Raw genomic sequence first — 54,126 nt, 5'->3', positions numbered from 1 at the left:
CCGGAGCGAAATCGAGCGGCAGAAGTGTATCTGGTGATGAGTGATGTACTAAGGAAAGACCCGTCGAGCGGAGAATATGAGGGGCTGAAAAAAACGCAATCCGCTGGTATCAGCAGTTGTATCCGAACAAAAGCAAGAGCGAGGCGGAGCAATGGTTTGCGCGTCTGACACAGAGCGGAGGGAGCGCGAGCGAGGAGCAGGCAGACGAGGCGTGGAGCGAGTTCTGGGAACAGTACAATGAACAACAGGCGGCGAATGACCAGTTCTGGTTCGGAATGGTGGCGTTGGCCGATGCGGTGATGTCAATTCGAGACGTCAAGAACGCATCGCGATACGGCACGATGGGCTTGACGAGCGGTGGAGGAACGCCGCCAAGACGGAATGCGAACGGAAGCAGCCCGTCGAAGAACACGGGAACGAACCCGCCGCCAGCAGCGCCGAAGGCGAAGCCGGAGGAGCCCTCATCTGGTACAGGGAACGGGAAGAAGGATGGAGGAAATAGCGGCAAGGGTGGAGAAGGAAGTAAGGGAAGTGGTAGTGAGGGGACGGGTAATGGTAAAGGCGTACCTAAAGGGTTTGAGAAGCAGGCTAAATCTGCATCCGATATTAGTGCTAAAGCCGAAGACGGAAAAATTAAATATGCAAGTAACTATCATGGTAGGCTTGGCAAAGAGAAAGAGCTAGAGATTTTATCAAAACCTGACGCAGTATATGTTTCAGGCAACAATACCCAAAATTTGATATATAGGAAAGGGGATAATGTGGTAATAGTTGAGAGCAAAGGCAGTTCCAAAGGGAATGTAATTACTAGTTATGGACCAGATAGGGCAAGAGGTGAAAGTGGCGCTGCTATATTTGGTGGAAAACCGACAGATCCTGGTATGCCCGTCACACATGACTCAATAGTAAATGGAACTATCCCCACTCCTAGTGGAGGAACTATGCCGCCTGCGACTCAAATAATACCATGAAAATTTTGAAATTTATATTTGATAACAATCTAACCACTACTAATGATGAGATAAGATGGTACTTATCCAGTCAAATTATATGGATTGGTAAGGAAAAAGATTATAAAGAAATAGAAGATCTAAAAAAAATTTCATATGGAAGTTTTGATTGGTTATGGTCTGATGCAGATACTATTTTATTTAATAAAGATGATTTAAGATTCTCTGGGGCTGTAATAAAGCTAACAGAACCCATAAATGTAATCAAAGAAGAATTGGAATCAAAACAGTTTGAGGAAAAAAACGGAAGTATTAAATTAAGAGATAAGAAAAATTTCAGCAGCAAATTATCCCATATAACAGAATATTATACTAGAGAGGATAAGATAATTTCTTATTCAGAGAAATGGGATAAATTAGAGCGAGTTGTTTTAGTGAATATGACAGGGGATTTTTCTTTTGTTCTGCAAAATGATGAGATAGTTGGATTTGTTCTTGTAAATGCTAGCAAGCATATTATTTCTGATGGCATTCACTTTGTTGAGGAGAGAGGAAATGTTGAACCTGATTTCCCCCTGAAATTAAGTCTTTTTCTGGAACTAGTAGAAATGATGGAAAGTGAAATACCTGAGTTGAAAGAATCAGAGTTGAAGAAAGCATTAACAAAAATATACGAGGAAATATCTCCATATGAAGGAACAAACTATATTGCGTTGAGAGATACAATTTTAAATGTCATAGATTATATGGATTGAGGAGTGGGGGCTACCCAGCTACAGTGAGGGTTGGACGGAAAACTCACCTGTTCTCGTCCAACTTAATTATTAGCGAAGCCCCATGATAGGTTGCGCGGCACGGGCCGACCTCACCTGACGTGAAGGACTTGAGCCTGGCGGCTCAGCCCTTCACGCCACCTAAGGTCATGCCCTGTACAAAGTATTTCTGGAGGAACGGGTAGACGACAATAATGGGCAGACTGGCGATAATCGTCATCGTGGCGCGAATCGAGGTGGGTGTCACCATCGTTACATTGCCTTGGGCGTTGGCGAAGGCATCGGCCGCCGTCCCGCCGCTGCTTGTGGTGGTGGTGGAGGTGGACAATACTTTCATCAGCTCATATTGCAGCGTGCTCAGCTCAATCTTCGAGGAGTTGTACAGGAACACATCGAACCACGAATTCCACTGATAGACGGCGACAAATAGCGATACCGTTGCCAGTGCGGGGACGGTGAGCGGCAGGACGATGCGCATGAACGTCGTGAATTCGCCGGCGCCGTCGATTCTGGCCGACTCCATGATGCCATCCGGCAAGCCTTCAATAAAGGAACGGATGACGATCATATTAAACACACCGATGATGCCGGGAATAATGTACACCCAGAAGCTGTTCAGCATGCCAAGCTCCTTGATGAGAAGGTAGTTCGGAATGAGGCCGCCGCTGAAGTACATCGTGAATATAAAGGCAATCGTGACGAATTTGCGCAGCAAATAATCCGGTCGGCTGATGGCATAGGCGAGCATCGCCGTGCAAAAGACGGAGATGATCGTGCCGACTATGGTGCGTGCCGCCGAGATGAAGGTAGCAAAAAAAATGTAAGCCTCATTAAAAATATACTCATAATTGCGCCATGTCCATTCTCTGGGCCATATATAGATGCTGCCGCGGATGGAGTCATTGGCGTCGTTGAAGGACAGGGCGAACATATTCACAAATGGATAGAGCGTCACAACGATGAGCAGCAGCATAAATAGAGTGTTGCATGCATCGAATACCGCATCCGATACGGGTGCATGCAGCTTGCGCGATCGCTTGGCTTGACTCATGCGTCATCGCCTCCTTGCTTCGGGATTAGTACAGCCTGCTCTGACCCAACCGCTTGGCGATATGGTTCGCAGCGATCAGGAAGATGAAGCTGACGACGGTTTTGAACATGCCTGCGGCTGTCGCGAGGCCGTAGTTGTTCATCTGCATGCCATACTTCAGCACGAATATATCCAGATTCTCCGAGTAGTCTACGGTCATACTGTTGCCCAGCAAATATTGCGGCTCGAACCCGGATTCCAGGATATGTCCGAGATTCATGATCAGCAAGATGACAATGACCGGCTTTATCCCCGGCAGAGTAATGTGCCAGATACGCTGAAGTCGGCTGGCGCCGTCGATCTGGGCAGCTTCATATTGCGAGGGATCGATGGTCGTAATGGCAGCCAGGTAGATGATCGTGTTCCAGCCAACGTTCTTCCATACCTCGGTCATTCCGAGAATGCCCCAGAAATATTCCCCCTTGCCCAGCCACAGCACAGGCTGATCGATCAGATGAAGCTTGAGCAGCAGCACGTTGACGATGCCTTCTGGCGCGAGTGTAGTCTGCACAATATTCGCCGCGACGACCCACGAAATAAAATGCGGCAAGTAGCTGATCGTTTGTACGGTTCGCTTGAACACAATATGGCGCAGCTCGTTGAGCAGCAGAGCCAGCACAATTGCTGTGCCGAAGCCCAGCACCAGATTGATCGTACTCATGACGAGCGTGTTGCGCAGCACAAGATAGAATGCCTCTTCCTGAAACAAGGTTCTGAAGTTATCCAGTCCAACCCATGCCTGATCGAATAGCTTCTTGGCCGGCCGGAACTTCTGGAAGGCAATCGTCCAGCCCCATAAGGGAACATACTTGAACAGAAACAGCCAGGCAAGAAAGGGCAGGGACATCAGCATCAGCATTTTCTGCTTGGACAGCTTTTTGAAATAGATCAACAATCGGGATGGTGCAGCGACTGTCGCTGCATGGTGTATCGCAGGTTTCTCCACGTTGGCCTTTCTCCTTTCCTGTACTTCAAGCATGAGCAGGGAAAAGCGAAGGCTGCTTCACTTTTCCCTGCTGCGTTCATTAGGTCGTGTCGTTTTCAGACACGCCCTAGACTACCATTTCCCTGCTACGCGCTCCTTGACCTTGGTCGTTACGAATTGCTCGAATCCGGCGACGTCCAGCTTGTTGAATTCATTCGTATACTCTGTCCAGATCGAGTCGAACTGGGAGCTGCTGGAGGCAAAGACGAGCTTGGGATAATATTTTTTCTGCAGGTCGCTAGACTTCTGATTAAAGATCTGCTCCGGCGAACCCTGCTCCTTCGTAATGCTCCAGGCAGGGTACCATGGACGCTCCTGTGGCTGGGCGAACAACTGGGAGAACGTTTCGACATTGTAAGCCTTCAGCAGTGCAAGGTCGCCCTCCGTGTACGTTTCGGCTGCCACCTCAGGCTGGTTGGCGACAGAATACGCATTGCCATCCTCCAGGATGGAGTTGCTGCCATAGCGAGGCCATTCATAATCGAAGTAGGCCCAGCCATACTTGCGCTTGAACTCATTGTCGTTGCGATTGGCGATCTGCTCCTTGGTCATCACCAACCGGCCTTTGTCGTTCACCGAATAGGTGACACCCTCCTCGCCCCATTGCACGAGCCTCTGGTTTTCTTCCGTCAGCAGATTATCCCAATATTTAATAATGCGAACAGGATTATCGGCGCTGATCGAGATGCCGATTCCGCGATTATTCACGAAAGCTGGTGGGTCAATATACGCATCTCTCGTATTCTCGTCAAATACGATCGGCAGAGCCACATAGCGCAGATCATCATTGCCTGCCGCCTTCAGATTGTTGGTCGCATCCGTTACCTGCCAGGCATAGTTGAAATAGCCGAGGACGCGACCGGAGGTCAGCTTCGCCAGATACTGGTCCTTGTTGGCGGTGAACGTCTCGGGATCAAGCAGCCCCTTGCTGCTCATCTGGTTCAGGGCGGCCAGCCATTGCTTCTCGTAGTCGCTTGCAGCATAGATTTTAGCTTCGTGGGTGTCCATATCGACCATCACATTGCCGTCATTCGGATAGCCGGCCAGATGCATCGGCACGTTCGTAATGGAGTAGAAGTCGCCCGATACGCCGGCGGAGGTAATGAAGCCGATTGTATCCTTGCCGTCGATCTTCTGGTATTTGGCTTGATACTTCTCGATCAGCTCGAAATATTGATCCAGCGTCTTCACCTCAGGATAGCCGAACTCCTTCAGCACACGCCGCTGAATCCAGAAGGCGCCTTGGGTCACATCGGGATCGGACAAGTAGCCGTTCACGTTGGCTGTATAAGGGAGGATGTAGATATTGCCGTCCTCATAGGTGATTTTGTTCATGTAATCGCCGTAGACGCGCTTAATATTAGGCGCATGCTCCTCGATTAGATCATTGAGTGGAATGAGTGCTCCTGCGTCCACTAGCTTCTCCAGCTCGGCGACCGGGGAGATGACATCCGGGTAATCGCCCCCGGCAATCATGACGCCGGATTTGGTACTCGCATCGCCGACGACGAACTCCATCTTCCAGTCTACGCCGGTCTGCTCCTGCAATTTTTTGCCGATGACAGTGTCACTGGCTATCACATCCTTGTTCGTGCCAAAGCCAAAGTACGTGAAGGTGACCGGCTCCGTGCTATCTCCTGCATTTGCCCCCTTGTTGTCAGGCGTGTTGCTGCTGCTGCAGCCTGCGAGCAGTAGGACAGATGCCATCACCGCCGCCAGACCTGTGTGGAGCCATTTATTTGTGCCCATTGTGCAACCCCTTTCTATCCTTTGTTTGTAAGCACTTTCAGTATAAAAGATCAAGCAGCGCTCCGTTACCCGCCAAAGCTTAGTTCATTCTTCATAAAGCTTAGGTCTTTCCGGCTCCGGTGCCTTCATTGCATCTGCGGGCAAGCGAAGGGTAATGCGGGTGCCCTGTCCCGGCTGACTATGAATAACGAACGTAAAATCGTCGCCAAAGCAAATTTTGAGCCGAATATACACATTCTTGATTCCGACGGACTCGGAGATCGCGTCATCCTCGGTGAGATACTGCTGCAGCTCCTTCACCTTCTCCTCGCTCATCCCTGCGCCATTATCGGCAATGACGAAGACGATATCTCGACCTTCACGCGCGATCTGGATCGTGATGAAGCCGATGCCCTGATGATTCTCAATCCCATGTATGCTGGCATTCTCAACAAACGGCAAAAAGGTCATCTTCGGAATAAGCGTCTCATAGAGCGCCTCATCCATTGAAATCTGGTAGGTCAGCCTGCCTGCAAACCGATATTTCTGAATCTCCAGAAAGCTCTCAATCAGCTCAATCTCCTCGCGAATGGACACGAAGCTGCGCTTCCAGGAGATGGAGGTACGGAAGATGCGCGCCATATTGCGGATCGTCCCGGCCGTCTCTGTCTCGCCCTTGATCAGGCTGCGCATGCGGATCGTCTCCAGGGCATTGAACAGAAAGTGCGGATTGATCTGACTGAGCAGCGCGTGCAGTTGAGCCTGTCGCTGACGGATTTCCAGCTCCTTCTTCTGGATTACCGTGACGTATACATCATTGATCAGACTCTCGATGCGCTCGATCATCCGGTTGAATTCCAGGGCTAACTGGCCGATCTCGTCACGCTCCTGATCATAGGGCACCGGCTCGAAGTGCTTGCCCTTGACACGTCTCATATGGATCAGAATATTTTTGAGGCGGGAATGAATGGAGCGGGAGATCATGATGATAATGATGGTTGGGACGAGGAAGGTCAGAAGCGCCAGCCAGATGATGTAAAACCCCGATTGCCGCACCTCGGACAGAATCTGTCCTTCATCCAGCACGCCATAGAGAGACCAGCCTCTAAGGTAACGACTGTTCTGATAATGAAGCTGCATATCGATGAACCGATCCGGCCTAATCATCCCGTCAAGAGGAGCAGGAGCCAGCGACTGGCTGCCATCCAGTGCCACGCTGTAGCGAATCTGCCGCATCGGATCGATAAAATAGAGGGTGCCCTCGAAGCTCGACAGGTCAAATAGCTGGTGGATATGATCCATGTTCAGATCGATCTTGAGAATATGCTCGTAGGGGTGATAGCGTTCATCCGACAGCTTCTGTAGAATATGGATTCCATCCTTATCGACATATAGATAGGGGTAGGTATGGCTGATCGGTTGCAGGCTGCGATACCAGTCTGTGTGCCGGGCATCGTCGTCCAGATCGACAATATGGTCGGAGGCCAGCACCATCGGATTATCGCTTAATATAACGGTAGAGCTGATCGTCTTGTACTCCTTGTCAGAGCGGTTGAACAATTGCTCGATGGAGGCCAGCGACTCGACATACTGGTCATAGGAGGCGTAGTCGGCATTCAGATGGTGGTCTAGCGATTTGTCGATCGAATACAGGTAGGAGATGCCGGCGGCATCGTCGATGGCCGCGCCTAATTCCTTATGCAGCAGCATGAGAGCACGGTTGGCGTCTACAGTCTTCTGCTCCTTGATGTTATGGGTCGTCACATTATAGAAGATGATATGCGTGAGCACGATCGGGATAAAGACACAGGCCGTATAGATCAGAATAAGCTTGTTGCGCAGCTTGAGATGATTGATATGAGATTTAAACATCGCATTCCCGTCCCTTCCTACTTCCTGCCAATCATCCGGTTGCGGTAATCGGTAGGCGTCATACGCTCCAGCTTCTCGAACTGGGTGGCAAAATAATCAGCGCTCTGGAAGCCCACCTGCTCGGCGATTTCATATATCCGCATGTCCGTCTGCCGCAGCAGCCGCTTGGCCTCCTCGATTCGCAGACTGAGCACATACTCATTGAAGTAGCTGCCATACGTCTTGCGGAATAGCTGTCCCAGATAGATGGAGTTCATATAAAATGTCGCCGCGATGCTTTTGAGCGTGATGTTCTCGGTATAATGGGCATCGATATACTTCTTCACCTTGTCAATGCTGCCCTTGCTATGCTCGTTTCGCTTACCTGCGATATAGGCGGCCGCTTCATCTACCAGGCGAATATAGGCCTCCTGCAATTGGTGTACATTGCGGTAGCGATCCTGCCAGTCCAGCAGGTCGCCAAGCAGAGACAGCTCCTCTTCATTGCCCTGGAGCAGCCGGATGGCATTCATGATGGCCACCAGACTGCGAGTAATCGTATTGGAGACAGCGCTAGGGGCAAAATGCAGATGCGAGAAGCTGCTGAACAGGCTATGAATGGTGACCAGATAATCGTCGCGTCGCTGCTCCTCGATCTCGACCAGCAGCCGGCGATGAAGCTCCTCCTCAACATCGAAATAGTAGAGAGGACGCTCCAGCATATCAGCGGCGAGCACGACTCGCTCCATGCCGGCGGCAAAGCGGTACTTCAAGCATTCGTTGGCGCTGTTGAAGGATTCGGCGACGCGGCTGAGGCTCGGGACGGTTCGCCCGGCAAACAAGACGACCGCTTCTTGGGTCTCCCGCTCCAGCGCCTTCTGCATCGCAGAGTAGGCCAGATGCTCCCCATGGCTGCCGGGCAGCAGTGAAGACGATGCTGGCAGGAGGAGGCCGTATTGATTGTACGCGCGTACATGAATGGGGGGATGAAGCGCTTCCTTATGTAGACAACGCCCGAGTGCCTGACGAAGCAGAGGCAAGTAATCCACGGTGCCATGGGGGAGCCCATCCTGCACCTCAACGATGACATAGCTGTATGGACAATGGGGGTCAAGCTCCAGCGCTTTGGCGATCTGCATCATGACGGGATCGCTGGGAGTGGCCTGCAGCAAGGTCTCGATGACGGATTCCGCGAGCTGCTGTTCATTGGCTAGCTGGGACAGATTCAGACGATTCAACGTCGTAGCGGCCTTTTTCAAGGTGGCAGCAAGCTCTCTCTCATCGACGGGCTTGAGGATATAGTCGGTGACATCATAGCGCAGCGCCTGCTGGGCATAGGAGAAATCATGATAGCCGCTGACAATGATGAATAACGGCTGATGCCGCTCTGCCGCCTTCACTTGCCGGATCAGCTCCAGGCCATCCATCACGGGCATGCGTATATCGACAATAACAAGCTCTGGCCTTAGCTGCTCGATCATCGCCAGCGCCTGCTGCCCGTCCTCGGCCTCGCCGCATAGCTCATAGGGCATCCTCTGCCAGTCGATTAGCCCAATCAACCCTTTGCGCACATAGAGTTCATCGTCCACGATCAACACCTTATACATAGGCAAGCCTCCTTATTCAACTATTTACAATGTATTATTGTAGCGGTACCGGACGATGGTTACAATTCAAATTCAATCCAGCGATCTTATCCTGATAATGCGAACAGCCCTGACCTCATGTTAGGTCAGGGCTGAACGATTAGCTTCGCTCGATTAGGAATTCAACTCAATCGCATACGTAATAATTTCTGCCTTGCCGACAGGCTGGCTGATGAGCGGAGTATCTGCAGCAGCAGTCCAGGCAGCAGCCTGCCTCGCATCATGCGCCTCGCCTTGCCCCTCGCTTACAGCAGCAACTGGGGCAGTTCCGTCAGCAACGATCGCAACGGCTTCACGTCGGCGCTCCAGAATGTCGCTCTTGTATACTGCTGCGGCTGCGAAGGCTGGCGTGAACTCCAGCGTTTGGCCTGCGCTGTCCAGGTTGTACCAGCGAATAATGGCATCGTCACGCTCCTTCGACATCTTGACGGCGGATAGCGCCAGCGCTTGGCCATTCCAGTCAAGGAAGCGATGAACAGGCGGCAGGGAGCCGGAGTGGACGCCCGTCTGGATGCGGAACACTGGAGCCTGGAACTGGTAAGCAGCAGCATAGGTCTGCGACTGCACGACATCGCCCGCATGTGGGTAGATGGCGAACTGCACCTCATGCTCGCCCAGACATTGGGCCTCCGGCGTCTCGAACACGCCCCAGTCGCCCAGCTCAGATACGGCACGCAGCAAGGTGACAGCGATCGTACCGCGTCCATCCTGCAGCACCTCGTATTCGTGCAGACCAATACCGGCAACGGTCAAGCCATGCTGCTCATCGGCTATGCTGACGAAGGTCTGCTGATGCTGGGCATTGCTCGGATTGATCCACTCCGGAGCCGGGACGGTATCGCGCCGCGCTACCTCGAAGATCGAGTCGGCTGCATGCTGCGCCGCATGGATGCCGCTCTCCAGCAGCACGCGCAGACGATGGTCGCGCGCCTCATTCGTGAAGCGGGCATGCACCAGCAGCCCCTTGCCCTCACGCTCCAGCGAGATCGAGGTGACGATGCGAAGCGGGACCGTCTCCTCCACGCGCTGAGCCTTGCGCTCGGTGAACGGGATCAGCCTGCGCTTCTCCTCGGTGAACAGCTCGTCCGCTCGCGCAGGGATGCGCCATTCATGCACGATCTCGAATGTCGCTCGATACGGCTCGTTCTCCACGAGGCGGATCGACGCATGGAGGTCGCGTGTCGTTAGCGGCTGCTCCTGCTCCGGCATCTTGAATACATATTCGTTGCCCAGGTCGCCGCAATTTTCATAGACGAGCAGATTCGTATAGGTGCGCCCGGTCTGCTTGTCCGTCAGCTCGAGCGAGCCGTTCTCCAGAATGCGGACGGCAAGCTGCTCATTCTCCATCCCGTTGCTGTGCACGCGCAGGGCGGAGGACGCTTCCGGCGCCAGAAGCGCCCGGCCTGCCGCGCGCTTCACCCAGGCATAGGAGGCATAGCCGACCGCCGGAACCGCGCTCGCCTCGAAGGTCAGGCGCACTCTGCGTGCCATATACGGCTGGCGGAACTTGTCCTTCGGCAGATCATAGCCGAAGTGCACACCTGCGTCCTCCGCCTGCGCCAGCAGCTCGCGGCCTTGCGTATCCACCAGCGCATAGTGCTCGCGTACCCATGGCATGCTCTCCAGTTCAGCGGTCAATGCGGCGATGGACGGACGCTCACTGAAATACAGCTTGTCCGTCTCCAGCTCGACCGTCACCGTACTGCTGCGTGCCCAACCGGTCGTGTTGAATACGACGAACGGGAAGGCCTGCTCGCCATAGCCTTCAAAGGCCGACGTATCCACGGTCTGAACAATAGCAGCCATGCTCTCGTCGATAATGAACTGTGCAGCGTGGCGGCTCTTCTCAAAGCGCGTCACCATCTCGCGGTGCACCTCATCGACAGAGCAGCCGCAGATGCTGTCATGCGGATGATTCTGCATCAGTGTCTTCCACGCATAGGTGAGCGGATCATGCGGGTAGCTCTTGCCGGCGGCCAGGCGAGCGAACAGCGCCATCGGCTCCGCGCCCTTCTCCAGCAGCGTCTGGCAGGCCGCATTGAGCTGCTTGAGATAGATGCGTGCGGAGGCCGTATTGACGAGCGTCCCCCAGCCGTCGGTACGCTGACTGCGCAGCTCGCCCTCGACCGTCACGAGCTTCTCGGATGGCAGGCTGGCCCGCAGTGCTGCGATATATTCCTCGAAGCTGGAATGGACGAAGTCGACCTCCGGGAATAGCTTGCGCGCAGTCGCCAGCGCCTGGGTCAGATCGGTCTGCACCGGCTGGTGGTCGCAGCCGTTCATGAACAGCAGCTCTGGTGTAGCGGCGAACTTCTCGGCGTCCGCCAGCTTTTTGTCCCAGTATGGCTTGGCTGCCTCCGGGAGCACCGGGGCTTCCATGCCATTGTTGTACCAGTTGGCGAACAAAATGCCGAGAACCGTCGAGCCGTCGGGCCCTTGCCAGAACATCTCGGAGTACGGAGACTCATAGCTGTCCGCCTCGCTCACCATATTGTTGAAGCCGGTCGGCTTAACGCCGCGTCCGAAGACCGCGGTGTCGATGTCGGCTTGCCTTAGCAGCTGCGGCGCCTGCCCCATATTGCCGAACGAATCGGGGAAGTAGCCGAGCTTGGAGATGACGCCGTAGGGCGCGGCATCCTGATGACCGATCAGCAGGTTGCGCACATTGGCCTCGGAGCTGGTCAGGAACTCATCCTGCAAAATATACCATGGCCCGATAATGATCCGCCCCTCGCGGATGTAACGCTCCAGACGCTCGCGCTGCTGCGGGCGCACCTGCAGGTAGTCATCGATAATAATCGTCTGTCCGTCCAGATGGAAGCTGCGAAACTCGGGGTCGCGATCGAGCGTGTCCAGCAGCGTATCCATCAGCTCGATCAGCAGCATATGATGGCGCTCGAAGGGCAGATACCATTCGCGATCCCAGTGCGTATGTGTAATCAGATGGGCCTTTTTTCTTGTCATGGCAGTAAGGAGCCTCCTCTTAAAGTTTGTTCTCGGTGATCAGCTTCGTCATCAGCTCGCTGAACAGGCTGTTCGCCCAGGCGAACCAGGGCCGTGTGAATTGCATAGGATCGTCAGTGTGGAAGCCCTCGTGCATATAGCCCGTGCCTGCATCGGTCTGCTGCAGCAGCTCGACAATCTCTGCAATCTCCTCGTCATCGCTGGAGGTCAGCGCCTGCATCGTCAGGCTGATGTGCCAGATATAGCCCGGAGGCGTATGCGGGCTGCCGATGCCTGCGGCGACCTTGCCTTTGTAGTAGTAAGGATTGCTCTCGCTCAGGATAAATCGGCGTGTGTTCTGGTAGATCGGGTCGCTCTTGTCCGTATAGCCGAGATAGGGGATGGAGAGCAGGCTTGGCACATTAGCGTCATCCATCAGATTATAGTGTCCCAGGCCGTCCGTCTCATAGGCGTACATCTCCCCGTACACGGGATGGCGATAGACGCCATAGGTCTCGATGCCATAGCGAATCTCCTCCGCGAGCTTCGCTGCCCAGGCTGCCAGATGCTCGTCATGCAACACCTCGGTGGCGATCTCCGCTACATAGCCAAGCACGACAACGGCGAACTGGTTCGCCGGGATCAGATAGCCGAAGGTGCATGCATCGTCGCTTGGGCGGAAGCCGCTCCAGGTCATGCCGGTGAAGCTGACAGGCATCCCCTTGCCGTGGTTGCGCAGCGTATCGGTCTTCGGCCCGGTCAGACGGGTGAAGCGGTAATCCGACTTCTCCATATGGTATTGCTCGATCTCCAGCAGGCGCAGGATGGCACGCACAGCGCTCTGCCATGTCTCGTCGAAATGGCCGCTGCGTCCGCTTTCCTTCCAATAGAGATAGCTTAGCTGCAGCGGGTAGCAGAGAGAGTCCAGCTCATACTTGCGCTCCCATACCCATGGGTTCAGCTCGGCGATATCCTCCTCCCAACGCTTGCCATTGGCCTCCTCGTTGAAGGCATTGGCATAGGGGTCCATCAGAATGCACCGCATCTGGCGCTTAATCAGCCCTTCGATAATGCGTTGCAGGTCAGCATCGTCCTTCGTAAAGGGCAAATACTGCTTCACCTGAGCGCTGGAATCACGCAGCCACATCGCCGGGATGTCACCCGTAAATACGAAGGTGCTGCCGTCATCCTGCAATCGGGTTGTCGTCTCTAAAGTATTGGGAAAGCACTGCTTGTACATCTGCAGCAGCTTGGGGCGCGCAGCCAGCTTCTCCTCAGCCAGCGCCAGCATCTGCTCGATCGATTGGGGCAGCTTCATCATCGTTTCCTCCTTTGAATGAAGAGCCGAGTGCAGCGACGCGGCCGCACTCGGCTAACAGGGTGTCTTGTAATGTATGCCAGGCTAGCAGCCTGAATCCTGCAATAACGCAGCGATTTCCTGATATTGTTATAGAGAGAGGCTTATGATCATGTGGTTCCTGTTACATTAGGATTGGCATACACGCTCTAGCTCAATCTCGAAGGTGCGAAGCTCGTAAGGCTCCAGCACGAATTCGATGCCGTTCTCCCCTGGCTGCACGTTGCCAGCGCCAATCTCCATCAGATTGCATTCCTGCCAGGAGGCGATACGCAGATCGCTCTCCAGCTTCAGCACCTTGCGGCTGCCGGAGAAGTCGTGTACGCGCACAATGACGCGCTGCTGATCCTCGGACTTCTTGACTGCGGAGATCATCGCTGTATCCCCGCTCAGGCGGAACATCGAGCGGGATGGCTCGGCAGTTGCGCCAGCGCTCACCCGCAGCGGATTGTTCAGCGCCCAGGCGCTCTGTACTGTGCCGCCCTGCAACCAGTCGCCCTGATGCGGGAACAGCGAGTAGGTGAAGGCGTGATGGCCTTGATCCGCTTCAATATCAGGGTGTGTTGCACACTTGATCAGGGATAGGCGCAACACGTTGTCCTTTATATCATAGCCATATTTGCAATCGTTCATCAGGCTGACGCCGTAGCCGCGGTCGGACAGATCGGCCCACTGATGGCCGACCGACTCGAAGCGTGCTGCATCCCAGCTCGTGTTCCAGTGTGTCGGACGTTTCACATTGCCATACTGAATGTCGTAGGTCGCTTCGGTTGCACGTACATGCACAGGGAAGGCAGCCTTGAGCAGCTTCTGGCGTTCATGCCAATCGGCTTCGGTCACGAAGTCGATGCGGCGGCTGTCGGCATAGACCATCATCCGCTGCTCGATCGTCGAGCTGCGATGTGTCCAGACGAAGCGGATCACAGCCCGCAGTGGCCCGCATTCCTCGACGGACACATGCTGCAAGGCCGTAATTTCCGTCATCTTCTCCTGATAGAATATATCGATGTCCCATGCGTCGAACATGAGCGGCTTGTCCTCGAACAACTGCAGCACATTGCCGCGCTGACCCTCTGCCAGCACCTCGCGGCGTTCCTCCCGATCATAGATGCGCGTCAGTTGTCCCCACTCGTTCCATGTCAGCTCGAAGAACGGGGTGACGATACCGCTTGGCTGCACCTGGAATGCAGCAGCTTGCGCTGTTAAGGCGCCAGCGGCCTCAACATTTGCACCGGCTTGCGGCATGTCGGCGTCAGCCACAGCAACAGCATCAGCAGCACCAACAGCGCCATCACGAACGTCTGCGGAAGCTGGTACAAATCCAATCGTCGTATAGCCGAGTGATGGCACATCCGCCACTTCAACCACCCATGTCTGTCCATTGGACTGAGCGGAAAGCTCGCGCCCCGCAGCATCGACCCAGCGGCCATGCTCCATGCCCGGCTTCAGCTCAAGCTCGGCCAGGCGCGTCTCCATCCATGGGGAGGAGTTCCATATGGTGAATTTCTGCACAGCATCCAAAGCAACCGCTGTATGATCTTCACCAGCCAGCAGCGCTTGCTGGGCGCCTTCCCATACAGTACGTCCAATCTGCTCAGCCTCGGCATATTCGATCGTGCTGTCCTCATACACCTCACGGATCGAGGAGCCAGGGATAATATCATGGAACTGGTTGCGCAATATAATCTTCCAGCCCTCGGTCAGCTCCTGGCCGCGGTACTGGCTCCAATCGCCGGCAAGCACGCTCTGGAATGCGTTCAGCCATTCGGCCTCGCGATACAGCAGCTCCAGCTTGCGGTTCATCCGTTTGTTGTACGCCTGGCTTGTATAGGTACCGCGATGGTATTCCAGGTACAGCTCGCCGTCCCATGTATGCACGTAGCTGTCGGTCTTGGCAACGGTGTCCTGCAGCTTGCGGAAGTAGTCGCCCGCTTGCCCGGTCTGCAGCTTCGGCATGCCTGGCATCTTGTCCAGTCTGCGGCGCATCTCCAGCATGGTGCGGTTGACGCCGCCGCCGCCATCGCCATAACCATAGGAGAGCAGCAGCTCCTGATTCATCTCCTTGTTGCGGTAAGCATCCCAGCTCCCTTTGACCGTCTTCGGAATAATCTGACCGTTGTAGGTATAGAACCAGGAGCCCGGCTGCGACCACGGCTCCGTCGTCGTGATGAAGTGCGTCAGCACCTCCGAGCCGTCAATACCGCGCCAATGGAAGGTGTCATGTGGCATCCGGTTGTATTGATTCCAGCTAATCTTCGTTGTCATGAAGGTATTAATCCCGGATTTCTTCAAGATCTGCGGCAGCGACCAGCTATAGCCGAAGACATCGGGCAGCCACAGGTAATCGCAATCCTTGCCGAACTCATCCTTGAAGAAGCGGGTCCCGACCAGCAACTGGCGCACAAGCGATTCGCCAGAGGTCAGGTTGCAGTCCGCCTCCAGCCACATGCCGCCTCCCGCCTCCCAGCGGCCTTCGCGCACACGATCCTTCACCTGCTCATACAGCTCGGGATAGTCCTGCTTCAGATATTCATAGAGCTGCGGCTGTGTCTGCAGGAAGATATATTCCGGGAACAGCTCCATCAGGCGCATGACGGTAGAGAAGGAACGAGCGCCCTTCTCGCGTGTATGCTTCAGTCGCCATAGCCAGGCGACGTCAATATGGGTATGCCCGATGCAGGTGATGGTGACCGGAGAGGTCTTCTCCAGCTTGTCGATCTGGTCAGCCAGCAGGTCGCGTGCATCGACTACGGAAGCATAGAAATCGTCGGAGCCCGGCTCTGTCCAGTCGAGCAACTGCAGTGCGCGGTCGCACGCCTTGAGCAGGCTGGCGCGTTCCGGTAGATTCTCATCGAGCACCTTGACCGTCTCGATCGCGGCAAAGGCGGTATAATACAGATCATCCGTCGCCTCATCCAGCCAGGCCATCTCTGCCAGGCGGACACCATGGGTCTGATCCTTCGGCTGACCGCCGCCCTCCAGTCCCGACCAGAGGCGGAACAACAGCTCCTGCTCAGTTCCTGCCGCCTCATCTGGCAGGAAGACCTCCATATGGTTGGAGTCTACCCCTTGGTACGGCTTGCCCTGCCAGTAGAATAGCGACTCAAAGCCGGAGTTATTGCCTGCGCCGGTCTCGCCGAAGTCGAAGCGGCCGAGGATGCGCCGTCCGCGCCAATCCGCCGGGATGGACACCGTGGCCGACAGCCACAGATACAGATCGCGTCCGCTCCAGGTGTCGCCGGTCTTCATCGTCCCCCAGTCGGCTGCGCGCTGTGGCAGCGACGGGTTAATCTCCTTGCGTGTATCTTCGATCGAATGAAAATAAGGAATCGGCTGCCGGTCGCGGTAGCGGTACTCGGACAGCTCATTTATGCGGGATTCCAGCTTCTGGAGTGTTTTGAACATAGGAAAATACCCCCTGTAATTCAAGGGGAGGGGCAAGATAACGTATGCGGACACTGCGTATTTGTACGGAAGACGCATGTCTTCCACGAAGAATTTGAAATCTAAGGGTTGACTCTATTATAGCGAGGAGAAGATTTTTTTTCAAATGATAAATAAAGGCTACGGGCCGGGAACAGGCAGACGTGCGCTGCAGATCCCGGCAAGCTGACGAAGCAGCAGCGGCCTTTCACTGTTCAATAGCCTAAGCGAGGCGGATTGCCCCGGCAGCCGCATCGGTGGTACACTAGGGCACAAATCAATTCGCAATGGAAGGTGCGGGGGCGAAGTGGGATTTTTCCGTCGGTTTAACGATTATCATTTACGCCGTAAAATGTTCAACAAAATATTGCTGCTCTATTCCCTGGTTATGATATTGCTGTTCGCAGCCGCTGCCGTCATGGTTCATCAGTATAACAAGCAGCGCTTCATTCGTGAGGCGATGGATGCGGATATGCGGTCGCTATACGTTACCAGCGCCTACTTGAGCGGGCAGTACAATTCGATCCAGAACACGATTCAGCAGCTATATGCGGACGCGACGATAATCGAGGATCTGAATCATTTCCTGGGGTCAAAATATGAAGATTACTTGAAGTACAAGCTCGACCGCTTCAGTGAGAGCAGACAGACCCTGCTCAAAACGTTCGATGTGCAGCTTAAAACCTATATGGAGCAGGAGAGCGGCGTAGAAAATGTGATTGTGTACAGCTACAGCGGCCATTTCTATTATCTGATGAGCGCCAAGCGGCAGCAGATCGAATATATCAAGCCGCAGGAGGCATGGGAGCAATGGTTCGCGGATCGCAGGAAGCAGCCATGGACAGTTGAGGTCCCGAAGGAGCTGCTGCCCCAGGCGCGGGAGGACAACCTCGGGCTGTATACGTATGTGCGAGAGGTGAATGACCCGTTCACGCTCAAGCGGACGGGCGCCATTCTCGTCGACTTCAACACGGCGCAGTTGGGAACCTGGCTGGCAAGCCGGACACCGAACCTGTACGGCAGCATGATGGTGCTGACCCCCGACGGTAGCGTGCTCTATTCAGACAGCCAGTGGCAGCCGGAGGGGGGCAAGCTGCCGCTCGCTGCGCTCCAGTCCTACAGCGGAGAGTGGGTGCAACTGCAGGAGCTGTCGAAGGTTAATATCGTTAACATCGGCAACACAGGACTGACGGCGGTCAGCATCCTGCCCAAGTCGGTCATTGACCGCAATACGAGCAGTCTGCGCAATAACCTGATTGGCATCTTCCTGCTGTTCATAGCGCTGAGCGTAACGGTGACGGCGACGATCATGCGGGGCTATTCGCGCAAGATCAAGCGGATTGCGTCCGCCATGAGCCGGATCGAGGAGGGCGATCTGTCCGTCCGCATCAAGATTGCGGGCGAGGATGAATTGCAGCAGATTGCCAGACGCTTCAATGACATGTGCGAACGCTTGCAGAATTATATTCAGAAGGTCTATCTATCCGAGATCAAGCAGAAGAATGCCGAGCTGGTGGCGCTGCAGACACAGATCAACCCGCACTTTCTGTACAATACGCTGGAGGCGATCCGCATGAAGGCGTATAGCGAGGGGGCGCGGGATGTCGGGCAGATGATCTATATATTGTCCTCGATCTTCCGCAGTATGGTGAAGAAGAGCACGATGGTCTCTATCGCCGAGGAGCTGGAGCTGTGCCGCATGTATCTGGAGCTGTTCCGCTTCCGCTATGAGGGCCAGCTCACCTTCACGACCGAGCTTGATCCACAGCTCCAGCACTGTATGACGATGAAGCTGCTCGTGCAGCCCATTATCGAAAACTATATGATTCACGGCTTCCGGGCGGACGCTCAGACGAATCGGATCGCTGTCCGGGCATTCCGTGATGGGGAGGAGGTACGGATCGTGGTGCAGGATAATGGCGCAGGTATCGAGGCGGGAAGGCTGACGCAATTGCGTGATTTGCTGGAGGCGTCCTCAGGTATCCAGCAGGGAGAGGAGCGCTCGATTGGTCTTGTGAATGTGCAGGAGCGGCTTCAGACCAGCTACGGTGAGCAGTATGGTCTGGAGATAGACAGTCAGGCGGGCGAGGGCACGACAGTGACGCTGCGGCTGCCCGCAATAACAAGGGGGCTTGAGGGATGAGAACCGTATTTGTAGTCGATGACGAGCCATTGATCACGAAGGGGCTGCATGCCATTCTGGATTGGGAGCAGTACGGACTGCGCATTGTCGGTTCTGCGCCAGACGGGCGAGCGGCATTGGAGCAGTTGAAGCAGCAGAGCGTAGACCTGCTCATCACGGATATTCAGATGCCGGTGATGAACGGATTGGAGCTGATTAAGCGGGTGAAGGCGATCTCGCCCCGAACCAAGTTCATCGTACTGAGCGGCTACGAGGAATTTCAGTATGTGAAGGAGGGGATGACCCTCGGAATTGAAAACTATATTCTCAAGCCGATTAATATCGTCGAGCTGGAATCGACGCTCAAGCTGTGTCTGCAGGATTGGGAACGCGAAGAGATCAATCTGTTCCGCTCGGAGGTAGACTGGAAGCTGCTGCTCAATAACGTGCTTCAGCGCTGGGTGAATGGCGAGATCGAGCTGAGCGAGTTCGTGCAGCGCGCGCAGTTGCTCGGCATTCCGCAGGGCTATGGCCATTTTCGCGCAGTGACGCTGCGGCTGCTCGGCGAGGGCAGGCCGCTGCAGGAGCTGTGTCGCATCGACAAGCTTGCGGAGCAGAGTGAGGCACTGCTAAGAGAGCAGCTTGGAGAGGCTGCGGAGTTCATCTGCTTCAACGATCTGGCCGACGACATTGTGGTGCTGCTGGACAGCCGTCCATGGAAGGACAGCCATCTGGCTCCGAAGCTGCTCCATGTGGCGGAGCAGCTTCACGGGCATACCGGCTTGCCCGTATGGATCAGCATCGGCTCGCCATGGCAGCCCGGTCAAGGGATCGAGGTCAGCTATCAGTCGGCCAAGTCTGGCTATGAGCAGTACCTGATGACAGGGAGCAGACCCGTAGCCATCATGGGCGGCTGGCTGACTGGCAGTGAGCGAGCGCATTCGCAGAGCTCATCTATAGCAGGGGACGGGCGGGCTATCCCGAGTGAGCCTTACTCTGGCGGGGCAACCGATTCGATCAGGCAGTCTTCGCCAGGGGCAGGCTGTGGCGCAGAGGGGAGCGCATCGCATGGCGCAGGTCTGCCTCCGGCAGAGGAGAGGGCGGCGAACATATATTCGGAATCGCAGGCTGGCGATGATGTCGGAGGAGCAGCAGCATTGCAGGCAGAGGCGGAGAGCTGTATGGCTGTGCAGCCGAAGCCGGAGCTGGAATCATTCACGAAGAAGCTGATCGATGGTCGCAGCGAGGAGATCGAGCAGCACATTGAAGCGGTGCTGAGCGCTCCGCCAGAGCAGGCGCTGCTGCGGCGGCAGCCATACATTAATGCGGCGCTTCAACTGATGCTGGCGATGAAGGAGATGGAGGGCAGCAGCGATTATAGCGAGCTGTTCATGCCCATCTCGCAGCTAGCGACGCTCGCGGAGCTAAGACGGCATGTGCTGGAGCTGGCAGGCTCCCTCAACGATCGGCTTGGCACGGAGCAGACCAGCTACAGTCCGCATGTCGCCCAATTGCTGGAGCATGTCCAGTTGCATTACGGGGAGGATATGTCGCTCAAGACGCTGAGCCAGCAGCTCGACATCCACCCGACCTATCTGGGACAGTTGTTCCATCAGGAGGTCGGGACGAGCTTCTCGGATTATGTTAACCATTACCGGATCGAGAAGGCGACGCAGTTGCTGCTGCATACCGATCTCAAGACGTCTGACATTGCAAGGGAGGTTGGCTATCTGGACAGCTCGTATTTTTACCGTCAATTCAAGAAATACGCCGGAGTTTCACCGACCGAGCTGCGTCAGATGTCATCGGGGACATGAGAGCGGTGGACAAGACGACCTGAAATTTTTCCATAGCGATCTGAAATTATTCAACTTGAGAGGGGAGGCGGCGAAGGTGGACAATAGAGCTATCAGACGAGGGGGGAGCAAGACGAACGGGAAATGCGGCTGCGGCTTTTGAAATCTGAGGGGATTCAAGCTTGCCCGCACCATAATGGCGTTATACACATAACGGGGCAAAGGAGGGATCGCGTTGCCGTCATTTGGAAAGAAGCTCGTCAGGAACAAGGCACTGCTGCTGCTGGTGCTGCCTGGAACGCTGTGGTTTTTAATTTTTGCCTACTTGCCGATGTTTGGAACGATACTGGCTTTTAAGGATTATCGCTATCATAAAGGCTTCTTCAACAGTCTTCTTAACAGCGAGTGGGTCGGCTTCAAAAACTTTGAATTTTTATTTGCTACCAACGACGCGTACATCATTACACGCAATACGATTTTGTACAATGTGGTCAGCATTGCACTGGGACTTGTCGTCGCGGTTACCTTTGCGATTATCATCAACGAGCTGCTGAACAAGCGGCTGGCCAAATTGTACCAGACCGGAATGTTTCTTCCTTACTTTCTATCCTGGGTCGTCATCAGCTACTTCGCCTTTACCTTTCTCAGCAAAGATAAGGGGATGCTGAATCAGATGATCGCCGCCCTGGGCGTTTATCCGGTCAATTTTTATTCGGAGCCGAAGTATTGGCCGTTCATCATTGTATTCGTCGGGATCTGGAAGACAATCGGGTATAACAGTGTCATGTATTTGGCGGCCATTACCGGCATTGACCGTTCCTACTACGAAGCGGCGATGCTCGATGGCGCGAGCAAATGGCAGCAGACCCGCTTCATCACGATACCGCATCTGAAGCCGTTGATGATTATTTTGACCATTCTGGCGATCGGCGGCATGTTCCGCTCCGACTTCGGCTTGTTCTACCAGTTGCCGAAAGATTCGGGCGCCTTGTATCCGGTTACCAATGTTATCGACACGTTCGTCTATCGCAGCCTGATTAACATGGGCGATATCGGGATGAGTACAGCCGCAGGTCTGTATCAATCGGTCGTCGGACTGATTCTGATCCTCACGGCGAACTATGTAGTCCGCAAAATCGAGAAAGACCATGCCATCTTCTAGGAAAGGGAGGTGTACACGTTGCTTATGAAAAAACGAGACATTCACGGTATCTCGCGATTTTGGAACGTTGTGTTCAATCTCCTGATCGGTCTGTTCTCATTCTCTTGTGTATTTCCATTTATCTTCGTCATTATGAACTCGATCGCAGATGAGCAGACTTTAGCTCAGGAAGGGTATCGCATTATCCCGAGTCAATTCAGCTTTGAAGCCTATTCGTATATTTTCAACTCGACCACTCAGCTCGTACAGTCCTTTGGGCTGACGCTGATGATTACGGTGATCGGCACGCTGCTCAGCCTGTTTCTGGTCACGACCTATGCTTATGCCATCTCCCGGCGCAGCTTCGAGTTCCGCACGGGCTTTACATTCCTGGCCTTCTTCACCATGCTGTTCTCGGGCGGTCTGGTGCCCGGCTATATCGTGATGACCCAGTTCCTGGGCCTGCAAAATACGATCTGGGCCTTGATCCTGCCCTTGTCGATGAATGCGTTCTTCATCATCGTCATGCGCACCTTCTTCCAGACGACGGTGCCTGATGCCATCATCGAGTCCGCCAAAATTGACGGCGCCGGCGACCTGCGCACGTTCTCCACGATCGTGCTGCCGATCTCGCTGCCGGGCATTGCGACGATCGGGCTATTCAGCTCGCTCGGCTACTGGAATGACTGGTTCAATGCACTGCTGTATTACAACAAAAATGAGCTGGTGCCACCGCTGCAATATTTGCTCATGAAGATCGAGCGCAGCATGGAGTTCCTCGTACAGAATAGCCAGTATATGGGCTCCTTCGACGGGGCAGCGACACTGCCGACGGAGACGGTGCGGATGGCGATGGTCGTCGTGGCGACCTTGCCGATTGCGATGGCGTATCCATTCTTCCAGCGTTACTTCGTGCAGGGCTTGACGGTCGGCTCAGTTAAGGGCTGATTCAGGATTGCGGTGTTTGCAATCTGGCGTGGTCAGCGGACAGCCGATGGCGGCGACTCCGCCGGCTATGCCCGATTGATTCATTTATGTCATTCATTACTTTAATAGGGGGAAAGAAAATGTCCAAACAGGTATTGAAGATGATGACCCTGCTGCTGGCGATCGCGATGGTTGTCACCGCATGCGGTGGTGGGAAAAACGGGAATAGCAGCAACAGCTCCGGAGGCAACTCCCAAGCGGCTGATGCCGTGAAGAGCGACGGCTCGATTGACGCATCCAAGCTGGATGCCGTCAACCTCAAGGTGTATCTGATCGGCAGCCCGGCCAAGGATCTCAAGACGGTGCAGGAGCAGATCAACACCTATACGACGGAGAAAATCAATGCAACGGTGGATCTGGAAATGATCGACTGGGGAGATTACAGTCAGCGCATGTCCATTATTACGACCTCTGCCGAAGCTTATGATATTGCATTCACAAGCTCCTGGGCATTCAACTATTTGCCGAATGCATCCAAAGGCGCATTTTTGCCGCTGAACGATCTGCTGGACACCTATGGCAAGGGCATCAAGGAAGTGCTGGACCCACGCTTCCTGGAAGGAACGAAGATTAATGGCGTCAACTATGCCGTGCCGAACAACAAGGAGCTGGCGCAGCAAGCTGTATGGCGCTTCAACAAGAAGTATCTGGACAAATATAATCTGGACATTACGAATGTGAACTCCCTGCAGGATCTCGAGCCATTGCTCAAGACGATCAAGGAGAACGAGCCGTCGGATATTACCCCGCTGGCGGTGCCAAAAGGCTTCAAGCCGTACTTGCCATTCGACTTCCTGCTGGGTGACGAAATTCCGATCGGCATGTATCTCGACACGAAGGATTTCAAATTCGTGAACATGCTGGAAACACCAGAGATGAAGGAAACGCTGGATACGATGCGCAACTACTATCTCGCTGGCTATCTGCGTGATGATGTGGCGACACTGGACGGCATCGACAATATCAAGACAGGCAAGTGGCTTGTGGACAAAGAGCTGAGCCAGCCATATGCGGACAACGGCTGGTCGAGAAGCGCACAATATGACATCGTGTCTTCGCCAATCCATACGCCAGTCATCTATACGTCGTCTGCAGCCGGTTCGATGTTCGCTATCTCCAAAACCTCCGAAAATCCGGAGCGTGCGATGATGTTCCTGAACCTGCTCAATACCGATGAGTATCTGCGCAACCTGATTCAATACGGCATTGAAGGCGTGCACTATAAGAAGCTCGAAGGCAACTATATCGAGGATCTGCCAGCTATGAATGAATCGTATGCGATGCCAGGCTTCGCACTGGGCAACATGTTCCTAACGTATCTGCATGAAGGGGACCCGGAGGACAAATGGCAGGCGTTCCAGGAATTCAACCAATCGGCGGTTGTTGCCCCTAGCTTCGGCTTCAACTTCGATACCTCGAAGGTCAAGACAGAGGTAGCTTCCATTACCAACGTAGCGAAGGAGTTCAATCCTGCGCTGTATACCGGCTCTGTTGATCCAGCCGAGTTCCTGCCTAAAGCGATCGAGAAGTTCAAGGCTGCGGGCATGGACAAAGTCATCGAGGAGGCACAGCGCCAATTCGATGAATGGAAAGCAACCAAGCAATAATACACCAAGCGGCCGGGAGTTATCCCGGCCCTTTCGTCATGATCGACATGCCGTCTCTATGCGGTGAGGCAAGCGTACCGCTGGAAGCATCTCTACGTCGTGTCATGCCGACTGAATCTGAATCTGAATGTGAAGGAGTATCATCGCATGAACAAGCTGATTATATTCTATGATCCGAGCTTCCCTTATGCGGGAGATCGGCCCGATACGGCGAGTCTTGACAAGCTGCAAGGGGCGGGCAGGATCGCCAAAACAGCCGAGCAGTTGTCTGCATGGCTTGCGGAGGCAGACGGAAGGGGCTGCTTCATCAATCTGCATGCACCGTACTTCCCCAAGGAGGCATGGCCTGCAATTACAGCCCACCTGCGGAGCGGGGGCGGCTTGCTAAGCGTTGGCGAGGCGCCGTTCCGAATTCCGGTCAGACAAGCAGGCGGCCTGTGGGAGGCGGAGCAGGAGCAGACATCATATCATCAGGAGCTTCTCATTCATGAAGCGATGCGGGTGGATGGGAGTGCAATTCAGCGGTACGCTGGTTCCGAGGAATGGCCGCTAGCCGCACAGGCTGCAAGGACGTGGCAACAAGGCGATACGGCAAGCCTCATCCTCCATGTGACACGTCAGAGCGACCTGCCGCATGAGGGCGGCACCGCGGGGCCGATGGATGCGCATATCTATCCGCTTATCAAGGGATTGTCCGCCGAAGGGCGGGAGATCGCCGCACCCGTCGTGCTGCTGGAGCATACGAAGGGCCTCTATGCGGGCGGCCGCTGGATTATGGCGAATCAGCGGACAAGCGCGGCGTTCTGGGGGGCGCAAGGGGCGGCATCTCTGGCCGCTTGGGCGGAATTTTGCGCTGCGGGCGTGACGGAGCTGTGGCTGAAGCCATCGTATGCGTCATATGATGAGGGCGATCGTCCGGCGCTGAAGGTGCAGTTGCAGCGACTGCATCCGCAAGAGCGGGACATGGCTCTGAATTGGGAGCTGCTGCTGACCGTGAGGCGAAGCTGGACCTATGCGGGCGAGCCGCCCGCAGCAGGCACGACGGAAGGGCTAACGCGGGACAAGGGCAGCAGCATAGAGGCGCTGGATTCGCAGCACCCGGCGGTTGCGGATGGAAGTGCTGCGCTACAGTCGGAGCCGCCCGCAGCAGCAGATGCTGCAGGTCAGCCGCTCTGGCAGCATCGATGGAGAGTCCAGGCGGGACGAGAGCTGCATGTCGAGCAGCTACGTGTGCCATTACCGCTGACACCAGGCTTCTATACAGCAGTGCTGGAGGCGATAACGGAAAGCGGCGAACGGAGAGTACTTCGCCAAGGCTTCTGGTGCCGGGACGAGAAGCTGCTGTCGGCAGGTGAATATCTGACCTGTGACCGCGATTATTTCATGAGGGACGGCGAGCCGTTGCCGATTGTGGGCATGACGTATATGACGTCCGATGTCGCGCGCAAATTCATCTTCCTGCCCAATGCGGCGGTGTGGGATCGCGATATGGAGACGATGAAGCGCGCAGGCATTAATCTGATCCGCACAGGCATCTGGACGGCCTACCGTAATGTCATGTATGCGGATGGTCATCCGTCGGAGGAGGTGCTGCGGGCGCTGGATGCATTCTTCCTGACGGCGAAGAAGCATGGACTGGAGGTAACCTTTACCTTCTTCGCCTTCACGCCGGAGGCCTGGGAGGGTGTCAATCCTTATCTTGATCCGCGGAGCATCGAGGCGCAGAAGCGCTTCATCTCGTCCATTGTAGCGCGCCATCGCGAATCGAAGCATGTGCACTGGGATCTGATTAACGAGCCGTCGATGTTCGATCCGAAGCGGATATTTGAAGGCCCGCGCACAGCAGGCGACAGCTACGAACGGGAGGCATTCCAGAGCTGGCTGCGCAAGCGTCATCACGATTCGATCGATCTGCTGCAGCAGCGCTGGGGCATGAGCAGCACGCAGTTGCCATCCTTTGAGAGCATTGACTGCCCGGAGCATGAGGAGATCAACTTCGATATTCAGGATATGCGCTCCGGGAAGAAGGGGACGCGCTGGCTTGACTATACGCTGTTCACGATGGAGCAGATGAACGGCTGGGCAGCGCGGATGCGCGAGGCATTGCAGGCGGCACAGCCCAAGCAGTTGGTAACGATTGGCCAGGATGAGGCGCTTGCCTGGAATCGTCCTTCCCCGTTCTTCTACGCGGAGGCGGTAGATTATACGACGAATCATTCCTGGTGGCTGAATGACCAGCTCGTCTGGGATGGGCTATTCGCCAAGACACCAGACAAGCCGAATCTCATTCAGGAGACCGGTATTATGTATGTGGAGACGCCGGACGGACGAGCCAAGCGCTCGGAGGAGGAGCTGCGCGACCTGCTGGAGCGCAAATACGCCTATTCTTTCTCGACGGGCGGGGCCGGAGCGGTGCAGTGGCTGTGGAATACGAATTTTTATATGAACAATGTCAACGAATCCAACATCGGGGCGCTGCGAGCGGATGGCACAGAGAAGCCGGAGGCGGATGTCTCGTATGATTTCGGTCAATTCATGGCATCCATCCGCAGCCTGTTCGTCTCGCGTCAGTTGGAGGATGTGGCGGTTGTATTCCCGTACTCCAATGATTTTGGCAACCGCAAGCTGGCTGCTGAAGCGACAGCACGCCTCACCCGGGTGCTCTGTTATGAGTTGAAGCAGCATTTCCGTGCGGTCAGTGAATATGAGCTGGAGTCGTTGATGACGCATTCGGCGAAGCTGATTGCGGTGCCAAGCCCGCATAACTTTAGTAGGCAGGCGTTTGATCGTCTGCTGGACATTGTGCGCGCCACTGGAAGCAAGCTGCTGTTCACCGGGCCGATGCACCTGGATGAGTACTGGCATCCTGTAGGGCGCCAAGCGTTATGGAACCATGTGGAGGCGACAGAGGATGGTGCTGAGCTGTGGGGCAAAGAGCCGCATGGCGTCAGCCTGAGCAATGTGCAACGAGAGGAAGCCTTCCGTATCGGTGAGCAGCAGTACAAGCTCTCCTACGGACAGCGCAAGATTGCCAAGCTATTTAAGGAGCGTACCACTGCGGATGGTTCAGGCCCGGAAGGGTTGACCCGACTGGCGCTTGGGTCAGGACAGCTATACTGGTGTGGACAGCCTGTCGAATGCAATGACCGAACAGAGCCGATCGCTGAGCTGTATCGCTATATGCTGCAGGAGAGCGGGGCACAGCGGGAGCTGGTCTGGCATGACGGGGCGGACAATAGCGGCCTGTACGGCAAGAAGCTGACATTTGCACAGGGTCAGCTATACATCTTCGTGTCAGAATTCGGCTATGCTGCCCCTGTGAGGGTAACCGACCCTCTGCACGGACAGAGCTATTCGTTCGAGGTGCCGGCAGGCAGGATCGTCATGTTCGCAGCCGACCGGGCTGGCAAGCTGATGTCCGTCTATCGGCAGATGCCGATTACCGTTAGTTGATGGCAGCGATTCAGCGCGCGAGTTCCTGTGACTGCCTGATATGAAGGAGCAGGCATCCGGGCACAAGTCAGCCTCGGCTAGCAACAACTGCTGCTTATAGAGAGGCGGCTACCTGCGAAGGCTATAATGAGGCCCCGGTAACGGGAGCCATACTGGCATGAGCAGGAGGCGAAGGCGATGGGTGAATGGACAGAGTATCGGCCGGGAGACCGGGCGCCCAATGATGGCACCTATATCGAGATCGGAGAGAATGATGTGCACATGGGCATCAACAATCCGCAGAAGGTGACCCTGAGCAAGGGAGAACGTTTCCCGGATACCTCGAACCATAACCGCAAATGGAAAAAAATGAAGCGTTAATTTCGGTGGCACATGTATAAGCAATGGCCTAGCGGTCTATACTATGCTTGACGGTGCAAAGAGAGGTGTGGTTCCGTTGAACCAGATGGCGCAACAACCGCAAGAGTTGATTTTCCGTTAAGGCTGAAGCAGCGCACTACAGACCAGGTTTGTAGACTGATTGCCCGCAAGGGCAGCCATGCTTCCAGATTTTTCGCAAAATGATGCTCGATCCATATCAACACCGTCGAAGGAGGACTCGCAAGAGTCCTCTTTTTCAATTTTATTTCAAGAAAATGTGATTTGCCGCACAGATTCTCGCCTGAGCAGTGTTATAGTGGAATGAGACAAAAGAACCAAGAACCACTCCATTCTATCGGTTCCAGCTCAAGTAAGGAGGCAATACCATGTTCAAAGCTTCAAGATCCGTCAGTACCAAAATGTTTCTGTTATTTATGGCGATACTGCTGATTTCGTTTTCGGTGCTTTTCTTCCAGCAGACCGGGATGGTCAAGCGTGTCATTGAAAATGAAGCGCTGGAGAAGGCGAAATCCGACTTGCATCTAAGTGCGCGCATCATCGATCTCAAGTTCCCGGGAGAGTGGAATGTTGTTGACGGCAGGCTGTATAAAGGTGAGACGCTGATGGATGGCAACTCCGACGTTATTGATTCGATTGGGGAGTTAACGGGCGGGGATACCGTGACGGTATTTAGAGGAGACACGCGAGTGGCGACCAATGTGCGAGACCACAACGGGGATTTGGCGCTAGGCACTCAGGTCTCCCCGGAGGTAGCCCAAAGCGTGCTTGCCGATGGTCAGACCTATTATGGGACAGCTAACGTGGTGGGCAACAGCTACCAGGCTGCTTACATGCCGCTGCGCAGTGGAAAGGGCGATATTATCGGCATCTTGTATGTCGGTGCGCCGGATGCGAGTGAGAGAATCCAATTGTTAAGGCAGAAGACGAACCAACAGCTCATTGTGGAGGGCCTACTGGTGCTGGTGCTTGCCTTTGCACTCATCTATATATGCACCAGACCTGTTCTCAAGCGATTGAAGGTTGCCGTTGCCGCAGTCGATGCGGTCGCTGCGGGCGATCTGACCTGTGACGTTCCGCCTGCAACCTCCAGAGATGAGATCGGGCAGCTAGTGACTGCGGTCAGACATATGCTACATCAGCTCAGGACGCTCATCGGCAAGGTCAACGACTCCAGCGAATATGTATCTGAAGCCTCCAGACTACTCATAATCAGTACAGAGCAGACGGCTACGGCTGCTGAGCAGATTAGTCAGGAGGCACACGAGATCGCGCTGGGCGCTGAGGAGCAGTCAGTCAGCTTGAATGCCTCCAGACAATCCATGAATGAAATTGCTGTCGGTATGCAGCAGACGGCAATGGTCATTCAGGATATGGCGGAATTTGCGGGTCATGCTAGCGGACAGGCCAGTGCCGGGGAACAGGCGGTTACAGCCATGATTCAGCAGATGCAGGTCATCGACGACACGGTCATCCATGCTTCCCAGGTGATTGGACAACTGAACGACAAGGCGACAGAAATCAACGGTATCGTCGCGATCATCACGGATATAGCCAGCCAGACGAATCTGCTTGCGCTGAATGCGGCCATCGAAGCCGCGCGAGCCGGAGAGCATGGAGCGGGCTTCAGTGTGGTTGCCCAGGAGGTGAGGAAGCTGGCTGACCAATCGCTCCACTCGGCGGATACGATCCGCTCGCTGATTGAGGTGGTGCAGCAGGAGGCGGGACGTGCGGTGGAATCGATGCGGCAGGGAACACAGGTCGTCCAGCAAGGAATGAGCGATGCTTCGGCATCAGGAGAGGCCTTCGGGGAGATTGCCCATGCAGTTAGCGATCTGTCTGCCCGTAGCCAGGAAATATCTGCGATCATACAGCAGGTTCATGCTAACACCGATGAGATGGTGCAGGTGATGGGGCAGATCGCTGTCATTACGACAGAGGCCAATCAGCGATCGCAGATGGTGACGACAGAGCTCGAAGAACAGACCGCCTCAATCGAGGAGGTATCGGCTGCGGCAGTGCAACTGGGCACCATGTCAACGGAGCTGAAGCAGTTGGTTGATCGCTTCAAGCTATCGTGAGGGTTTAAAGACATAACCTTGATCTGCGCTGCCGAGCCTTGAAGATGAGACCATAAGAAACAGAGCCTTTCAAGCCGTATAAGTGGCACGAAAGGCTCTGAGGGTCAGCGGATGACGGTCTGCTGCAATGCCTGGAGTCCGGCCTGATTCAGCAGATTCCACGGCTTGTTATAATGCGGTTGGAAGAAGAAGTCAACGAACGCCAGCTCATCCATTGTCATCCGATTCTGAATGCAGACCGACATGGTATTAATCGATTGAGTCAGGTCAGCCTTCGATAGTAGCTGAGCGCCGACGATACGGCCTCCCGCCTCCTCGTACACCACCTTGAGTAGAGCCTGCTCATAAGTCGGCATAAACTCGGGACGGAAATTATCGGAGATTGTGACGGATTTCACAATCATGCCTGCGTCAAGTGCCGCTTGCTCGGTCAAGCCTGTTGATCCGATGTTCAGATCAAATATCTTAATGCCCGAAGTACCCTGAGTACCCAGGTAGCGGACGGTCGGCCCCAGCAAATTACGGGCAACAAGTGTGCCCATTCGCACCGCATTGGTAGCAAGCGGGATATATGCAGGCTCGCCTGTCGGGTTGTAACGGATAGCGCAACTGTCGCCTGCTGCATACACATCCGGGCAACTGGTTCTCATGTATTCATCGACAACGATGGCGCCATTCCCCAGCATCTCCACTTGACCGCTTAACAGTCCGGTATTAGGTCGGAAGCCGATGCACATAATAACGAGATCAGCACGATACTCACCCTGTGTCGTCTTCACCATGGATACCTTGCCCTGCTCGCCTTCCAGAGCGGTCACAGTCTGTCCCAGCGCCAGCTCAATATGGCGCTCTCTCATATCCTGCTCCACCAGCTCGGTAAATTGCTTATCCAAATACTTGAACAGGACACGTGGTGTATTATCGATCAAGGTTACCTGCTTGCCAAGCTGTTCGAAGGCCTCGACCAGCTCGACGCCGATATAGCCTGCTCCAACAACGACGATGCGCTCGGCGTGCTTGGCGCGTTCAATAATCATCTGCGCATGGGCATAGTTTTTGCAGAGCAAAATGTTGTCCAGCTCCATCCCGGGCATCTTAGGAATAATCGGCCACGAGCCCGTCGTGACAACCAGCTTGTCATACGTATCCGTAATGAGCTGATCGCTCATAATGTCGCGCACAGTTACTGTCCTTGCCTTCGTGTCCACCGCCAGCACTTCATGCAGCATCCTTGTTTCTACACCTAGCGCTTGTAGCTGCTCCGGCGAGGAGTAGAACAGCGATTCGGCATGCTCGACGACACCCCCGACATGCAGCGCAATGCCGCACGAGAGGAAAGAGATGTTGTCGTTGCGCTCATAGACCGTAATTTGAGCTTCAGGATACAGCTTTGCCATCTGGGTAACGGCAGCCGTTCCAGCATGGGTACAACCAATCACGATGACCTTCATAGTAAGCATCCTCCTTATAATGACAGACCGTATTGAAATAGCATTCCTGCTAGCTGACGACTAAGTGAATCATTTCACATAGTATTGTGAATTAATTCACATTTATTCTCTGAGTTCATCTTATGACAAATGACATGAATTTGCAAGCGTAATGTGAAAAATGTCACAATGTTGTAATGACGCTAAACATCTTCCGTTATCTTGTCGATAATAGGAAGGAGAGGTTACATGGACCATTCTAGAGCGTGTCTGAAAACTCTGAACGGAACAGATCTGGCCGAATTTTCGTTCCAGTTCCAGGCAAGGCGCATTTTCGCAGGCGTACCGGGGGTACGTCAAGAAAAAGCAACGCAGCATGGGGCGAAAAGGCGGGGAGAGATGCCCTTGAACGGGTTTTCAGACACAACCTAATAAGCTATTGGAGTTGCGATGATGGAACTAAAACCAATTACGCGATTGAAAGAGGTCTACCGAATTGATGAGCTGCTGTCTGCCAGCGAGCTGTCCTATGTCTATGCCGGGCATCATATCAAGAGCGGTGAGAAATGCGTCATTAAGGAGTTTTACCCCGCTGCTGCGGCCAACCGCGACCTGGACGGCAAAGCCGTCGTCTGTCGCAGTTCGCTGCTGCGGCCCAAGTTCGACGAATTGATGAATGCCTTTACCAATGAAATTCATCTGTTGCAATCGGTGAGCCATCCCAATATTGTCGCGTATAACGATCACTTCACAGAGAACGGCACGATCTATCTGGTGCAGGAATACTGCACAGGAGAGACGCTGGAGCACTATATACAACGTCAGGGGGCGCTGTGCTCTGTGTTTTTTCGACATACGCTGCTGCCGTTGCTGCATACACTGGCCTATTTGCATGAACGGGGAATTCTGCATCGCGACCTGAAGCCAGGCAACATTATGATCTGCCCGGGAGGCGCGCCGAAGCTGCTGGATTTCGGGGCGGCGATTGATCTGGGGAACGTGAAGCATAAGCAAATCTTTACGACGCCAGCTTTCTCCCCGCTGGAGTTTTACTCCGATCGTTCCCGGCAAGGCAGTTACTCGGACATCTACAGCCTGGCGGCTGTGCTGTACTATGCGCTGAGTGGCAATCGCCCGCTTGATGTGCCCAGGCGCATCATCGGTGAGCGTCTTCAGTCCATCCGGCATTGCAGCAGGCGATGTCTGACGCCATGGTTCTCTTATATGATTATGAAAGGGCTGGAGGTGCAAAAAGCCGACCGGCTAACCAGCGTGCGCCCGTTCATTCGTGCGGTCCAAGCTGAGTATTGGATGCTAAGGATTCAGGAGAAGCTGCGTCCAGGGGCTATTCAATCGTAAGAGAATCTGTTGCTAGTAAGACGAGTATTCCAGACCACTATCCGAACACAATGAAGCCCAATGCCCGCTTAGCGGGCATTGGGCTTGGGTTCTTTGTAGCGAAGCTCGATCTCGGTTACGTGATCCTCGAACGTAATGTAAAGCTTGTCGTTGTACGCAAGCCGCCCTGTACTGCCTGCCGGCAGCGGAGTTCGGCCTATAACGACGGTACATTTGGTATCATGTCGAACGAGCAAGGTATGCTCCTTGCCAGGCTTGAACCAGATGTCCTTGGCCTCTGGTACAATCTCATGCACCTCCAGTTGTCCAAACAGCTCCTCCAGCGATATGGAGCGCCGTGTGCCCAGGGTGTGCAGGGGCCAGTATTTGACCGGAATATCGTTGCCACTGGCCGTCTCAAGGAAGTAGCCCTCCAGTCGTCCGAAGAAGGCTGGCTTAGGCCGGAACACGATATACAAGGCTGCTCCTGCAGCCAATACAAGCCCTGTGACCAGAGCGATCACCGCATAGATGCTCCAGGGAGCGGAAACCTGAAAGCTCAATTCGGCCTCGACGCTTGCTCCGTCTGTATCTGTCGCCGTCACGTTGATCCGGGTGCTGCCTGCGCGAAGTGGAGTGACGATCAGCTCACCCTGTTCTACGGCGATCTGCAACGCCTCGCCATCCATGACCATGGCGGCGAATTGCAGTTCATCGTTGTTCGGGTCGGTGAAGTAATCGTGAAGCTGGACACGCATGCTGCCATCGCTCTTCACGAGCTGCAGCGGGCTTGCAGGAGCTTGGGCCTGCGGAGCGAGATTAGGCAGCTCCAGAGTCTGCACCGCCGTTCTGCGGTAAAAGTCGGAACCGTTCAGGTGGACGGATAGCCGATAGCTGCCTGCTTCAGGAAAGGTATAGTTCACCGTAAATCCGCTGCGATCTTCCTTCAGTATCATCGGGACGGCCAGCGGAGGCGAGGACTTGCGGTCCACTCCTTCAATCCTCAGCTCGGCGGTCAGCGAAGCATATACATCCTGATCCGTCAGCCGTTTGGTATCCTCGCCTGGCTGCGTAAGCCATGCCTCCACCGGCACCGGCTGCCCTTTGATCGGCTTGTTGCCGTCTGCAATGTGAAACTCCCCTTGCACATTATAGCTGCCCAGCAGATTAATTTTGACAAAATCCCCGGCTTTGCCTCTAAATTTCAGTTGCAGCTTTTCCTTTCGCGGCTCTGCGATTTTCATCAGCACGTACTTATCTGAGGTATACAACTGGACATCCCTGGAGCTGAAATAGAGATGCGATTCGGATACAGGCTGGCTGGAGAGCATCAACAGATTCAATTCGGTCATGCTGGAGTTTGGCACCTCGACAGTGACCTCCTGCAACTGACCGTTTGCCGTAACAGCAGCTACAGGAATAAGTACAGACTGGATATGGGCTGCAAAAATCTGATTGAAGATTTCTGGCAGGTCATCCGCGCTGTCTGTAATAAATGCCGATCCGCCGGTCTCGGCTGCAATCTGCCGCAGTCGCTCCTCGCGCACGGAGCCGTTGCTGTTCAGGCCTACGGTATAGATCGGATACCCCTCCTGCTTTGCTTGCTCCAAGGCCTTGGCGACATCCGACTCGGAATCTTGCAGCTTGCGCTGACCGCTTGATGCGCCCAGCTCGATATCACCATCAGACAGGAGGATCAGCAGTCTGCTACGCTCGGAGGAAGCGCTGTCTGACAGCAGCTTGGCGCCTTCGCGCAGGCCCAGCCCGAGATCCGAATAGCCGGAGCGCCGCAATCCTTCAATCTCGCGCTTGATGCCGGACTTGGCAGAGAGAGGCTGACTCGCCACAATCCGGTCATTATAAGCAATCAGTCCAAAGCGAGTGCGTGCCGCCTCGCTCATGTCCATAAACATATGAATCACTTCCAGCGCAATCCGGTCCTGATCCGTCTGATTCATAGAGAAGCTGTTATCCAGGACAAACACGACATCCGCTTCCTGTGCGCTCATACTTTCGGCATAGCTGCGAGAAGTGTCGTTATACGACGAAATGAGCGGAAAAAGCAGAGTGGAAAAGAGTGTTATTCGACAAAAAATAAGTGTAAATAGTCTAAATGTCCCACTATTTTTCTTCATTTTTCCACCTATCATCCTATAATTAACTATAAAAGAAAATCAAGTAAAATCCGATAAATACCATATCAGGGCGGCACTTATAGTAAAAATACACTAGTACCAGAAAAAAGAAAAGGATTTTGTTGAAATTTGGAGATTTTATGTGGAAGCTGTAACAGAGTAGGGCATACGCTGTGGCCAGGGGAGTGGTCCCCATTGTCAAGGTCAATGGATGCCTTATGTCTTTGTATTTCCATATCCTATCTTATCTAGCGAAGGGAGGAAGCTATGGGACTGATGAGGGATCGTCAGCTTGCCATAGCAGGACAGAATGGACATTATTACACAGACCAACCGGACGATTTTGTTCGAGGAGATGAACCCCGAGAAGCTTGATCTTGTGACGATCGTAGGCGATGTAAAGGGGATTGACAGCTTAAGCGACGAGCTGCTAAAGGAGATTAATGCGCATCTGCTGGTGGCCAGCTTTGAGGAGTTTTTGAACAAATTTTCACCTACGGTATATTCGTTCTATAATGCGGCCAATCAGAAGGTCGTCTATACGCTGAGAAAACCGGAGGGCATTGCCGACGACCTGATCTCGGAGATTCGGATTGACCAGAACAATGATTTTTTGAAGATGCTGTTCACTCTGGTGGATACGAAGCGCAGTCAGGGGGTGTCTAATGTCGATTTTAAATTCGAGAACCTGCTCGATATGATCTCGCCCAAGAAGGTGATGGAGGACATCCGGCTTGTGCGCAAGGAGATTCACTACCTGTATTCCCAATACGACAGACTGGATGACGGCGATCCGAAGAAGCTTGATCTGGGCGACAAGCTGAATCGCATGTTCGAGGATGCCAGCGCCAACTACAACAATGTAATGGCGATGCTTCCACTGGCAATCGAGGACATCAAGACGCGGCTGCTGCTCGGCTCCGGTCAGGAGGAGAATCAGTCCGAGGCGGTGCTGGTCGGCAAGCTGATGATCGGCAATGACGGTGAGCTGAAGATTATCGAAGCTCCCAAAAGCGACAGCACTGAACTGCTGGTGCTGAATGAGGATACAGACGGCGGGTTGGCCAAGGAGTTCGAGCGCGATTACGAAGCATTGACCGATACCCCCTCGCCTTATATCAAGGATCTGGTCGTGCGCACCTTCTCACCGCTGCCTGCTGTGCACAATGAGATCGATGTAGAGACAGAGGTGCAAAATTATAACACCTATCTGGAGTTCTATAAGCAGGCGAAGGACGACTTCGTCAAGACAGTCAAGCCGCTAGTGGAGAAGATGCTGGGTGTGAAGATGTTCTTCGACCAGTATGAGACGAAAAACAGGGGGATGCAGCCGAAGCTGCTGATTACCAACTGCAAGCTGGATCTGATGGTGAAGAGCAACAACATTCCGCGACTGGAGACCTTCCTGAATACGGTCAATGCGAAAAATGATTTCAGTGAGACGCTCTGGTTCGGCATCGTGCCGTCCGTCGATATGCAGTCCGCAGGCAAGGTGCCGATGCGACGCGAGCGCTTCAGAGGCAACGAGCAGGCAGTGAAACAGGATAGCAATACGATGGAGTCGTTGTCTATGCTGCTCCAGATTGTCAAGGACTACAAGATTCAACTGTTCTTCAGCTTCGAGAACGGCGAGGACACGACCTTCAGCAGTGTCGCTACGTCGGGCATCGACAAGTATATCGACAAATGCAGCATGCTGATGCGCAAGGAGTATAGCGAGTTCGCGATTCCGTGTCTGCCGAACTTCACCGTCATTCCGAAGGACAAGTCGGGCGTGGTCATCGACAGCCGCATGCTGCAGACCGAGGACGGCATCCAGCTCTCCAAGGAGAAGGAGGATGTGCTGAAGCTGTGGATTGAAGGAGTCTACATCGGGGCGGCCTACGTGGCAGCAGGTCTGGTAGCGGCGTATCAGTGCCCGGACTACTTGAAGGACAAGTTCAAGTCGGTCAGCAAAAATTATCCGGGCGTGCGCTTCGATATCGAAGCCGGTGATCATGGCTTGCGTGCGGGAACGACGATGGCCAAGGAAATTTCCGGCTTCACGAACAATATTAAAGACGCGATCAACCGCAAAAATTTCGGCTTCATCTTCTCCTCGGAAAATGCGCAGTTGGGAGATCGCGATATTAAGCGGATTACAGTCTATAAGGCGAGAAGTCTGGCGGCTGTCGAGGATGGGTTTGATTCCATCTATAAAACGCTGGTCAGCACCTATATCGAGCGTATTCTGCGTTTTCAGTCCGGTGATTTCAAGCATGACAACATTATTTTCTTCTTCAGCAACAATCCGAACAGCCAAAAGAGCCGTTGGCTGAGCACTCGCGGGTTTGTCAACTCGATATTGCATGACGGGGACGATATGAGCCATATCATCGATGAGAAGAGCAATCTGTGCCATATCGACCTGGTGTTCAACGGCAATGTGAAAAACCTTGAGGTCACGATTACGAAGGGGACGACGCCAGTCAAGGCCTAGTCATGGCAGCCGGGATCAACGAGCTTAAGCTCTGATGGCTGGCGCAGGTGATGGGGATATTCCCTTATAGCGCACTCCCGTCGCTCTGACAGAGAGGCGGGAGCAATATATACAAGAGAGGATGTTTTATCGAATGGGTTTCGTATTGAAGGTAGAGGGCTCTGAAGCAATTGAACTGGGTATGGATAACATCAAAACCGTCGCGTACAAGACCGACACGCCGAATGATTCCAATGCACGCTCCACAGACGTAGGCACAACACTGCAAATTACAGGCAAAATTATCACTGCTACAGATGGTGACGGCGCAGACGACACGAAGAAGCTGGCGCTCTGGTCGCTCGTACCGGCGGAGAAGGCAGACTGCTACCGCAAAGTAACGGTCGATGTAATCGCTGCTGATCAAGTTGTGCGTCAGATTACATTCCCTAATGCATTCATCGTCGATTACACCGAGCGCTTCGGCGACACAGAGGGCGTAGGCGAATTCAGCCTGCTGCTGAAGCAAAAGAAAGACAAAACCGAGCAAATCAAGCTCGACGGCGGCTTCAACGCCTAATAGCTTCGCCCACAGCGCCATTGGCGCTGCTCCCGCACGGGGGCAGCCCTTTGGCTGTTTCGCTACAAAGGCCGGTAACGCCAGTTCGGCGGTGGGCTGACCATCTCGTGGCGTGGGCAGGTGGTTCATATGAGGACGTATTACCCGCAGCAGGGAGGTCGACAGGTTGCCGATGTCAAGCTTATAGCCGTCGCCAGTTCCGAACAGGGCCGATCAAAGTGGTCGGGCAAGCGACAGACGGTGCCTATAAATAACAGCGAGGAAGGTTAGATATGCACAGCTATTACAAGGTGTTGGGCGTAGCTCAGACAGCGACTGCAGCCGAGCTCAAGGCAGCTTACCGCAAGCAGGCCAAACGGCTGCATCCAGATGTGAACGGTGGGACGGCGGAGGCGGAGCAGCGCTTCAAGCAACTGAAGGAGGCGTATGAGACGTTATCCGATCCCATCAAACGTCAAGCCTATGATGCAGGTGGCGGGCAAGGTGCAGCTACACCAGGCGATAAGGGCCAAGGCAAGGCGTCTGCTTCCGGCGCATCGGCTGGCCGAGCCTCAGCCGAAGGAACAGTTGATAACCGCTTCGATCCAGCCCATGCAGCTCAGGCCTTCGACCGCTTCTTCGGCTTTCATCCGGATTCGAAGAAGCGCAGCGACAGCTCGGGACGCAGCAGCTCAGCAAGGCGCAATCCGCTTGATGTGACGGATCGCTTCAATCATTTTTTTGGCAAAAGATAGACCAAAGGAGAGCGGTCAAAGAGAGGATAGGGCATAACCAGCCCAGATGACGGAAGTAGAGAGGGGGATCATGATGGAGCATTCAGAAGCGGATAGGGCGGAGGGACAGGACGGCATCGTCCCGTGGTGGGTGACGCTGATCGATGCGCTTCTCATCGTCAACGTGGCGGCTCTGCTCACATACACATATGCGTTTCAGCCCGTTGTCGCGCTTCAGTATGGGGTAGGGGGCCTGCTACTGTGCACAGCGTTATGGTACGGCCTACGTTACCGCAGAAGGGGGCGGGCAATACTCGCAACAACCGAATCGTCAGCGATGAGCAGGATCATCTTGATCGACGAGGAGGGAGAACACATGAAGGAATGGTACGTGCAGGGGGAAACCTCCCTGTTGATCGGCAAGAGCAGTCCGCAGATGGAGGTGGACATTGACCTGTCCGATGCGGAATATGCGGTGCTGGTCAGTCCCCAGCATGCAGTGCTTAATTGCGCGGATGGCAAATGGTATGTCGAGGATGCGGATTCCCGCAACGGGATCGGTATTCGGCAAGCGAATGCAAGCAGCGTGCAGCGGGTGGATACAGAGAAGCCGCAGGAGATTGGCAGCGGGGATATGCTCTATATAGCCAACACCCGATTGCTGTTGAAATAGCATAAAAGTTGAAGCGAGGAATGTAGATGAGTCTGACAAGATGTGCGAACGGACATATGTTCAGTACGAGAAAACACGGCTATATTTGCCCGTATTGCAGCATTTCGGTCGAAGCGCCGACGGCAAGGAAAGGCCAGATGCCGCCATCCTCTCCACCGGAGACGGATGACAAGACGATGCCATATATGGGCGAGGTGGAAGGGATTGATCCGGTCACGGGCTGGCTGGTATGTGTTGAAGGGCCGCAGCAGGGGCAGGATTACCGCATTTTGGCCGAAAAAAATTTTATTGGCCGTTCCGAGGAGATGCATATCCGGATACTCGGCGACAATACGATTTCCAGGCGCAATCATGCGGTCATCGTCTATGATCCGAAGAAGCGCAATTTCTTTCTTTTGCCAGGGGATGCTTCGGGGCTTGCCTACCACAACAATGAAGCGATCTATGCGCCCGTAGAGCTGGCCGCCTATGATGTCATTGAGCTGGGACGCAGCAAGTTTATTTTCATCCCGCTCTGCGGTGTCCATTTTGAATGGGAGCAGCAGAAAGGGAAGACGGAGCCGTCATGATCGGCAGCGAGCTGAAGGCGTGGTTGACGGTAAGCGGGCTGTCTGCGCTGTTGCTGCTGCTGCTGTTGCTGCGTCATTATGTGTCTCAACGAGCCGGGGCGGTTGCTCGCGCCGGCAACGGGCAGGGAGTGCAGATCGGCAATGGGCAGACGATCGGCAAGCGAGAGGAGCAGGATGATTATTTTGCTACTGCGACGGTGGGCAGCCGCACGATGGCCGTTGTCGCTGACGGCATCAGCGGGCTGGCGAATGGTCGGCTGGCGAGCATGACGGCAGTATCGGCCTGGATGAAGCAATTTATGAAACAGGCGATCCCGGCGGAGCAGCCGGCGTTTTTCTCGCAGGCGGCTGCGTTGGCTAACAGCGAGGTCGTTCGCGAGCTGGGAGGCGCGCGAGGCGGAACAACGCTGGCAGCGGTCGTCATTGTCGACGGCTATCTGTACTGGGGGGCGGTCGGCGACAGCGTCATCGCGCTGTATCGCAATGGCGAGCTGAGGATGGTGAACAAGCAGCATACGCTGGAGGCCGTGCTGGAGGAGCGCTACCTGGCCGGGGAGATTACAGCCAGTGAGGCGGCTGCTCATCCGGGCAAGCGCCAACTCGTGAATTATTTGGGTTATGAACAATTCAAAAGCCTGGATATTGGCGAGCCGATCCCCTTGAAGAAGGAGGATCGCGTGCTGCTCTGCACGGATGGCATTACGAACAGCCTCACTGAGCTGGAGCTGTGCATGCTGCTGGAGCAGGAAGGAACAGCGGATGTAACGGTGGAGCGGATCATTGAAGCGGTCGAGGAGAAACGGCTGAGCTATCAGGATAATGCCACGGTAATATTATTGGAAAAGGGCTGGTAACGAACGATGCGCAAGGAGAACAGCGAATTTCTGACAGCCTTTGTCTCGGAAGCAGGCACCTCGCTTCATAATCGGGATTACTTTGCCTATACGGAGCTGGATGATCTGGCCTGTTATGTCATTGCGGATGGTCTGGATACGGACAAGGAGGTATACAGCGCGCAGCTTGTAGTCAAGAGCATACTCAAGCAATTCATGGATAAGCCGTCCATGTCCCCCAGGCGGCTGCGAGGCTGGATGCAGACGGCGCATCGGCTGCTCCAGACCGAGAGCACGCGAGTTCGGCTGAAGGCGGGCATCGCCGTCATCGTCACCAACTACTCACAGGTCGTCTGGGCGGTCGCAGGCCACTGCCGAATCTATCTGTTCCGCAACCGCAGACTCCATGCGCGCAGCGAGGATCAGAGCCTCTCCTGGCAGCTAGCGAGGGAGGAGGCTGTCGCGGAGGATCGGCTGAATCGCCATGAGGAGCGGCATAATCTGCTGCATTACGCAGGGCAGCCGGGGGAGTTCAGACCGTACATTTCCCGTAAGCAACGGCTTAGCGACGGTGATGTGCTGATGATGTGCACGCCGGGCATGTGGGAGAATGTGGACTCGCCCGAGCTGATGGATGCGGTAGCCGAAGCACAGGATCACATAAGTCTGGCCGATACGATGGAGGAGCTGCTGCTCAGTAAACAACAAAATAAAATACCTAATTATACAATATGCTCAATATTTGTAAATAAAGCATTCCAAGAGGACCCGAAGAAGCGGGCCAAGCTGGTCAAGCGGCTATTGCTTATACTGATCCCGCTGCTGCTCGTGGGAAGCGGGGCGACTTATATGACGTATCGCAGCATCGTTAAGAAGGCGGAGTCGATCGAGAGCATGTTCGAGCATGCGCGCAATGCAGAGGTGTTCGTCGAGGATGGCGACTATCCGAATGCGGTGAAGGAGTTCAGCGAGGCGCGCAACGCAGCCAAGCGGGTCAAGGACAGGCTTCATCTGGAGCTGTATGACAAGAAGCAGCGTATCTCACAGCTAATCGTCACCGGAGACGGATCACTGAAGGATGGCGACTATGTTCAGGCGCTAACCAGCTACAGGAAGGCTCAGCAGGAGGCCAAAGGGGACGCATTGTTCGATGCGGCCATGATCGAGCGCAAGATTGCTCAGGCGGAGTCGGTGCAGCAGGTGCTGGACTGGATGAAGGAGGGGGATCTGAGGGCAGAGGCCCAGGATTATGAGGCGGCGCGACAACTGTATGCTCGTGCGCGCAAGGCAGCGATCGATGCCTCCTATTCAAGCGGGGAGAAGGAATTGAAGGCCAAGCTGGAGGATGCGGAGCAGAAGCTGATGGCGATCGAGCGGGAGTTGAAGCTAATAGGCGGCGAAAAGCTGGAGAAGCAGGCTGAGCTGAGCGATGCGGAGGGGGATTATGCAGCGGCTGTGCAAGCCTATTCTGCTGCGCAGGAGATCTACCAGAGTGTAGGCATGCTCGAGAAGGTGCTGGCGACCGAACGGAAAATTGCCAAGGCGCAGGAGCAACTGCAAGCTGAGCAACGGGCTCGGACAGAGGCGAGCAAGGAGGAAGAGGCGCGCAGGCTGGAGGCTAAGGGGGATGGGGAATACGGAACGAATCAATATGCCTCGGCGCTGGCAACGTATAAGCTGGCTCAGAAGCTGTATCAGGAGCTTGCCCTGCTCGACGATGTGTTGAATGTCGGCGAGAAGCTGCTCAAGACTGATGAGAAGCTGCAGGAGGCGCTGGCTGCGGCAGACGGCGGCAGTGGAAGTGGAAGTAGCGGTAGAGCCCAGGGTGGGGATGACACATAGGTCGGCAGCGGTAGAGCCCAGGGTGGAGATGACACATAGGTCGGCAACGGTGGAGCCCAGGGCGATGATAGCCGGGAGGAGGGATGGATGAATGAAGGAGCTGATTATGGATCGGCTGAACCGGATGGAGGATCTGGAGCAGCGCAGACTGCTCAAGAACGTCATGACCGGACTGTTTATGAATCTGGTGGAGTATCAGGAGGAGAAAAACCGCGAGCTGGAGCAACGGATATTTGCCGAGGTGGAGGATCATGAGGAGCGTCATGACATCTATGCATCGTTGTGCTCCAGGGAGGCCGTGGACCCGATTCATGAGTTTCTGTATCCGATGCTGCCAGAGGATATGGAGGAGGAACGCGACCTGCTAACCGATCTGACGGAGCTTGCGGATAAGCTGCGAAGCAAAGAGGAAGTGGTGCTGACGACTATCTTTTTGGAGTGTGGCTATAGCATGCTGCGCGGTCTGGAGGAGCAGGAACGGCTGTTTCAAGGCGAACTGGCAACGACAGAGGGCAGCTATCCGATCCAGGTCAGGCTGCGCAAGAGCCAGCGGTATATGAACGAGGTGGAGCGGCTGTATGAGATTTTTCAGCAAAATGGGGTGCCGTGGAGGACGGTCCATCATCCTTATATTCACAAATTTTATGAGGTGCTGCTGGTTTCCTGCGATGCTGTGCCCCAGGAGCATGAGACGGTAAGGGAGCTTACTGTGCTGCTGGAGGAATTTGAGCCTTACAAACGGCTAGGTATGGTTCCGCTGTGGAATATCGAGCGCTTGCAGTTGCGCAATGCCGGGTTCCCCGTGCCTGCGGAGGATCGGATTCATTATGAGCATGTGCTGTCCTTGCGCAAGACGGGGACGGAGCATGGTTATCTGGTTCATGCCGACAAGCATATGGTGCGCTATATTAAGCGAATGCCAGCAGAACTGGTTGTTGTCTCCCCGAATGACAGCTCGGGTGACTGGGAGGTGCTGAAGCTGACGCGACCGAAGGATGGCCTGACTTCTATGACCGAATATGAGCTGGTATCCAATCGCCGCAAGAGCAGCTTTATCGGCAGATATGCAGGCAAGAGGGTCATTCGTTCCAAGGGAGAGCTGCTGCGCATCGCCAACTCCTTCGAGGCGGCAGATGATCTGGAGCTGGAGGATATTCAACTGCTGGAGGGAATCGAGAAAGTGGAGCGCGAGAAGCCGATCGGGAAGGTCGGGGGAATGGAACACGCGGAGCTGAGTCGGCAGATGGAACGCGAGGACTCGAAGAGGGGGGTACAGCAAGGCGAGTCGGCACATGTATCGATGCATGTATCGATGCATGTACCGATGGATGGCAATAAACATGCAGGCGAGTTCTATACGGGCGGCTGCTGTACATACAGCCTCAATGATTTTGTAAGCGACAGCATTCGCACCGATCATGGCAGGCGGACGCTGCGGCTCACGTTCAGCAAACGACCGGGCGTGTCGGATCATTTTATTTTGCAGGATACGATGAGCTTTATTGTGTCGGAGCTGCAGATGCATTTTCCAGAGTATCGCTGTGAAGGAGAATGGGCTTGAATTACATATGGGATGCGGTCATTCAGACCGAGCGCCAGGGGATGCCCAGGAAGTGGCTGAGGTTTCGGCCCGCTGAGATATTTTCCCCTTACATGGAGCTGAGTCCGGTTCATCTGAACGCCCGCCAGGTGGAGCAGACCATCGATGTGAATCCGTATTATCGCTTCTATGAGCTGTTTAAGGAGCTGTTCGATGCCAATCTGGAGGAAGCGCCTGAGCTTCGGGAGACGTTATTTGATCTGGTCCTTCATTTTCTGGCGGAGCTGGATCTTCAGCAGGGGATGAACAAGCGGGAGTATTACATCCGGTTTGTACTGGAGGATCTGGAATCCGGTCGATTCGGAGCCAAGGTGAGCCGTGGGATGAAGCTGTTCTCGCGCGATGAGCGGGACCGGGTAGCTGGCAATGTGCTGCGTCTATATGAGACGGGAGAAGCGCTCTATCTGCTGCGGGATACACTGCGCTATGTGTTCCCGCAGTCTACGCTATATGCGCATTGTGAGGAACGGGACGAGCTGCTGCTCTATATCGGGCGTGAAAATAATGAGCGGACACGCGCGAAGGCTGGAGTGATCATGGATCTGTTCCTGCCGGAGCATTTTCGGACAGAGCTTTATTGGGAGGCGCATTTTGGCATTGTTGATGTGGAGGAGACGATGAGGATGGATGCCATCGCGCTGTACTAGGCTAGCGCTGCTTGGATGGGCAGCCTGCCGCAAGCAGGGGCTGTGAAGGGATGGTTAGGCTCGGGGTGTAATGGTATACCGGGTGGGGTATTTTGTGAAAAAACGGGTTGCGGCTCAGGAGGGATGCTGAGATGAAAGGATATACGTACCGGCTGTACAAGCAGCCGGGGCATACGCATTCGGAAGCGGGAGATGGGGGAGCACGCTACACAGAGACGGAGCTGCAGGAGCTGACCACCTTCCAGTTGCAGCAGATTTGCCGCAAAGAGAAGCTGGTGGCAGGTCTGGCGCACACGCTGGATCGTGAGGGGCTGGTGCGGACTATTCTGAGATACCGCAATGCCGAGGAACGGCGGTTGATCCGCACGGAGTGCGAGGGTGGCCTGGAGCGGGTGCAGCAGACGCTGCTTGCTTATCTGAATTCTCCGCTGCCGGAACGGGCCGCACTGAGCGGACCGGCGATGCTGGTGCTGTGGAACGGGCTGAAGGTCAGCAAGCGTGACGGCTACCACATCCGCGGCGGCTCGTTGTTGGGAGAGACGAATGTGCTGCTGGTGAGCGAGGAGATGGAGCTGTGCGGCATCTTCAATCTGGTGAGGGAGCATGAAGACTCAGCCGCAAACGGAGAGTCGCGCTATGTTCTTGAGGCGGAGGGGCGCTCCTGGCGAATGACCTCCAATCGCCATTACAGCCTGCTCTTTTTCCGCAAGGCGGATTCGGATTATCTGTACCGGGCTTATTATGAGGCCCGGCCGCAGCCGCCTGCGAATCTTCATTATTATAAGCTGCCGCTTGCAGGGCTGGAGATTCGCGAGCTGGAGAAAACGGAGGCTGTGCTGGCGATCGATTTTGGTACATCGGGCACGACGGCCGGCGCTTATTTGAGTCATGATTATGTCGCGGTGCCTTCGCGGCTGGACAGGTTGAACGGCAGAATTCAACTGGATGCTATTAATTATGTTCGTTTCCCGGACAGTGCGGCCCGGCTGGAGGCCTGGAGCGAGCTGTTGCCGACCGTAGTTAGCGCGGAGGATTGCTCGGGTGAGGGCGAGCCGCGTCTCTCGTTTGGCCATGAGGCGCTGCGGGCGCTGCGACGCAACAGCTACGGCGGTCAGGCGACGGTGCTTCGGGGGATGAAGCGCTGGGTCAATCAGCCGGATAAGGAGGAGGAGCTGACGGACGTCAATGGGCAGACCATGCGTGTGAAGCGTCACGATATTATGCGCGCGTATCTCAAGTACGTAATCGAGGTGGCTGAGCATCAGTTCAAGTGTCGCTTCCAGCGGCTGCATCTGACGAGTCCAGTCAAGCTGAAGACGCAATATCTGGCATTATTCTCCTCCCTGCTGCCAGGCTATGACATCGAGCAGGAGCATGCGCTTGATGAAGGGCTAGCGGTGCTCTATAACACGATCGCCGCACAGATCGGACGCGGCAGCTTCCGTAATGGAGAGGAATATCAGGCGCTGGTGATCGACTGCGGCGGTGGAACGACCGATCTGTCGTCGTGCCGATTCACGATCGAGGATGACCGGATTGCCTACAAGCTCCATATTCATGCGACGTATGAGAATGGCGATACGAACTTTGGTGGTAATAACATTACGTATCGGATTATGCAATATATGAAGCTGGCATTTGCCGCCTATTATAGCGGGCAAGGGAGCAAGCCGGATATGGATCGTCTGCTTGATGCGCAAGGAACGGATGTGTACCGGATGGTAGATGAGCATGGAGCCCAGGCGGTCTATGCGCGCTTCGAGGCGGCGTATGCCGAGGCGGAGCGCCAGATTCCTACGCGCTATGCCGATTATGTGAATCGGACACGAGATGAGTATATGCGGGTGCGGAGCAATTTTTATTTTCTGTGGGAGATGGCAGAGCGGATGAAGGAGCAGTTCTACCAGCGAACAGGCATGATTCGCAGCCGCTTCCATGAGAAGGAGCTGCAGGAGGATGATCTGCATGTAACGGCGGTTAGCCGATGGCTGCTGTCTGTGGTAGAGGACGGCAGGTTCTGCGATGCGCATCATTACCCGGATGTGGTGTTCAATATTCGGGAGATCAATCGATTGATTCAAGCGGATATTTACGATATTGTCCGCAAATTTCTCGAGGAATTCTATCGCGACGGGCGGCTGCAGCAGTATTCGATCATCAAGCTGACAGGGCAATCCTGCCGGATCGATGCCTTTCGCGAGGCGCTCAAGGAGTTTGTGCCGGGTCGCAGCATTGAATTTCGGCAGCAGCAGGAGGCGGGGCGAGTGCCGGACCTGAAGCTGGCCTGCCTGCGCGGAGCGATCCGTTATCTGGCCGACCGCAAGGCAGGTGTGGTCGAGGCGACGATAACCGGCGGTGCGCCGGTCATCCCGTATTCGGTTGCCGCGTACACGCATAGCGGCCAGGAGCAGGTGCTGATCAGCAGCCTTGGGCGTATGAACCAAGCGCGGGGAACGATCTCGCGGCCGTCCGGCGTCGGGGAGATCGAGCTGTTTCTCAGCGGCAGTGAGGGCGGCGTGCGGCGCAAATATGTATACCGGAGCAACCCGAGGCTGTACAAGCAGGCGTTGTATGAGGACATCGCAGCCGAATACGGGCAGCGAATTCCCCAAGGGGAGACGGACGCGATTGCCAACGGCGAGGTGAAGCTGTTTGTGTATGCAGGCGACAACCGCTGGGGCTTCGAGGCCGTACCTGTGCTGCGGCAGCAGGAGCAGCTTTATGTGGGTCCGCGACAGTTTTTCGCGTTTGAGAGCGAGCAGTCGGAGCTGGATTTTTTTGACGGGCTGAAATGAAACACGGCGTATGCGGGGGGACTCGCCCGGCGGCGTAGACAGAGGACGGATTGGGGGAGAGGGCGATGTTTACAGATTATTATCCTCACTTTGAGAAAGGACGAGTACTGAAAAGCGAGATGCTGAGCAAGCTTCGCGACTATCCCCGCCATCTAATTCAGCTTCATTATCAGCATTATTCAGATGGCATTATTGCTGGAACGGAGGTGCTGGTGCGGGAGCACACGCTGGTGGTCAGGCCAGGCATAATCAAGCAAGGGGAAACGATCTATGTGCTGGAGCAGGAGATGCAGCTCCCCTATGTTTCGACAGGGCAGGAGACGCTGCTGAAGCTTCGTGTGCTCGGCGCGAGCCGTCAGCATGATTATACGCTGTCCCGTACTGAGCTGGTGCTGGATACGGAGCCGGTGCGAGCAGGCAGCGAGCTGGAGCTGGCGCGCTTCAAGCTCAAGGCGGGAGCACGATTGCGGACAGAGTATCGCGGCTTCTTCGATATGATGACCGAATATAATACCGTTCAGTTGATCGGCGCCGTCTATGCCGGACGAGGAGAGCCGACACTGCATCCGGCGATTACCGGAGGCTACGCCAGTGAGCTGCTTGCCAGCGGCACGAGCGATCCGTGGGACATTGCCTTCGGCTTGCAATGCTTGAACAGCGGGGTAGTCGAGCGGACCGTCATTATGGCTTATGTGGCAGCGAAGCTTGGAGAGGAGCCGTCGCAGCTTCGCAGATGGGGGAATTGGCCGCTGGTTGAAGCGCTCAGACGCATACTCGAGCTTGCAGGCAAGACGGAGGGGCAGCCACGCCATGCGGCTCGGCATGGAGGCGCGCCGCGAGTCATGATCGTGGAGTGAGTACAAGAAGGGGGATAAGAGTTCATGGAGCATATGGACGAGAAGATAGTGGCGATGATGCGCGAGCTGGAGGAGCAGCAGCGCCGAGAGAGCGAGGAGGGGAGTGCGCGCGCGGCTGAGCAGGGAGTAACAGAGGAGCCAGAGCGATTAGCACCGCTATCGAATTACCCGGAGCGGATCGGTGAGGAATGGGTGCCATTTGGTCAGCAGGAGCTGCTGGGAGGCAGGCTGCTGACCTTCCTGCCACGAGCCTTCCGCCTGCTCACGCCGGAGGAGGCGCGTCTGAAATTCCCTTCCGAGCATCGTCCTTCGATCATCTATGCAGACGATGAGGGGGCGATTACGATCGCTTTTTCATTGTCGGACTATACGCTGACGGAGGAGGGAGTGCCGGATTTCACGGAGGAAATGGTCAAGCTGCTGCGCTCGATGCAGCCGATTCGCAGGTGGATCGGGCACCGTGTAACAGAGCGTGCCGACGGTCAGGCGATGGGGTGCTGCGAGTTCATCTCCCCTGCACTGGATGAGCCGCTATACAACTATATGGCGTTTGTTGTGCTGGATGGCCAGGCGTTGATGTGCTCGTTCAACTGTACGGAGCGGGCAATGGCGCTGTGGCAGCCGCTTGCGCATCGGATGATGCATTCACTGGCACTGGCAGACGGACAGGAGGTGGAGGAAGGATGAGTACGGGCTATCATAATTTGCAGGTGACGCCGTTTGATTCACTGGAGCTGCATGAGCTGTATCTGTCGAAAATGATTAATGAGCATACGCGTATGATCTGTACGGGCATCATCCCGGAGGAGCAGAAGGATGAGGTTGTGGATCGGATCGAGCGGGATACCGTTATCGAGGTGCGTCAGACCGATGAGGAGGGCGTGAGCAGACTGCTGTTCAGCGGGCTGGCGCTATCGGTCGAGGTGAGCGCACAGGGCGGCGTCTATATGCTGGAGGTGGATGCAATCTCTTCCACGTATCTGCTGGATCGGAAGCGGAAAAGCCGTTCCTTCCAACAGGCGAAGCTGACCATCCCCGAGCTGCTGCGGCAGATCGGTCAGGACTATCCGGGGCTGGATGCGATGGATGAAGGCACCGGAGGCGCGAAGCTGGGACGGTTCACCCTGCAATATGAGGAGACGGACTGGGAGTTTCTGCGGCGGCTGGCCTCGCGTTTTCGGACGAGTCTCGTTCCGGCTGCTCAATTCGACAAGCCAAAGTTCTATTTTGGCATCTATGAGCAGGAGACCGGGATCAAGCTGCAGCCAGGCACATATACGATGCGCAAGCGGCTGGCGCCTTATCATTATTTTACAGAAAATGATACGATCTCCGTTCATGAGCATGACTTCACCGTAATGGAGCTGCAAACACAGGAGGTGCTGGAGCTGGGGGGGAGCCTGGTGCTTCAAGGGCGGCGGTTCTATGTATATGAAGCGCATACGTCGATGCAGCACGGCTTGCTGACGCATCAATACTTGCTTTGTCCGCATAAGGGGCTAAGGAAAAAGAGGCTCTACAACGAGCGGCTGATCGGCGCTTCACTGCCGGGCACCGTTATCGCGGTCGGAGCGGATAAGGTGAAGGTGCATCTGGATATTGATGAGGCGCAGGAGGCGAATAAGGCGCACTGGTTCCCGTACACAACGGCCTATGGAGCGGGCGGAAATACCGGATGGTATGTCATGCCGGAGATCGGGGATCGTGTCGCAGTCTATTTTCCAGGGAAGGAAGAAGCGGAGGCTGTTGCGGGTGCAGCGGTTCGGGGCAACAGGCAGGCCAGCGCAAGCAATAAGCTGGGGAACCCGCAGGTGAAGCTGCTAAGAACGCCGTCGGGCAAGGAGATCCGACTGGGGCCGGATGAACTGGTCATTAGCGGCAAGGAGGGCGAAATCTATATCAGGCTGTCGGAGAAGGAGGGAATCTCCCTCACCAGCAGCAAGCAATTAAGCCTGCGGGCGAATGGGGCGTTAACGCTGAAGGCGAAGACGATCTCCCTCTCGGCGGACAAGGAGCTGCAGATTGATTGCAAGGGCAGCACGCTCAATATGGCAGGTCTGACGAGTCTGGTCGGCAGCGAGGTCAAGTCGAACTAGGTCGTGTCTGAAAACCCGTTAAAGGGCATCTCTCCCCGCCTTTTCGCCCCATGCTGCGTTGCTTTTTCGCAGGCGCACCCCCGGTACGCCTGCGAAAAAGCGCCTTGCCTGGAACGAAAATTCGGCCAGATCTGTTCCGTTCAGAGTTTTCAGACACGCCCTAGAGCCAACGGAAGATAGTTGTGCAGAGGAGAGGCAGGCTGTTGAAGGCGAAGCGTTCGCCTTTGTCCCCGAATTGCAACCGCTTAAGCGGTTAAATCACAGATGATTAAGATATTCGGGGGGAGCAGTAATCGTAATTTACTCGTCACGACTATAGAACGCTACTACAAGATCGAACGATCAGGGTGTCCTGAACCTCTGCAGGGAGCAGAGGACGCCGAAGGAGCGTTATTGCGGGCGCCTTCACGCAGGCGTACTGGTCGCGGGCGAGGCGTTAAGGCGATGAGACGTAGCCGGGGGCGAGCGGGCGGTGAGCGATGCCAAAGCAGTGGCAGGACTAAGACACGCCGTATGAAGAGGGGGCAGACGGTGGATCGAGAGCAAATCCGGGAAAATTTTCGAAAGCAGGCTGTTCCAGCTTGTATGCAGAAGCTGAGGCAGGAGCTGGAGAGGCGCTGGAGGCAGGGCAAGGAGGCGTGGAGGCAGGAGGCGGTGCAGATGCTGGATCTTCAGTTTCACGAGATCGCCTTCCACCAGGCGAATGGGAGCAAGGGTGCCATCGCGATGGTGACTTACTCTGTTCTGCGTACCTCGCTGATCCCAGGGGAGAGACGGACAAAGGAGCAGCGGAACGAGTCCGGGCCTGGAGCAAGCGACAGGAAGGAGAGCGTGCAAGGGTTCGATTTTGGACTAAGCGGGGAGAAGGAGGCCTTGCGCGGTTTCGGTCTTGGTCAAGGCGGGAAAATGGAGCAGGCTGGGAAGCTCGATCTTCAACAAGACTCTGGATGGAAACAGGGACGAGGGCTTGTGCATGGGCATGAGGCAGCACAGAGCCAGAATCAGGTGGAGAACGAAGCAACAGAGCGGATGCTGTACCTGGTGGAAGCAACGGATGAGCGCTGGCTGCTGGATAGAGCGCCTATTCGGCATATCTATGAGGCATCCTGGCTGCTGCCCGCACTGACGGTCTTCAGGGAGAGGTTAAGCCAGGAAGCAGGGAAGCGGAGCTATCAGGGAGCGATAGATGCCAATGAGCTGGAGCATGCCTGCCAGCTCGCTGTCCCGCTGCTGAATGCTTATGTGGTTGCGCTGCTGCGGGAGGCGTTCCAGGAGGCGTGTGTTCTGGAGAGCTTCGGGCGATTAGAGCGGGCAGACAGCTTTGAGGCGAGAGTCGGGGAATATCGGGATCAGAGCGAGTCGATCTATCGTGTGGAGCAGACAACGGCTATCTCCGACAAGCTCAAGGCATGGCTGGAGGAGAAGGAAGAGCAGGGATATGCCTATCAAGCCTTTGACAGCGCATTGCTGGATGAAGGTGACTATGATGGGCTGGATATGCGTTATACGGCCTTTCGCAGTTGTAGTCTGAAGGGGAGCAGCATACAGAAGGCTGTACTAGCAGGAACCAGATGGGAAAACTGCGCATTGGATGGTTGCCACTTCATAGGCAGCCGTCTCTATGGCGCAAGCTTTGCCGGGTGTGCGTTGGCAGGCAGCAGGTTTGCAGCGGTAGATGCCGATGCCGGTGTAACCGCTCTGCCGTGGGGACCGCCGCCGACAGAGGGACTCCGATTCGAGCGCTGCGATCTGAGCGGTGCAGCTTTTCCATACGCACGGTTGCGTGGGGCTATATTTCGGGACAGTCGGCTGGCAGAGGTGTCGTTCTTTGGCGCAGAGCTGGAGGGGGCTTGCTTTGCCGGGTCTGACCTGCGCGGTGCGGATTTTACCGGAGCGCAGATCACTGGGGCAGATTTCCGCGGGGCGCAGTTGGATGACGGCGCGTTGCTGCGGGCGTTCGTTCGCCGCAGCGGACCGCTGCCCCTGGTCGGGGAGCAGACGGAAGAGGAGATCAGGTCGGTGGCGGCTGCTGACCACCGGGTTGAGCTGCAGGGGGATGATGCTACTCCAGTGCAGCAGGGATTATATGCGACCACTGCGGTGACTGTCCCATCTGCCTATGCGGGGAGGATGAGGTCGCCTGGATTGATGCGGCTGGAGGAGCTGCCTTATACGGCGGGGGCGGCGAGCTATTTTAAGCTGATGGCAGATACGAGGGGAAAGGAATCGCTGCAGGTACCGGAACTGGGCAAGGTGTATGGTGAACTGTTGCGTGGAGGCTTGGCGCGCGGAGCGGCGCTTCCAGAGCAGGGAGAGCCGCTTCATGTGGCGATCCAGGCGCAGGCCGCTGTTGTCTACCCGGATCTGATCGAGCATCCGGTACCGCTCGTGTCGGATCGGCTGAAACGAGTGTTGGAGATGTATGTGCCGGCTGCCGACTGGCAGCTTGTTGTTTTGGCGGATGTGGCGCGCTGTCGCCAGGAGCTGTATTGGGTACCGCTGCTGCAGGTCATTGCTGGAGCCGGAGAAGGTACGGAGTGGCACAGGGACGGCACTGTGCGGCAGCTTGTGCTGAATTCGAGTCAAGTAACTTCGGCCGTATTCCGAGTGCAGGAACTGCATAGCCTGGCCATCTATGTCGAGCTGGCAGTTGCCGAGAGCATCCTGCGCCGAGGGATGACAGGGATTAGGCTGGAGCCTGTGATGAGTGTTGAGCCAAGGGACACGCGATTACTGCATAACGAAGCGGAGGAAGTGGAAAAGGAAAAGGAAATGGAAATGGAAATGGAGCCAGGCTACTAGAGTGTCGGAGGAGGAGTAGACATGTCAACATCGCAGCCTGTTCAGGTTGAGCCAGGTAAGGGAGTGAAGCAGAGCTATGTGGTTGCAGGAGCGATCCTGAGCTGCTCATGCGGCACACAGCCGACACGGCTGGAGCTGCCGCTTAGCCATGGGGTATCGATCAAAGGCAAGGCTCAGGCGAATGTGGGGGATTATGTTAGCGGGCGCAATATTGTCAGCTTCGGCAATTGTTCTAGTGTACAGAATCCAGCCGTGCAGAGCAGCACGATGGTCGATTCATACGGAGTGAAAAAATCGCCTTGTGTGCCCGTATTAACGATGCCCTGGATCGGGGGCAAGGAGGATGTGCAGATTGAGGGCCGGTCAGCGCTGCTGAGCGGATGTCGTCACCAGTGCCTGTATGGAGGGAGCATCCGAATCGAGGACGACGGACAAAATCTGGAGTGA

At 55.1% G+C, this 54,126-nt stretch carries 36 protein-coding genes; 26 read left to right on the top strand and 10 right to left on the bottom strand.

Going from position 1 to position 54,126, the window contains the following annotated elements; genetic code table 11:
- The first annotated feature begins 116 nt into the window (after positions 1 to 116).
- Together ACY1JZ_RS25565 and ACY1JZ_RS25560 are read left to right on the top strand one after the other, a co-directional pair.
- Positions 117 to 971 carry a hypothetical protein gene (locus ACY1JZ_RS25565; RefSeq protein WP_462631567.1) on the top strand — a complete coding sequence of 285 codons (855 nt, stop codon included), beginning with the start codon at positions 117 to 119 and terminating at the stop codon, positions 969 to 971.
- The gene (locus tag ACY1JZ_RS25560) at positions 968 to 1,705 is read left to right on the top strand and encodes a hypothetical protein (RefSeq protein ID WP_462631566.1); all 738 of its coding nucleotides are present in this window, start codon (positions 968 to 970) and stop codon (positions 1,703 to 1,705) included. Before ACY1JZ_RS25565 ends, ACY1JZ_RS25560 begins: the two co-directional genes overlap by 4 nt.
- Positions 1,706 to 1,847: 142 nt before the next feature.
- On the opposite strand, the gene ACY1JZ_RS25555 is transcribed toward ACY1JZ_RS25560, so the two are convergent.
- The 8 genes from ACY1JZ_RS25555 to ACY1JZ_RS25520 form a co-directional block, all read right to left on the bottom strand.
- Positions 1,848 to 2,774 carry a carbohydrate ABC transporter permease gene (locus tag ACY1JZ_RS25555; protein WP_462631565.1) on the bottom strand — a complete coding sequence of 309 codons (927 nt, stop codon included), beginning with the start codon at positions 2,772 to 2,774 and terminating at the stop codon, positions 1,848 to 1,850.
- 25 nt (positions 2,775 to 2,799) lie between these two features.
- Entirely contained in the window at positions 2,800 to 3,672 is an 873-nt protein-coding gene (locus ACY1JZ_RS25550) for an ABC transporter permease (RefSeq protein ID WP_270172807.1), read from the bottom strand.
- A 198-nt stretch (positions 3,673 to 3,870) separates the two neighbouring features.
- Complete coding sequence (locus ACY1JZ_RS25545; protein ID WP_462631564.1) at positions 3,871 to 5,547, bottom strand: ABC transporter substrate-binding protein; 1,677 nt, start codon at positions 5,545 to 5,547, stop codon at positions 3,871 to 3,873.
- An 84-nt stretch (positions 5,548 to 5,631) separates the two neighbouring features.
- Positions 5,632 to 7,398, bottom strand: coding sequence for a sensor histidine kinase (locus ACY1JZ_RS25540; protein ID WP_462631563.1), 1,767 nt, complete (start codon positions 7,396 to 7,398; stop codon positions 5,632 to 5,634).
- A 17-nt stretch (positions 7,399 to 7,415) separates the two neighbouring features.
- Positions 7,416 to 8,984 carry a response regulator gene (locus ACY1JZ_RS25535; protein ID WP_270168963.1) on the bottom strand — a complete coding sequence of 523 codons (1,569 nt, stop codon included), beginning with the start codon at positions 8,982 to 8,984 and terminating at the stop codon, positions 7,416 to 7,418.
- Between the two features lie 153 nt (positions 8,985 to 9,137).
- The gene (locus ACY1JZ_RS25530) at positions 9,138 to 11,987 is read right to left on the bottom strand and encodes an alpha-mannosidase (RefSeq protein ID WP_462631562.1); all 2,850 of its coding nucleotides are present in this window, start codon (positions 11,985 to 11,987) and stop codon (positions 9,138 to 9,140) included.
- Between the two features lie 19 nt (positions 11,988 to 12,006).
- Positions 12,007 to 13,287, bottom strand: coding sequence for a glycoside hydrolase family 125 protein (locus tag ACY1JZ_RS25525; RefSeq protein WP_270168966.1), 1,281 nt, complete (start codon positions 13,285 to 13,287; stop codon positions 12,007 to 12,009).
- A 165-nt stretch (positions 13,288 to 13,452) separates the two neighbouring features.
- Positions 13,453 to 16,728: an alpha-mannosidase gene (locus ACY1JZ_RS25520; RefSeq protein WP_462631559.1), complete on the bottom strand. Its 3,276-nt coding sequence runs from the start codon at positions 16,726 to 16,728 to the stop codon at positions 13,453 to 13,455.
- Positions 16,729 to 17,053: 325 nt separating this feature from the next.
- Here ACY1JZ_RS25520 and ACY1JZ_RS25515 point away from each other — a divergent pair, with 325 nt between their 5' ends.
- The 8 genes from ACY1JZ_RS25515 (at position 17,054) to ACY1JZ_RS25480 (ending at position 30,311) form a co-directional block, all read left to right on the top strand.
- Positions 17,054 to 18,889: a sensor histidine kinase gene (locus tag ACY1JZ_RS25515; RefSeq protein ID WP_270168970.1), complete on the top strand. Its 1,836-nt coding sequence runs from the start codon at positions 17,054 to 17,056 to the stop codon at positions 18,887 to 18,889.
- Positions 18,886 to 20,685: a response regulator gene (locus ACY1JZ_RS25510; protein ID WP_462631558.1), complete on the top strand. Its 1,800-nt coding sequence runs from the start codon at positions 18,886 to 18,888 to the stop codon at positions 20,683 to 20,685. The genes ACY1JZ_RS25515 and ACY1JZ_RS25510 overlap by 4 nt, the downstream gene beginning before the upstream one ends.
- Positions 20,686 to 20,899: 214 nt before the next feature.
- Positions 20,900 to 21,826, top strand: coding sequence for an ABC transporter permease (locus tag ACY1JZ_RS25505; RefSeq protein ID WP_462631557.1), 927 nt, complete (start codon positions 20,900 to 20,902; stop codon positions 21,824 to 21,826).
- Positions 21,827 to 21,850: 24 nt separating this feature from the next.
- A complete protein-coding gene (locus tag ACY1JZ_RS25500) occupies positions 21,851 to 22,753 on the top strand; it encodes a carbohydrate ABC transporter permease (RefSeq protein WP_270172808.1) in 903 nt (300 codons plus the stop codon).
- A 119-nt stretch (positions 22,754 to 22,872) separates the two neighbouring features.
- Positions 22,873 to 24,399: an ABC transporter substrate-binding protein gene (locus tag ACY1JZ_RS25495; protein WP_462631555.1), complete on the top strand. Its 1,527-nt coding sequence runs from the start codon at positions 22,873 to 22,875 to the stop codon at positions 24,397 to 24,399.
- A gap of 147 nt (positions 24,400 to 24,546) precedes the next feature.
- Positions 24,547 to 27,852 (top strand): beta-galactosidase, encoded by a 3,306-nt coding sequence (locus ACY1JZ_RS25490; RefSeq protein ID WP_462631553.1) that lies wholly within the window; start codon positions 24,547 to 24,549, stop codon positions 27,850 to 27,852.
- A gap of 177 nt (positions 27,853 to 28,029) precedes the next feature.
- Complete coding sequence (locus ACY1JZ_RS25485) at positions 28,030 to 28,212, top strand: YjzC family protein (RefSeq protein ID WP_270168979.1); 183 nt, start codon at positions 28,030 to 28,032, stop codon at positions 28,210 to 28,212.
- A 386-nt stretch (positions 28,213 to 28,598) separates the two neighbouring features.
- Positions 28,599 to 30,311 carry a methyl-accepting chemotaxis protein gene (locus ACY1JZ_RS25480; protein ID WP_462631551.1) on the top strand — a complete coding sequence of 571 codons (1,713 nt, stop codon included), beginning with the start codon at positions 28,599 to 28,601 and terminating at the stop codon, positions 30,309 to 30,311.
- A gap of 104 nt (positions 30,312 to 30,415) precedes the next feature.
- Here the strand turns inward: ACY1JZ_RS25480 and ACY1JZ_RS25475 are convergent, their stop codons facing one another.
- Positions 30,416 to 31,762, bottom strand: coding sequence for an FAD-dependent oxidoreductase (locus tag ACY1JZ_RS25475; protein ID WP_462631550.1), 1,347 nt, complete (start codon positions 31,760 to 31,762; stop codon positions 30,416 to 30,418).
- Between the two features lie 432 nt (positions 31,763 to 32,194).
- On the opposite strand from ACY1JZ_RS25475, the gene ACY1JZ_RS25470 reads away from it, so the two are divergent.
- Positions 32,195 to 33,100 carry a serine/threonine protein kinase gene (locus ACY1JZ_RS25470; RefSeq protein ID WP_462631549.1) on the top strand — a complete coding sequence of 302 codons (906 nt, stop codon included), beginning with the start codon at positions 32,195 to 32,197 and terminating at the stop codon, positions 33,098 to 33,100.
- 68 nt (positions 33,101 to 33,168) lie between these two features.
- Here ACY1JZ_RS25470 and ACY1JZ_RS25465 read toward each other — a convergent pair whose 3' ends face one another.
- The gene (locus ACY1JZ_RS25465) at positions 33,169 to 35,064 is read right to left on the bottom strand and encodes a VWA domain-containing protein (protein WP_462631548.1); all 1,896 of its coding nucleotides are present in this window, start codon (positions 35,062 to 35,064) and stop codon (positions 33,169 to 33,171) included.
- Between the two features lie 460 nt (positions 35,065 to 35,524).
- Here ACY1JZ_RS25465 and ACY1JZ_RS25460 point away from each other — a divergent pair, with 460 nt between their 5' ends.
- From ACY1JZ_RS25460 to ACY1JZ_RS25390, 15 genes are all read left to right on the top strand, one after another.
- Positions 35,525 to 37,693, top strand: a complete 2,169-nt coding sequence (locus tag ACY1JZ_RS25460; protein WP_270168989.1) for a transcriptional regulator — start codon at positions 35,525 to 35,527, stop codon at positions 37,691 to 37,693.
- Between the two features lie 133 nt (positions 37,694 to 37,826).
- Complete coding sequence (locus ACY1JZ_RS25455) at positions 37,827 to 38,252, top strand: membrane-associated protease 1 (RefSeq protein ID WP_270168990.1); 426 nt, start codon at positions 37,827 to 37,829, stop codon at positions 38,250 to 38,252.
- Positions 38,253 to 38,524: 272 nt separating this feature from the next.
- Positions 38,525 to 38,986 (top strand): J domain-containing protein, encoded by a 462-nt coding sequence (locus ACY1JZ_RS25450; protein ID WP_462631547.1) that lies wholly within the window; start codon positions 38,525 to 38,527, stop codon positions 38,984 to 38,986.
- Positions 38,987 to 39,056: 70 nt separating this feature from the next.
- Positions 39,057 to 39,638 carry an FHA domain-containing protein gene (locus ACY1JZ_RS25445; RefSeq protein ID WP_462631545.1) on the top strand — a complete coding sequence of 194 codons (582 nt, stop codon included), beginning with the start codon at positions 39,057 to 39,059 and terminating at the stop codon, positions 39,636 to 39,638.
- Positions 39,639 to 39,664: 26 nt separating this feature from the next.
- The gene (locus ACY1JZ_RS25440; RefSeq protein ID WP_270168994.1) at positions 39,665 to 40,207 is read left to right on the top strand and encodes an FHA domain-containing protein; all 543 of its coding nucleotides are present in this window, start codon (positions 39,665 to 39,667) and stop codon (positions 40,205 to 40,207) included.
- Positions 40,171 to 41,061: a PP2C family protein-serine/threonine phosphatase gene (locus ACY1JZ_RS25435; protein WP_462631543.1), complete on the top strand. Its 891-nt coding sequence runs from the start codon at positions 40,171 to 40,173 to the stop codon at positions 41,059 to 41,061. The genes ACY1JZ_RS25440 and ACY1JZ_RS25435 overlap by 37 nt, the downstream gene beginning before the upstream one ends.
- Before the next feature lie 6 nt (positions 41,062 to 41,067).
- The gene (locus ACY1JZ_RS25430) at positions 41,068 to 42,882 is read left to right on the top strand and encodes a PP2C family protein-serine/threonine phosphatase (protein ID WP_462631542.1); all 1,815 of its coding nucleotides are present in this window, start codon (positions 41,068 to 41,070) and stop codon (positions 42,880 to 42,882) included.
- Positions 42,883 to 42,973: 91 nt separating this feature from the next.
- Positions 42,974 to 44,443 carry a normocyte-binding protein gene (locus ACY1JZ_RS25425; protein WP_462631541.1) on the top strand — a complete coding sequence of 490 codons (1,470 nt, stop codon included), beginning with the start codon at positions 42,974 to 42,976 and terminating at the stop codon, positions 44,441 to 44,443.
- Entirely contained in the window at positions 44,434 to 45,129 is a 696-nt protein-coding gene (locus ACY1JZ_RS25420) for an iron-dependent peroxidase (RefSeq protein ID WP_462631540.1), read from the top strand. The genes ACY1JZ_RS25425 and ACY1JZ_RS25420 overlap by 10 nt, the downstream gene beginning before the upstream one ends.
- Positions 45,130 to 45,260: 131 nt before the next feature.
- Complete coding sequence (locus ACY1JZ_RS25415; protein ID WP_462631539.1) at positions 45,261 to 47,924, top strand: molecular chaperone; 2,664 nt, start codon at positions 45,261 to 45,263, stop codon at positions 47,922 to 47,924.
- Between the two features lie 65 nt (positions 47,925 to 47,989).
- A complete protein-coding gene (locus ACY1JZ_RS25410; protein ID WP_270169002.1) occupies positions 47,990 to 48,781 on the top strand; it encodes a DNA and RNA helicase in 792 nt (263 codons plus the stop codon).
- A 24-nt stretch (positions 48,782 to 48,805) separates the two neighbouring features.
- Complete coding sequence (locus tag ACY1JZ_RS25405; RefSeq protein ID WP_462631538.1) at positions 48,806 to 49,468, top strand: hypothetical protein; 663 nt, start codon at positions 48,806 to 48,808, stop codon at positions 49,466 to 49,468.
- Positions 49,465 to 50,877: a contractile injection system protein, VgrG/Pvc8 family gene (locus ACY1JZ_RS25400; protein ID WP_270169004.1), complete on the top strand. Its 1,413-nt coding sequence runs from the start codon at positions 49,465 to 49,467 to the stop codon at positions 50,875 to 50,877. The genes ACY1JZ_RS25405 and ACY1JZ_RS25400 overlap by 4 nt, the downstream gene beginning before the upstream one ends.
- Before the next feature lie 531 nt (positions 50,878 to 51,408).
- Positions 51,409 to 53,679 (top strand): pentapeptide repeat-containing protein, encoded by a 2,271-nt coding sequence (locus ACY1JZ_RS25395; RefSeq protein WP_462631537.1) that lies wholly within the window; start codon positions 51,409 to 51,411, stop codon positions 53,677 to 53,679.
- A 21-nt stretch (positions 53,680 to 53,700) separates the two neighbouring features.
- Positions 53,701 to 54,126 carry a DUF4280 domain-containing protein gene (locus tag ACY1JZ_RS25390; protein ID WP_270169006.1) on the top strand — a complete coding sequence of 142 codons (426 nt, stop codon included), beginning with the start codon at positions 53,701 to 53,703 and terminating at the stop codon, positions 54,124 to 54,126.

This window comes from Paenibacillus sp. J5 (genome assembly GCF_054955055.1).
This window is presented reverse-complemented; position numbering and strand designations above follow the sequence as displayed.

Bases quoted from the DNA above. Each gene is read 5' to 3' on its own strand.
- ACY1JZ_RS25425 (WP_462631541.1), top strand. From the start codon at position 42,974: ATGAAGGAGCTGATTATGGATCGGCTGAACCGGATGGAGGATCTGGAG.
- ACY1JZ_RS25400 (WP_270169004.1), top strand. From the start codon at position 49,465: ATGAGTACGGGCTATCATAATTTGCAGGTGACGCCGTTTGATTCACTG.
- ACY1JZ_RS25520 (WP_462631559.1), bottom strand. From the start codon at position 16,728: ATGTTCAAAACACTCCAGAAGCTGGAATCCCGCATAAATGAGCTGTCC.
- ACY1JZ_RS25535 (WP_270168963.1), bottom strand. From the start codon at position 8,984: ATGTATAAGGTGTTGATCGTGGACGATGAACTCTATGTGCGCAAAGGG.
- ACY1JZ_RS25525 (WP_270168966.1), bottom strand. From the start codon at position 13,287: ATGATGAAGCTGCCCCAATCGATCGAGCAGATGCTGGCGCTGGCTGAG.
- ACY1JZ_RS25420 (WP_462631540.1), top strand. From the start codon at position 44,434: ATGGGCTTGAATTACATATGGGATGCGGTCATTCAGACCGAGCGCCAG.
- ACY1JZ_RS25405 (WP_462631538.1), top strand. From the start codon at position 48,806: ATGGAGCATATGGACGAGAAGATAGTGGCGATGATGCGCGAGCTGGAG.
- ACY1JZ_RS25445 (WP_462631545.1), top strand. From the start codon at position 39,057: ATGATGGAGCATTCAGAAGCGGATAGGGCGGAGGGACAGGACGGCATC.
- ACY1JZ_RS25390 (WP_270169006.1), top strand. From the start codon at position 53,701: ATGTCAACATCGCAGCCTGTTCAGGTTGAGCCAGGTAAGGGAGTGAAG.
- ACY1JZ_RS25500 (WP_270172808.1), top strand. From the start codon at position 21,851: ATGAAAAAACGAGACATTCACGGTATCTCGCGATTTTGGAACGTTGTG.
- ACY1JZ_RS25560 (WP_462631566.1), top strand. From the start codon at position 968: ATGAAAATTTTGAAATTTATATTTGATAACAATCTAACCACTACTAAT.
- ACY1JZ_RS25485 (WP_270168979.1), top strand. From the start codon at position 28,030: ATGGGTGAATGGACAGAGTATCGGCCGGGAGACCGGGCGCCCAATGAT.
- ACY1JZ_RS25550 (WP_270172807.1), bottom strand. From the start codon at position 3,672: ATGCTGATGCTGATGTCCCTGCCCTTTCTTGCCTGGCTGTTTCTGTTC.
- ACY1JZ_RS25415 (WP_462631539.1), top strand. From the start codon at position 45,261: ATGAAAGGATATACGTACCGGCTGTACAAGCAGCCGGGGCATACGCAT.
- ACY1JZ_RS25435 (WP_462631543.1), top strand. From the start codon at position 40,171: ATGGGAGCAGCAGAAAGGGAAGACGGAGCCGTCATGATCGGCAGCGAG.
- ACY1JZ_RS25460 (WP_270168989.1), top strand. From the start codon at position 35,525: ATGGACATTATTACACAGACCAACCGGACGATTTTGTTCGAGGAGATG.
- ACY1JZ_RS25510 (WP_462631558.1), top strand. From the start codon at position 18,886: ATGAGAACCGTATTTGTAGTCGATGACGAGCCATTGATCACGAAGGGG.
- ACY1JZ_RS25430 (WP_462631542.1), top strand. From the start codon at position 41,068: ATGCGCAAGGAGAACAGCGAATTTCTGACAGCCTTTGTCTCGGAAGCA.
- ACY1JZ_RS25480 (WP_462631551.1), top strand. From the start codon at position 28,599: ATGTTCAAAGCTTCAAGATCCGTCAGTACCAAAATGTTTCTGTTATTT.
- ACY1JZ_RS25450 (WP_462631547.1), top strand. From the start codon at position 38,525: ATGCACAGCTATTACAAGGTGTTGGGCGTAGCTCAGACAGCGACTGCA.
- ACY1JZ_RS25470 (WP_462631549.1), top strand. From the start codon at position 32,195: ATGGAACTAAAACCAATTACGCGATTGAAAGAGGTCTACCGAATTGAT.
- ACY1JZ_RS25555 (WP_462631565.1), bottom strand. From the start codon at position 2,774: ATGAGTCAAGCCAAGCGATCGCGCAAGCTGCATGCACCCGTATCGGAT.
- ACY1JZ_RS25410 (WP_270169002.1), top strand. From the start codon at position 47,990: ATGTTTACAGATTATTATCCTCACTTTGAGAAAGGACGAGTACTGAAA.
- ACY1JZ_RS25490 (WP_462631553.1), top strand. From the start codon at position 24,547: ATGAACAAGCTGATTATATTCTATGATCCGAGCTTCCCTTATGCGGGA.
- ACY1JZ_RS25455 (WP_270168990.1), top strand. From the start codon at position 37,827: ATGGGTTTCGTATTGAAGGTAGAGGGCTCTGAAGCAATTGAACTGGGT.
- ACY1JZ_RS25440 (WP_270168994.1), top strand. From the start codon at position 39,665: ATGAGTCTGACAAGATGTGCGAACGGACATATGTTCAGTACGAGAAAA.
- ACY1JZ_RS25540 (WP_462631563.1), bottom strand. From the start codon at position 7,398: ATGTTTAAATCTCATATCAATCATCTCAAGCTGCGCAACAAGCTTATT.
- ACY1JZ_RS25530 (WP_462631562.1), bottom strand. From the start codon at position 11,987: ATGACAAGAAAAAAGGCCCATCTGATTACACATACGCACTGGGATCGC.
- ACY1JZ_RS25545 (WP_462631564.1), bottom strand. From the start codon at position 5,547: ATGGGCACAAATAAATGGCTCCACACAGGTCTGGCGGCGGTGATGGCA.
- ACY1JZ_RS25475 (WP_462631550.1), bottom strand. From the start codon at position 31,762: ATGAAGGTCATCGTGATTGGTTGTACCCATGCTGGAACGGCTGCCGTT.
- ACY1JZ_RS25495 (WP_462631555.1), top strand. From the start codon at position 22,873: ATGTCCAAACAGGTATTGAAGATGATGACCCTGCTGCTGGCGATCGCG.